General features: G+C 66.9%; 48 protein-coding genes and 1 pseudogene (1 of these 49 cut by a window edge). 35 read left to right on the top strand and 14 right to left on the bottom strand.

What is annotated here, in order from left to right; translation table 11 throughout:
• Positions 1-380: 380 nt before the first annotated feature.
• The 3 genes from ACMGRF_RS08575 to msuE are packed head-to-tail and all read right to left on the bottom strand — an operon-like array spanning position 381 to position 3,082.
• Entirely contained in the window at positions 381-1,415 is a 1,035-nt protein-coding gene (locus tag ACMGRF_RS08575; protein ID WP_049441223.1) for a methionine synthase, read from the bottom strand.
• A gap of 39 nt (positions 1,416-1,454) precedes the next feature.
• A complete protein-coding gene (locus ACMGRF_RS08570; RefSeq protein WP_049441226.1) occupies positions 1,455-2,432 on the bottom strand; it encodes a DUF1852 domain-containing protein in 978 nt (325 codons plus the stop codon).
• 56 nt (positions 2,433-2,488) lie between these two features.
• On the bottom strand, positions 2,489-3,082 hold the full coding sequence (gene msuE / locus ACMGRF_RS08565; RefSeq protein ID WP_049441230.1) for an FMN reductase: 594 nt from the start codon (positions 3,080-3,082) through the stop codon (positions 2,489-2,491).
• 75 nt (positions 3,083-3,157) lie between these two features.
• Between msuE and ACMGRF_RS08560 the strand changes: the two genes are divergently transcribed.
• The 5 genes and pseudogenes from ACMGRF_RS08560 to ACMGRF_RS08540 form a co-directional block, all read left to right on the top strand.
• Complete coding sequence (locus tag ACMGRF_RS08560) at positions 3,158-4,072, top strand: LysR family transcriptional regulator (RefSeq protein WP_049410747.1); 915 nt, start codon at positions 3,158-3,160, stop codon at positions 4,070-4,072.
• Positions 4,072-4,956, top strand: a complete 885-nt coding sequence (locus tag ACMGRF_RS08555; protein ID WP_099487171.1) for a methylenetetrahydrofolate reductase — start codon at positions 4,072-4,074, stop codon at positions 4,954-4,956. The genes ACMGRF_RS08560 and ACMGRF_RS08555 overlap by 1 nt, the downstream gene beginning before the upstream one ends.
• Positions 4,957-5,044: 88 nt before the next feature.
• Complete coding sequence (locus ACMGRF_RS08550; protein WP_414485830.1) at positions 5,045-5,572, top strand: DUF6622 family protein; 528 nt, start codon at positions 5,045-5,047, stop codon at positions 5,570-5,572.
• Between the two features lie 166 nt (positions 5,573-5,738).
• Positions 5,739-6,209, top strand: coding sequence for a hypothetical protein (locus tag ACMGRF_RS08545; protein ID WP_049441236.1), 471 nt, complete (start codon positions 5,739-5,741; stop codon positions 6,207-6,209).
• 44 nt (positions 6,210-6,253) lie between these two features.
• A pseudogene (locus ACMGRF_RS08540) lies at positions 6,254-6,511 on the top strand (hypothetical protein); the annotation flags it as partial.
• A gap of 81 nt (positions 6,512-6,592) precedes the next feature.
• Here ACMGRF_RS08540 and ACMGRF_RS08535 read toward each other — a convergent pair.
• Positions 6,593-7,495 carry a LysR family transcriptional regulator gene (locus ACMGRF_RS08535; RefSeq protein WP_049410734.1) on the bottom strand — a complete coding sequence of 301 codons (903 nt, stop codon included), beginning with the start codon at positions 7,493-7,495 and terminating at the stop codon, positions 6,593-6,595.
• Positions 7,496-7,604: 109 nt separating this feature from the next.
• On the opposite strand from ACMGRF_RS08535, the gene ACMGRF_RS08530 reads away from it, so the two are divergent.
• From ACMGRF_RS08530 to ACMGRF_RS08510, 5 genes are all read left to right on the top strand, one after another.
• The gene (locus tag ACMGRF_RS08530; protein WP_049410731.1) at positions 7,605-8,726 is read left to right on the top strand and encodes a 4-oxalomesaconate tautomerase; all 1,122 of its coding nucleotides are present in this window, start codon (positions 7,605-7,607) and stop codon (positions 8,724-8,726) included.
• A 75-nt stretch (positions 8,727-8,801) separates the two neighbouring features.
• Positions 8,802-9,860, top strand: a complete 1,059-nt coding sequence (locus tag ACMGRF_RS08525) for an ABC transporter substrate-binding protein (protein WP_049410922.1) — start codon at positions 8,802-8,804, stop codon at positions 9,858-9,860.
• Between the two features lie 13 nt (positions 9,861-9,873).
• Positions 9,874-10,707, top strand: a complete 834-nt coding sequence (locus ACMGRF_RS08520) for an ABC transporter ATP-binding protein (RefSeq protein ID WP_014647218.1) — start codon at positions 9,874-9,876, stop codon at positions 10,705-10,707.
• Positions 10,691-11,467: an ABC transporter permease gene (locus ACMGRF_RS08515; protein ID WP_005409726.1), complete on the top strand. Its 777-nt coding sequence runs from the start codon at positions 10,691-10,693 to the stop codon at positions 11,465-11,467. The genes ACMGRF_RS08520 and ACMGRF_RS08515 overlap by 17 nt, the downstream gene beginning before the upstream one ends.
• 134 nt (positions 11,468-11,601) lie before the next feature.
• Positions 11,602-13,035 carry a porin gene (locus ACMGRF_RS08510; RefSeq protein ID WP_414485829.1) on the top strand — a complete coding sequence of 478 codons (1,434 nt, stop codon included), beginning with the start codon at positions 11,602-11,604 and terminating at the stop codon, positions 13,033-13,035.
• Between the two features lie 24 nt (positions 13,036-13,059).
• On the opposite strand, the gene ACMGRF_RS08505 is transcribed toward ACMGRF_RS08510, so the two are convergent.
• Positions 13,060-14,307 carry an arsenic transporter gene (locus ACMGRF_RS08505; protein ID WP_099495898.1) on the bottom strand — a complete coding sequence of 416 codons (1,248 nt, stop codon included), beginning with the start codon at positions 14,305-14,307 and terminating at the stop codon, positions 13,060-13,062.
• Positions 14,308-14,589: 282 nt separating this feature from the next.
• Between ACMGRF_RS08505 and ACMGRF_RS08500 the strand changes: the two genes are divergently transcribed.
• Positions 14,590-15,771 (top strand): serine hydrolase domain-containing protein, encoded by a 1,182-nt coding sequence (locus tag ACMGRF_RS08500; protein WP_414485828.1) that lies wholly within the window; start codon positions 14,590-14,592, stop codon positions 15,769-15,771.
• A 106-nt stretch (positions 15,772-15,877) separates the two neighbouring features.
• Complete coding sequence (locus ACMGRF_RS08495) at positions 15,878-16,090, top strand: hypothetical protein (RefSeq protein ID WP_100478162.1); 213 nt, start codon at positions 15,878-15,880, stop codon at positions 16,088-16,090.
• 96 nt (positions 16,091-16,186) lie between these two features.
• On the opposite strand, the gene ACMGRF_RS08490 is transcribed toward ACMGRF_RS08495, so the two are convergent.
• Entirely contained in the window at positions 16,187-16,747 is a 561-nt protein-coding gene (locus ACMGRF_RS08490; protein WP_049411164.1) for a fasciclin domain-containing protein, read from the bottom strand.
• 422 nt (positions 16,748-17,169) lie between these two features.
• On the opposite strand from ACMGRF_RS08490, the gene ACMGRF_RS08485 reads away from it, so the two are divergent.
• The 8 genes from ACMGRF_RS08485 (at position 17,170) to ACMGRF_RS08450 (ending at position 30,808) form a co-directional block, all read left to right on the top strand.
• Positions 17,170-20,298, top strand: a complete 3,129-nt coding sequence (locus ACMGRF_RS08485) for a TonB-dependent receptor (protein WP_414485827.1) — start codon at positions 17,170-17,172, stop codon at positions 20,296-20,298.
• Between the two features lie 130 nt (positions 20,299-20,428).
• Positions 20,429-21,187, top strand: coding sequence for a SapC family protein (locus ACMGRF_RS08480; RefSeq protein ID WP_414485826.1), 759 nt, complete (start codon positions 20,429-20,431; stop codon positions 21,185-21,187).
• Between the two features lie 3 nt (positions 21,188-21,190).
• Positions 21,191-22,213, top strand: a complete 1,023-nt coding sequence (locus ACMGRF_RS08475) for a cupin-like domain-containing protein (protein WP_099495894.1) — start codon at positions 21,191-21,193, stop codon at positions 22,211-22,213.
• Positions 22,214-22,227: 14 nt separating this feature from the next.
• Positions 22,228-23,757 (top strand): tryptophan halogenase family protein, encoded by a 1,530-nt coding sequence (locus tag ACMGRF_RS08470; RefSeq protein ID WP_180879196.1) that lies wholly within the window; start codon positions 22,228-22,230, stop codon positions 23,755-23,757.
• 165 nt (positions 23,758-23,922) lie between these two features.
• Positions 23,923-25,416, top strand: a complete 1,494-nt coding sequence (gene xylB, locus ACMGRF_RS08465; protein WP_414485825.1) for a xylulokinase — start codon at positions 23,923-23,925, stop codon at positions 25,414-25,416.
• Between the two features lie 43 nt (positions 25,417-25,459).
• Positions 25,460-26,794: a xylose isomerase gene (gene xylA, locus ACMGRF_RS08460; protein WP_099495891.1), complete on the top strand. Its 1,335-nt coding sequence runs from the start codon at positions 25,460-25,462 to the stop codon at positions 26,792-26,794.
• Between the two features lie 49 nt (positions 26,795-26,843).
• Positions 26,844-28,253, top strand: coding sequence for a sugar porter family MFS transporter (locus ACMGRF_RS08455; RefSeq protein ID WP_414485824.1), 1,410 nt, complete (start codon positions 26,844-26,846; stop codon positions 28,251-28,253).
• On the top strand, positions 28,250-30,808 hold the full coding sequence (locus ACMGRF_RS08450) for a glycoside hydrolase family 3 protein (protein ID WP_152904856.1): 2,559 nt from the start codon (positions 28,250-28,252) through the stop codon (positions 30,806-30,808). Before ACMGRF_RS08455 ends, ACMGRF_RS08450 begins: the two co-directional genes overlap by 4 nt.
• An 8-nt stretch (positions 30,809-30,816) precedes the next feature.
• Here the strand turns inward: ACMGRF_RS08450 and ACMGRF_RS08445 are convergent, their stop codons facing one another.
• Positions 30,817-31,875: a LacI family DNA-binding transcriptional regulator gene (locus ACMGRF_RS08445; RefSeq protein ID WP_049411181.1), complete on the bottom strand. Its 1,059-nt coding sequence runs from the start codon at positions 31,873-31,875 to the stop codon at positions 30,817-30,819.
• A gap of 92 nt (positions 31,876-31,967) precedes the next feature.
• On the opposite strand from ACMGRF_RS08445, the gene ACMGRF_RS08440 reads away from it, so the two are divergent.
• From ACMGRF_RS08440 to ACMGRF_RS08410, 7 genes are read left to right on the top strand one after another with little or no spacing between them, the layout of a single operon-like run.
• Positions 31,968-34,142 (top strand): alpha-glucuronidase family glycosyl hydrolase, encoded by a 2,175-nt coding sequence (locus tag ACMGRF_RS08440; RefSeq protein ID WP_239666585.1) that lies wholly within the window; start codon positions 31,968-31,970, stop codon positions 34,140-34,142.
• 32 nt (positions 34,143-34,174) lie between these two features.
• Positions 34,175-36,127, top strand: coding sequence for a sialate O-acetylesterase (locus ACMGRF_RS08435; RefSeq protein ID WP_414485917.1), 1,953 nt, complete (start codon positions 34,175-34,177; stop codon positions 36,125-36,127).
• 53 nt (positions 36,128-36,180) lie between these two features.
• Positions 36,181-37,875: a glycoside hydrolase family 43 protein gene (locus ACMGRF_RS08430; RefSeq protein WP_180879192.1), complete on the top strand. Its 1,695-nt coding sequence runs from the start codon at positions 36,181-36,183 to the stop codon at positions 37,873-37,875.
• A complete protein-coding gene (locus ACMGRF_RS08425) occupies positions 37,872-40,565 on the top strand; it encodes a glycoside hydrolase family 3 protein (RefSeq protein ID WP_258014896.1) in 2,694 nt (897 codons plus the stop codon). Before ACMGRF_RS08430 ends, ACMGRF_RS08425 begins: the two co-directional genes overlap by 4 nt.
• 59 nt (positions 40,566-40,624) lie before the next feature.
• Entirely contained in the window at positions 40,625-42,109 is a 1,485-nt protein-coding gene (locus tag ACMGRF_RS08420; RefSeq protein WP_414485823.1) for an MFS transporter, read from the top strand.
• Positions 42,110-42,125: 16 nt separating this feature from the next.
• A complete protein-coding gene (locus ACMGRF_RS08415) occupies positions 42,126-43,163 on the top strand; it encodes a glycoside hydrolase family 43 protein (RefSeq protein WP_049411193.1) in 1,038 nt (345 codons plus the stop codon).
• Positions 43,153-43,998: an aldose epimerase gene (locus tag ACMGRF_RS08410; RefSeq protein ID WP_100478150.1), complete on the top strand. Its 846-nt coding sequence runs from the start codon at positions 43,153-43,155 to the stop codon at positions 43,996-43,998. The genes ACMGRF_RS08415 and ACMGRF_RS08410 overlap by 11 nt, the downstream gene beginning before the upstream one ends.
• 127 nt (positions 43,999-44,125) lie before the next feature.
• Here ACMGRF_RS08410 and ACMGRF_RS08405 read toward each other — a convergent pair whose 3' ends face one another.
• The 4 genes from ACMGRF_RS08405 to ptsP all read right to left on the bottom strand — a co-directional run bounded on the left by ACMGRF_RS08405 (position 44,126) and on the right by ptsP (position 50,653).
• Positions 44,126-45,379 (bottom strand): carbohydrate porin, encoded by a 1,254-nt coding sequence (locus tag ACMGRF_RS08405; RefSeq protein WP_262258042.1) that lies wholly within the window; start codon positions 45,377-45,379, stop codon positions 44,126-44,128.
• A gap of 15 nt (positions 45,380-45,394) precedes the next feature.
• Positions 45,395-47,101, bottom strand: a complete 1,707-nt coding sequence (locus tag ACMGRF_RS08400; RefSeq protein WP_414485822.1) for a PTS fructose transporter subunit IIC — start codon at positions 47,099-47,101, stop codon at positions 45,395-45,397.
• Positions 47,102-47,189: 88 nt separating this feature from the next.
• Positions 47,190-48,146 (bottom strand): 1-phosphofructokinase family hexose kinase, encoded by a 957-nt coding sequence (locus ACMGRF_RS08395; RefSeq protein WP_134709767.1) that lies wholly within the window; start codon positions 48,144-48,146, stop codon positions 47,190-47,192.
• Positions 48,143-50,653 (bottom strand): phosphoenolpyruvate--protein phosphotransferase, encoded by a 2,511-nt coding sequence (gene ptsP / locus ACMGRF_RS08390; protein WP_414485821.1) that lies wholly within the window; start codon positions 50,651-50,653, stop codon positions 48,143-48,145. The genes ACMGRF_RS08395 and ptsP overlap by 4 nt, the downstream gene beginning before the upstream one ends.
• Before the next feature lie 157 nt (positions 50,654-50,810).
• Between ptsP and ACMGRF_RS08385 the strand changes: the two genes are divergently transcribed.
• The 4 genes from ACMGRF_RS08385 (at position 50,811) to ACMGRF_RS08370 (ending at position 53,407) form a co-directional block, all read left to right on the top strand.
• Positions 50,811-51,794, top strand: coding sequence for a LacI family DNA-binding transcriptional regulator (locus tag ACMGRF_RS08385; RefSeq protein ID WP_134709888.1), 984 nt, complete (start codon positions 50,811-50,813; stop codon positions 51,792-51,794).
• A 126-nt stretch (positions 51,795-51,920) separates the two neighbouring features.
• Positions 51,921-52,541 carry a hypothetical protein gene (locus ACMGRF_RS08380; protein ID WP_241896203.1) on the top strand — a complete coding sequence of 207 codons (621 nt, stop codon included), beginning with the start codon at positions 51,921-51,923 and terminating at the stop codon, positions 52,539-52,541.
• Positions 52,542-52,586: 45 nt separating this feature from the next.
• A complete protein-coding gene (locus ACMGRF_RS08375) occupies positions 52,587-53,033 on the top strand; it encodes a Rap1a/Tai family immunity protein (protein WP_414485820.1) in 447 nt (148 codons plus the stop codon).
• Between the two features lie 140 nt (positions 53,034-53,173).
• On the top strand, positions 53,174-53,407 hold the full coding sequence (locus ACMGRF_RS08370) for a hypothetical protein (RefSeq protein ID WP_080354781.1): 234 nt from the start codon (positions 53,174-53,176) through the stop codon (positions 53,405-53,407).
• 24 nt (positions 53,408-53,431) lie between these two features.
• Here the strand turns inward: ACMGRF_RS08370 and ACMGRF_RS08365 are convergent, their stop codons facing one another.
• The 3 genes from ACMGRF_RS08365 to ACMGRF_RS08355 all read right to left on the bottom strand — a co-directional run bounded on the left by ACMGRF_RS08365 (position 53,432) and on the right by ACMGRF_RS08355 (position 54,913).
• Positions 53,432-53,983 carry a cysteine hydrolase family protein gene (locus tag ACMGRF_RS08365; protein ID WP_049441000.1) on the bottom strand — a complete coding sequence of 184 codons (552 nt, stop codon included), beginning with the start codon at positions 53,981-53,983 and terminating at the stop codon, positions 53,432-53,434.
• Positions 53,984-53,986: 3 nt separating this feature from the next.
• The gene (locus ACMGRF_RS08360) at positions 53,987-54,625 is read right to left on the bottom strand and encodes a DUF6766 family protein (protein ID WP_414485819.1); all 639 of its coding nucleotides are present in this window, start codon (positions 54,623-54,625) and stop codon (positions 53,987-53,989) included.
• A 99-nt stretch (positions 54,626-54,724) separates the two neighbouring features.
• Positions 54,725-54,913, bottom strand: a complete 189-nt coding sequence (locus ACMGRF_RS08355) for a hypothetical protein (RefSeq protein ID WP_099542683.1) — start codon at positions 54,911-54,913, stop codon at positions 54,725-54,727.
• A gap of 148 nt (positions 54,914-55,061) precedes the next feature.
• On the opposite strand from ACMGRF_RS08355, the gene ACMGRF_RS08350 reads away from it, so the two are divergent.
• The 4 genes from ACMGRF_RS08350 to ACMGRF_RS08335 form a co-directional block, all read left to right on the top strand.
• Positions 55,062-56,225, top strand: a complete 1,164-nt coding sequence (locus tag ACMGRF_RS08350) for a zinc-dependent alcohol dehydrogenase (RefSeq protein ID WP_414485818.1) — start codon at positions 55,062-55,064, stop codon at positions 56,223-56,225.
• Positions 56,226-56,235: 10 nt separating this feature from the next.
• Positions 56,236-56,733 carry a hypothetical protein gene (locus tag ACMGRF_RS08345; RefSeq protein WP_049441006.1) on the top strand — a complete coding sequence of 166 codons (498 nt, stop codon included), beginning with the start codon at positions 56,236-56,238 and terminating at the stop codon, positions 56,731-56,733.
• A gap of 276 nt (positions 56,734-57,009) precedes the next feature.
• Positions 57,010-57,438: a BLUF domain-containing protein gene (locus ACMGRF_RS08340; RefSeq protein WP_111190974.1), complete on the top strand. Its 429-nt coding sequence runs from the start codon at positions 57,010-57,012 to the stop codon at positions 57,436-57,438.
• 189 nt (positions 57,439-57,627) lie between these two features.
• On the top strand, positions 57,628-57,671 hold the start of the coding sequence (locus ACMGRF_RS08335) for a BLUF domain-containing protein (protein WP_414485916.1). Its footprint extends 304 nt past the window's final position; only the first 44 of its 348 coding nucleotides appear in the window; it begins with the start codon at positions 57,628-57,630; its stop codon lies off the right edge, out of view.

Raw genomic sequence — 57,671 nt, 5'->3', positions numbered from 1 at the left:
CCTGGACGCGCGCAGGATGTCCCAGAGCAAGGTCGTGTCCGCCGCCAGCGTACGTCAGGCAAAGCGATACGCCGAACGCTGGTGCGCGGCACGGCTCTGCCCGCAGTTGCCCCTGCGCGATGCGGTGGCGCGGCTGGTGGACGCTGCGCACGACGCGGGCGCCGTGCCCCGGCGGGCAATGACGCGGGAGCAGCGGCAGCAGGCCCGGCGCCTGGCTGAGGCCGGATCGGGGGAAATGGGGAGGATCAAGGAAGCGCTGGCGCTGCGGCCACGTGCGATGACGGCCCGGCCCGAGGTGCAGGGGCGAGGTGGAACCTGGTCTGTGCCCGGCCAGATTCCATCCTCGCTGCGCCGGAATGGCGGCACTTCCCCGGTTGGGGCTACGCCGAAAGCTCTTCGCGCACGATCCTGGCCCCCGCGCTGAGCGCGCGCAGCTTGCCCCTGGCCACGTCGCGCGCCAGCGGCGCCATGCCGCAGTTGGTGCTCGGGTAGAGCTTGTCGGCGTCCACGAACTGCAGCGCCCTGCGCAGGGTGTTGGCCACATCCTCCGCCGTTTCCACCGTATTGGAGGCCACGTCGATGGCACCGACCATCACCTTCTTGCCGCGCACCAGCTCGATCAGGTCGATCGGCACGTGCGAGTTGTGGCATTCCAGCGAGATGATGTCGAGGTTGGAGGCCTGCAGTTTCGGGAACGACTCCTCGTACTGGCGCCATTCCGACCCCAGGGTCTGCTTCCAGTCGGTGTTGGCCTTGATGCCGTAGCCGTAGCAGATGTGTACCGCCGTCTCGCACTTCAGCCCTTCGATCGCGCGCTCCAGGGCGGCCACGCCCCAGTCGTTCACTTCGTCGAAGAACACATTGAAGGCCGGCTCATCGAACTGGATGATGTCAACGCCGGCGGCCTCCAGCTCCTTCGCTTCCTCGTTGAGGATCTTCGCGAACTCCCAGGCCAGCTTTTCGCGGCTCCTGTAGTGCGCGTCGTACAGCGTGTCGATCATCGTCATCGGGCCGGGCAGCGCCCACTTGATCGGCTGCGTGGTCTGGCGGCGCAGGAACTTCGCATCCTCGACGAATACCGGCCTGGGGCGGCTCACGGCGCCAACCACGGTCGGCACGCTGGCATCGTAGCGGTTGCGGATGCGCACGGTTTCGCGCTTCTCGAAGTCGACGCCGCTGAGATGCTCGATGAAGGTGGTGACGAAGTGCTGGCGGGTCTGCTCGCCGTCACTGACGATATCGATGCCGGCATGCTGCTGTTCCTGCAGCGACAGGCGCAGCGCATCCTGCTTGCCTTCAACCAGGGCTTCGTCCCGCAGCTTCCACGGTGACCAGAGCTTCTCCGGCTCGGCCAGCCAGGAAGGCTTGGGCAGGCTGCCTGCGGTGGAGGTGGGGAGCAGCGTCTTCGTCGGCATTGTGTCGTGTGTCCTGGGGGAGAATGGAAAGTCGATGGATCAGCGGGCGGCCCACTGCTCAAGCACGGCGCGGTATGGCTTGATGAAGTGCTCTTCGGTGAACCGGCCCTGCTTGACGGCCAACTGGCTGCGCTCTTCGCGGTCGTAGACGATGCGGGTGGAGGAGTAATCCTGGTGCTTCAGGCTGGGCTGGTAGACCTTGCCGGCCACGGAATTGGCGTTGTAGATCTCCGGGCGGTAAATCTTCTGGAAGGCCTCCATCGTGCTGATGGTGCCGATCAGCTCCAGGTTCGAGTAATCGCCCAGCAGGTCGCCCTGGAAGTAGAACGCCAGCGGTGCGACGCTGCCCGGCGGCATGAAATAGCGCACCCGCAGGCCCATCTTGTCGAAGTACTGGTCGGTGGGGGAGCGCTCACCCTGGCGGTACTCCACGCCCAGGATCGGGTGATGGTTCTCGGTGCGGTGGTAGGTCCTGCTGCTGGACACACTGATGCAGATGACCGGACCCTTGCTGAAGTTGGCGCGGTAGGCGTCCGACTCCAGGAAGTGCTTGAACAGCTTGCCGTGCAGGTCGCCAAAGCCCTCCGGAATGCCGAAGGTGTCCTTGCCTTCGTTGCTGGCCGGAAGCACGACGCTGAAGTCGTAGTCGCGCACATAGGACGAGAAGTTGTTGCCGACGATGCCTTCGGTGCGCGCGCCGGTGTGCGTGTCGACGATGGTCGGGCGCAGCACTTCTATCAAGGGAAAGGGGGCGCTGCCCGCGTTGCCATCGATGTGCATCTCCACCGAGATGATGTCCAGCTCGACCGCGTAGCGATCGGCGCTTGGGTTGTCCCAATGCGCCAGATCATTGAAGCGGTTGTTGATCATGCGAATGGTGTTGCGCAGGTTTTCCTGCCGGCACGCGCCGCGCGCCAGGTTGGCGAAGTTGGTAGTGATGCGCGTGCCTTCGGCCGGCTGGTAATCCTCGTTGAAGGGGATGCGCGTGATGCTGAAGGTGAAGGCGTCGTTCGTCATGGGCGGCGTTCCGTTTGCAGGGTGACATCCAGATGCAGGTCGGCGGCATCTGGCATTCAAAGGGCCTCGATGGCCTCGGCGGCGGCGAGTGGCGCGCCGCGATGGGACAGCGCAAGCAGCGGCATGGCGCGCTGCACCGCCAGTCGTGCGCGCTGGATCAGCGCTTCGTTGTGCACGTGCCCCTCGGCGAAATCGCGGTCGGTGGCATACACGCCCAGGGGCAGGGTGCGGGCCTGGAAGAAGCTGAACAGTGGCCGCAGCTGGTGATCGATCACCAGCGCATGGCGTTCGCTGCCGCCGGTGGCGGCCAGCAGGATGGGGGTGTCGACCAGCGCGTCCTGGTGGATGAAGTCGAAGAAATGCTTGAACAGCCCGGTGTACGAGCCGCGATAGACCGGCGTGCTCACCACGAGGACATCGGCCTGCTCGACGGCCACCAGCTGGCGCTCGACAGCCTCGGGGAGCTGCGAGCGCCAAAGCGCACCGGCCAGTTGCGGCGCCAGTTCGCCGAGTTCGATCAGCTGCTGTTCGCTGCGCATGTTCTCGCCGATCAGGCCCAGCAGGTGCTCGGCGAGGGTGGCGGCCCGGGAGGGGCGCTGCAAGCCGCCGGAAACGGCGACGATACGGAGAGGACGGTGGGATGGAGGCATGACCCGATCCTAGTCATGCCTTTCCATGACGTAAAATGGTATTACTTCACCTATCCATGAGTGAGATTCATCTTAATGTTGGAGCGGATCCACCTCAGCATCGTGCAGCAGGTCGAGCAGCAGGGCTCGCTCACCGCAGCCGCCGGCGTGCTCAACCTGACCCAGTCGGCGCTCAGCCACAGCATGAAGAAGCTCGAGCAGCAGCTGGGTACCGAGGTCTGGTTGCGCGAAGGCCGCAGCCTGCGGTTGACCCAGGCCGGGCAGTACCTGCTGGCGGTCGCCAACCGGGTGCTGCCGCAGCTGGACCTGGCCGAGGAGCGCCTGCGCCAGTTCGCCCAGGGCGAGCGTGGCGCGCTGCGCATCGGCATGGAATGCCACCCCTGCTACCAGTGGCTGTTGAAGATCGTCTCGCCGTACCTGGCCGCGTGGCCGGATGTGGATGTGGACGTCAAGCAGAAGTTCCAGTTCGGCGGCATCGGCGCCTTGTTCGGCTACGAGATCGACCTGCTGGTCACGCCCGATCCACTGCTGAAGCCGGGCCTGAAGTTCATCCCCGTGTTCGACTACGAGCAGGTGCTGGTGGTGGCCCGCAGCCACGCCCTGGCCAAGGTGGACCACGTAAAGCCACGCCAGCTCAGCCAGGAAGTGCTGATCAGCTACCCGGTGCCGTTCGAACGCCTGGACATCTACAACCAGTTCCTGCTGCCGGCCGGCATCACGCCGCGGCGCCACAAGGCCATCGAAACCACCGACATCATGATGCAGATGGTGGCCAGCGGCCGCGGCGTGGCTGCCATGCCGCGCTGGCTGGTGGAAGAGTACGCGGCGCGCATGGACGTGGTGCCCGTACGCCTGGGCGCCAAGGGCATCCCCAAGCAGATCTATCTTGGCGCGCGCGAGGCCGATACCGGCATCGACTACCTGCAGGCCTTCATCGAACTGGCCCGCAACAGCTCGCCGCTTGCCGGCAATGTGGGCGGAGCACGTTGATGCCGGCAGGCCTTTCACTGCGGGCGGACCCCTTCATCAGCGCCTTTTCACTGGAAGTCAGTGCGAAGGCCATGCCCGCGCTGCGCGCCGAGGCGGATCGGATCCCGCGCGGTACCGTCATCTCCATTCCGTACCTGGCCAGCGAGGATGACGACGCCCGCCTGACCGCCGCGCGCACGGTGCGTGCGCTCGGATTGGAGCCGATGCCGCATCTCTCTGCGCGGCGCGTCGGGTCACGCGCAGCACTTGAACGTTTCCTGGAGCGTGCCGCCGGCGAAGCCGGGGTCGAGCGTTGCCTGCTGATCGCAGGCGACCTGGCCACGCCCGCCGGACCGTTTGCCGACAGTGCTTCGATCATCCAGACCGGTCTTCTGGAGCAATACGGCATCAAGGTCGTGGGTATCGGCGGCCACCCGGAAGGGCATCCGGCAATGAGCAGTGACGAACGCTGGCAGGTGCTTGAGCGTAAATGCCAGGGCATCGAAGCGCGCGGCATGGCCCCCTTGATCGTCACCCAGTTCGCCTTCGATGCCGATGCCGTGCTGGCCTGGCTGGATGCACTGCGCGCGCGTGGCATCAGCGTCCCGGTGCTGGTCGGCGTGCCGGGCCCGGCCAGCATCTCTCGCCTGCTGCGCTACGCCGCGATGTGCGGCGTGGGCGCCAGTGCATCGATGTTGGCCAGGTATGGCATCTCGATTGGCCGGCTGCTGGGGACGGCGGGGCCGGAGGTGTTCGTTGATCGCCTGGTGAAGGGGCTGACCAGCGCCCATGGCCCGGTCAGCCCGCATTTCTACCCGTTCGGCGGTGTTGCACCATCGCTGGACTGGATGGCGCAGTACCGGCAGCGCATTTCCAGTGCCCGCAGCGTAATCCCCGAAGGCTGACAGCTGTCACTGGCTGCAACCGGGGCGGAAGCGAATAGTGAGCACCAAGGCGGGCGCACCTCGCCGCCACTCACCAAAGGGTTCGCTCATGAACATGCTCCAGCACCTCGCCTCGCAGACGCCGATCTGGGTCTGGCTGCTACTGGCCTTCCTGGTCACCCGTGGCATCGCCGCCATGAAGCCGGCCGAGACTTCGCTGCAGAAGCTGGCGATCGTGCCCGGCCTGTTTGCCGTCTGGGGTGCGTGGTCGATCAGCCATCGCTTCGGCGCGTCGCTGAGCGTCTGGAGCGAATGGCTGGCCGGCATCGCCACGGGCGCGACGCTTGCCTGGCTGCTGTTGAATCGCTTGAAGCTGACGCTGGACCGCAGCACCGGCAAGCTCTGGCGCAGTGCGGACTTCAGCCTGCTGCCGCTGCTGTTGGCCACCTTCCTGGTGAAGTACGGCTTCGAAGTTGCATTTGCAGTGTCGCCGTCGTTGGCCGCCCATGCCGGTTTCAGTGCCGCCTACCTGCTGCTGACAGGCGGGTTCACTGGCATCTTCGTCGGCAAGTACGCCCGCTACCTGGCCTCGCTGCGGGTGGATGCGGCGGGCAAGGGACTGGAAACCGCAGGTTGATTGACCTGGTAGTGCCGGCCGCTGGCCGGCTTCCCAAGGCAGGGTTGTGCGGAGCTGGCGCAGACGTCACGATGAACCATGCGGTGGGCGGATTGTACTTCGCAGCTTGGCACGTCAGCGTAGTGGGTACCGCCAAGGTTCAGACAGGTCAAATGAAGGCTCCAGAATGAAGATTCTGATCTCTTCCCTCATGTTCCTGGGCTTGGTGGTTGCGGCAGGAATCGTTTGGATAACGTATCCAACCTCTCTCGAATCTGAGCTCAGAACCTTCCGCTCACTTCCACCAGAAACATTCAAGATGCTTCGCGACGATGCGATCGCCTTCGCTCGGGCGAACGCATCGAAAGGCATTACCATCGAAGCAGGCCCCCCACAATCGAGCGTGTTCGAACTGCGGTGCAGACAGGTTCCATTACTCCTGGTAGAGAACGGGCATGACCTGCTCACCCTCGACATCTTCGGGTACGCAGACCGACGTGCGCCAGGCATTGCCAAGCTTCAAGATCAGATGACATCGAGACTGATCCCGGAGGGTCAGCCCGGCAAGCCCGGCCCGAGTTCTGGAGAGCCCTCGGGACTGGAGGCGCTCATCATGAAGCATAGAGACGGCATCGATGTCGCGCAGCAGTGCCATTGAATCCAGGGGCGATTGAAGTGCGCCAAACGCATTGGTCTCCTGACTTCGAATCCGTCGCACCTCATGCACGCCGCCTGATTGACCAGGTGGGCGTGGCCGACGTCGATGCCACCGGTGGGCCGCCACCGGCGGTGGCTCTGCAGCAACAGCGCGGTGCCAGCAATGCGCGATCATCGGTGGGTAGCGTGAACACGCTGTCCAGTCTGGTGCGCATGATGTACTCGCGGGCAGGCGCTTACCCGGCCAACCCGCGCATGCTGTATGCCGAGGACTTTTCGCCCAATACGCGGCGGGGGGCGTGCGTGCTGCGCAAAATCGAGGCGAGCCTTTTGTGCGGATCCAGACCATGACATGTCGGTCAGACGTCCAGCGCCTTGGACGTTTTAGACGTTCCCGCGCCACTGGCTCATCAGCATCTGAAGAAACCGCTCGGCGGTGGGCGAGAGCAGGGCGCCCCGCCGGCGGACGATGCCGATCGTGCGCGACACTACCGGGTTGCCGATCGCACGTGTCACCAGGGTGGGGTGATCCCCGTCCGGCGTGGCCATCTTCGGTAGCACCGACACGCCGATGCCGGCCTCGACCATGCCCAATGAGGTCGACAGGTGCGTCACTTCGTAGTGCCAGCTCAGCTTGAGGTTCTCGCGCGCCAACGCGCCGTCCAGCAGCGTGCGGTTGCCGCTGGTGCGATGCACGGTGATCAGCTGGTGCTCGGCCAGATCAGCCCATTCCACCTTGCGCTTGCGGGCCAGCGGATGATCGCGTCGGCAGGCGAGGACGAAGGGGTCCTCGGCCAGTACGTCGAAGTCGAGATTCGGATCGTTGGCGCCCATGAAGTTGATCCCGAACTCGACTTCGCCACGTTCCACTGCCTGCAGACCCTCCGTGGCCGGGATATCCAGGATGCGGAAGCGCACGTTCGGGTGCGCTTCGTGGAAACGCGCCATCACGCTGGGCAGGAAGTAGAACGCCGCCGTCGGCAGGCACGCGATGGTCACGGTGGCGCCGCGGGTGTCCTCCCGGCCGCGCAGTGAGAACAGCGAGCCATCGAATTCCTCCAGCATGCGGCGTACCAGCGGCAGCAGGTTCTCGCCGACTGCGGTGGTACTGACGCTGCGCGTGGTGCGCTCCAGCAGTGGCGAACCCACGGCCTGCTCCAGTTTCTGGATGCGGCGGCTGAGTGCCGGCTGCGATACGTGCAGGATTTCCGCGGCGCGATGGAAGCTGCGTGTCTCCGATACCAGCAGGAACGCGCGTAGATCCAGGATTTCGCAATTGATGCTCATTGGGTATCAATCATCCAAAAATCAGCAATTCACAGATCAATTAGGGTCATGCCAGTATCGAATCACAGAGGGGTCATTCATCCCCTATATGCATCAATCTAGCACACGTATGTCCAACGATCTGCTCAGCATTCCCTGCGTGCTCATGCGCGGCGGCACCTCCAAGGGCCCGTTCTTCCTGGCCAGCGACCTGCCGGCGGACACCGCCGAACGGGATCGCCTGCTGCTGGAAGTGATGGGCTCGGGCCATCCGTTGCAGATCGATGGCATCGGCGGTGGCAATGCGCTGACCAGCAAGGTGGCGATCATCGACCGCTCGAGCCGGGCGGACGCCGACGTGGACTACCTGTTCGCCCAGGTCCGGGTGGAGCAGCAGGTGGTGGATACCTCGCCCAACTGCGGCAACATGCTGGCGGCCGTGGGCCCGTATGCCATCGAGCGTGGGCTGGTACAGGCGCAGGATCCGCAGACCGAGGTGCGCATCCACAACGTCAACACCGGCAAGCTGATCATCGCGACGGTGGAAACGCCGGGCGGCAATGTGGCCTACCGCGGTGATACGCGCATTGCCGGCGCGCCGGGCTCAGCCGCGCCGGTCAGGCTCTCCTTCCTTGATGCGGCAGGCGCCCGCACCGGCAAGCTGCTGCCCAGCGGGCATGCGCAGGAAACCATCAATGGCGTGCCGGCCAGCCTGGTGGACTGCGCCATGCCGATGATGCTGGTGCGTGCCGAAGACCTGGGCGTGCGCGGTGATGCCTCGCCCGCCGAACTGAACGCGGACGCGGCGTTCATGCGCCGGCTGGAAGCGCTGCGCATCGAGGCGGGCGCCCGCATGGGCATCGCCGACGCCGGCAACAAGGTCATTCCCAAGCCGGTGCTGCTGTCGGCGCCGCAACAGGGCGGCGATCTGCAGGTGCGCTATTTCATGCCGCACCAATGCCACACCGCACTGGCCATTACCGGTGCGGTCGGCCTGGCCACCGCCGCCGTCACGCCGGGCACGCTGGCCCACACTTTGGTCGGATGCCGGTCCGTTCCCGGCAGCATTACCCTCGAACATCCGAGTGGGGCCCTGGAGGTGGGCCTCAGTCGCAGCTCGGGCGATTCGCCGGTGATTGCCAGCGTGGTCCGCACCGCACGCCGCTTGTTCGAGGGGCGCGTGTACGCGACTTCGCCCGCGCCCGCCACGGCCACTGCCACCCAAGCCCGCCAATGGACGTCAGCGGCATGATCTGAACCCGGACGGGCCTGCGTAGGCGCGCATGCCCTCCATTACAACGTAGATGCTTCACTCCTGGGAGGGATGATGTACAAGCAGTTCTTCTTGGCCGCGCTGTGCGCGGCCGGTCTGGCCGCGGCCGGATGCAGCAACAGCGGGCGCACCGAAGGCGCATCCGCCGGCGGTGGCGACAATGCCCCGGTACGCATCAGCGTCGGCTCCTACAACCTCAACAACCTGCCGTTCTTCATCGCCGACGCCAAGGGGTACTTCAAGGACGTCGGCCTGCAGGTGAAGACCGAGAACTTCGCCCAGGGCGGCTCCAAGGTGCTGCAGGCGCTGGTGGCCAATTCCACCGACGTGGCCGTCGGCTTCTACGACCACACCATCCAGATGCAGGCCAAGGGCAAGGACGTGGTGGCCTTCGTACTGCTCTCGCGCAACTCCGGCCTGGTGATGGCCGGCCGCGAGGATGCCACCTTCGATCCGGCGCGCCCGGAGACCATCAAGGGCCAGAAGGTCGGGATCACCGCGCCGGGCTCCTCGTCCGACTTCTTCGTCCGTCACTTCCTCGCCCAGCACGATATTCCGGCCGACAGCATCTCGTTGATCGGCGTCGGCTCGGGCGCCGCAGCGGTGGCCGCGCTGGAGCAGGGCAAGATCGACCTGCTGGTCAACTATGATCCTGCCGCCACCCTGATCACCGAGCGCAAGGTCGGCAGGATCATCCTCGACGCGCGCAGCGACGACGGCGCCCGCCAGGTCTATGGCGGCCTGTACCCGACCTCGGTGATGTACGCCAACCAGAGCTTCCTTGACAAGCGACCCGAAGCGGCCGAGAAGATCGCCCGCGCCGAGCAGATGGCCTTGAAGTTCATCGCCGACAACAGTGCTGAAGACATCGTGGCGGCGCTGCCGGACAGCTACGTGTCTGGCGACCGCGCCACCTATGCACGCGCAGTGGAGAACGCCCGCGCGATCTTCACCCGGGATGGTCACTTCACGCCTGCCGATCTGGAAACACCGCTGAAGGTGCTGCGTGAGTTCAACACGGATGTCGCCAAGGCCGATATCGATCTGTCCCGGACCTATACCAATGCCTTCGTCGAGCGTGCCAACGCTGCGGCGCCGGCTGCCCAACCGTAAGCGGAGGTAAACCATGGCCCTCAATGCCACCGTGCGCCAGTTCAATGGCGCACCGCAGCTGGAGCCTGCACAGACCATGGTCGCCATCAACAAGGTGACCATGTCCTTCGGCGAATTCACCGCCGTACGCGATGTCGACATCCAGGTGGGTGACGGCGAGTTCCTTGCCATCGTCGGACCCACCGGCTGCGGCAAGAGCACCATCCTCAATTCCGTGGCGGGCCTGCTGAAGCCGTCGTCGGGCCAGGTCAGCATCGACGGCCGCGCCGTCAGCGGCGTGCAGGAGTCGGTCGGCTACCTGTTCCAGCAGGACGCGCTGCTGCCGTGGAAGACCGCGTACCAGAATGTTGAACTCGGCCTGCGCTTCCGCGGTGTGCCCGAGGCCGAACGCAAGGCCAAGGCCAACGCGTGGCTGGCCAAGGTCGGTCTGGCCGGCTTCGAGCATCGCTACCCGCACCAGCTGTCCGGTGGCCAGCGCAAGCGCGTGCAGATGGCCCAGGCATTGATCGTCGAGCCGAAGGTGATCCTGATGGATGAGCCGTTCTCGGCGCTGGACATCCATACCCGCCACCTGATGCAGAACGAGCTGCTGCGGTTGTGGCAGGAAGACCGGCGCTCGGTGATCCTGATCACCCACGATCTGGAAGAAGCGATCGCCCTGGGCGACCGCGTGGTGGTGCTGTCCTCCGGCCCGGCCAGCCGCGTGGTGCGCAGCTTCGACGTGGATCTGGAACGGCCGAGGAACGTGGCCGAGATCAAGCTGGATGACCGTTTCACCGACCTGTACCGCGACATCTGGGCCTGCCTGCGCGGCGAAGTGGAGAAGAGCTATGCACGCCAAGACTGACAAGTTCATCCAACTGGCCCTGGTCGTGGCCGTGTTCGGCGGCTGGGAAGGCGGTATCGCGCTGGGCGTGATCGATCCGTTCTTCTTTCCCTCGCCAACGGCGATCGTGCAGCAGGCCTGGACCTGGCTGTCCGATACGTCGTTCTACCAGCACGTCTACATCACGCTGACCGAAACCGCGCTGGGCTACATCATCGGCACCGGCCTGGGTGTGGCCGGCGGCGTCTGGCTCGGCCTGAGCCGCCGCTCGGCACGCATCCTCGATCCCTTCATCAAGGGCTTCAACGCGATCCCGCGCGTGGTGCTGGCGCCGATTTTCGTGTTGTGGCTGGGGCTGGGCCTGTGGTCGAAGGTGGCGCTGGCGGTCACCCTGGTGTTCTTCACCACGTTCTTCAATGCCATGCAGGGCGTACGCGAGGTGAATCCGGTGGTGCTGGCCAATGCCCGCATCCTGGGCGCAAGCCGCAGTGACCTGCTGCGCCATGTCTACTTCCCGGCAGCGGCGAGCTGGATCCTGTCTTCGCTGCGTACTTCGGTCGGCTTTGCCGTGGTCGGTGCGATCATCGGCGAATACCTCGGCGCCTCGGCGGGCCTGGGCTACCTGATCGCGCAGGCAGAAGGCAACTTCAACGCTGTGGGTGTGTTCGCCGGCATCATCATCCTGGCCGCCTTCGTGCTGGTCATCGACGCGCTGCTGGACGTGGTCGAGAACAAGCTGATCACCTGGCGTCCCAACGCCCAGGCCCAGGCCACCAGCTGACCGGGCCGGGCTGAGCCCGCCTGCCGCGCCGCCGGGCCGATCCGGCGGCGCGCGCTTCCTCCCCCGATCTTCCCCCGCACCACCGCAACAGGCCAGCGCCGGGCCAGGGGGCCGGCTGGCCGGAGAGAGAGTCCATGAACCATTCCACCGTGCTGCCACCGGCAGCGCTGTCGGTCGCGCTCGGCCTGCTGTTGGCCAGTGGCCATGCTGGCGCCCAGGCTGTTTCGTCCCCTCCCGCACCACTGAGCCAGGCCGAACTCTCACGCCTGGTGCAGGAGCAGGCGCTGCAGATCCAGCAGTTGGAGGCGCGCCTGCGTGCCGTGGAGGGCGGGCACAGCACCGCCGGTGCGGCGGCCGCAACGCAGCCCCCCGCGCTGGACACCCGCGTCGCCGCACTGGAATCCAGCCAGGCCAAGGCGCCCAAGGTCACCTGGTCCAAGGGCGCACCGGAGTTCAGCAGTGCCGACGGCGCCGTGGCGTTCCGTCCGCGCGGACGTCTGTTCGTCGACGCATCCAGCACCGATGGATCCTCAGTGAGTGACCGCAACATCTCCGGTACCGAGATCCGCTCGGTGCGGCTGGGCGCCGAAGGCCGCTACGGCATCCTCGGCTGGGCAGTGGAAGGTGACTTCGCGGACAACGCGGTGGCGTGGAAGTCGGTCTACGCCACCGTGGACCACCGCCTGTTCGGGCTGCCGGCCGACCTGACCGTGGGCAACCGCCTCAACGACCGGGGTATCGACGGCTCCAGCAGCACTTCCAACACGCCTTTCCAGGACCGAAACGTGGTCGGCACGCTGATGCTGCCGCAGCGCGGCCTGTTCGGTGTCGGCCTGACCGAGCGCGTGTACGGCAAGGACTGGCATGCCAGCCTGTCGGTGGCCGGCAACGATCTCAACAACGCCGGCACCGACAACGACAGCCAGACCTGGGCCACGCGCGTGCACTGGAACCCGGTGGCCAACGACGCGGTCACGGTGCACCTGGGGGGCTGGGCCTTCCACGAGGAGATCGCCGCAGGCGCCAGCGGCGTCGTCCGCAGTTCGGCCATCGCCGGGCACTTCAATGACCTGGTAAAGATCGCGCCGGGCACACTGCCGGGCGCCGAGCGCAGCACGGCCTATGGCGCGGAGCTGGCAGGCATCTTCGGGCCGGCCTGGGCGACCGGCGAATGGGGTACGCGCAACCTGCGCGGGGCCGACGCCGGCGGGCGCTACGATCTGGACCACGAGGCCTGGGCGATTTCGGCTGGCTGGTTCCTGGCCGGTGCAAGGCCGGCCTATTCGGGCAAGGCCGGCACCTGGGGCCGGGTCAAGGTGGCCGATCCTGTCACCCGCGGCGGCGCCGGGGCATGGGAACTGAAAGGGCGCTACGAGGACGTGGACTATGCCGAGCTGCCCAGTGGCGGTACCGGCCACGCGTGGACGCTGGGTGCGAACTGGTATCTCAACGACTTCAGCCGCGTGATGTTCGAGGCGATCCGTTGGCAGACCCGCAACCGCAGCGGCACCGGCCAGGGCAGGGATGAAGGCACCACCTTCAACACCCGCCTGCAGGTGGCCTTCTAGCAGCGCATGCCGCTCGCGCGCCGATCAGAGCAGCAGCAGTGCTCCGATCAACGCCGGCGGCATCACCAGCGCGCCGACACGCAGGAAGTCGAGCGCGCTGACATGCTCGCCCTCGCGGCGCAGCGCTACCAGCCACAGCATCGTGGCCAGCGAACCGGTGACCGACAGGTTGGGCCCCAGATCCACGCCGACCAGCAATGCGGCACGGGTCTGCGCCGGCAGGTCGGCCATCTGCCCCAGCGAACCGGCGGCCAGGCCGACCGGCAGATTGTTGGCCACATTGCTCAGCAGCGCAGCCGCGCCACCGGCCAGCCAGCTGGCCTGGCGGGGAGATGCCTGCGCCACGGCCTGCAGCGCGCTGGCCGCGGTCTGGATGACACCGGTCTGCGCCACCGCTTCCACCAGCACGAACAGTCCCGCCACCAGCGGCAGCACACCCCAGGACACGTGGCGCAGCAGTGGCAGCGGGCTGCGCCGCTGGCGGATCGCCACCACCGCCACACTCAGCGTGCCCGCGCAGAACGTGGTCAGGCCCAATGGCCCGTTCAAGGCGGACGTGACCAGCAATACGGTGCCGGTGAACAGCACGCCCAGTGCGCTCAGTCGGCCGCCGTCGGTCAACGGGCGATGCGCCGGCGCGGCCACCAGCGGCTGGGCGATCTCGCGCCGGTGCACCCAGCGCAGGACCAGATAGGTGGCGCCGATCGCCGCCGCCGACGGCAGCGCGAACTGCGCCAGCCACTGCAGCAGCGGCGGCATGTGCTGGCCGTACACCACCAGGTTGGCCGGATTGGAAATGGGCAGCACGAAGCTGGCCGCATTGGCGATGAAGGCACAGACGAACAGGTAGGGCAGGGGATTGGCGCGCGCCGCCTTGCAGGCGGCGTAGACCGCCGGCGTCAGTACTACGGCCGTTGCATCGTTGGACAGGAACACCGTCACCAGCGTGCCGACCAGGAACACCAGGTCGAACAGGCGTCGCCCCGATCCGCCCGCATGCCGCACCGCGTACAACGCCAGCCAATCGAACAGGCCTTCGCGCCGCGCCAGTTCGGCCAGCACCATCATGCCGACCAGGAACAGGTAGACGTCGCGGCCTTCGGCCACTGCGCCCCATGCGGTATGCAGCGACACCGCGCCCAGCAACGGCAACAGGGCGGCAGCGCCCAACGCCCACACATATTCGGGGATGCGCAAAGGACGGAACAGCAGGCCGATGGTGGCAACGGCGACCGCTGCCCAGATCACGAGGGGGGCTTGGGGGGCGAGCATGGAGTGGGGCTTCAGCGGCACCTGCAGCGACCCCGGCGCAGGAGGGCCTGGCGCGCGCGATCAGCGGATGGGCGGCCGCTGCAATCATCGCAGGTTCCGGGTCGCCGCATCATACCGTGCGGCGCGGCATGGCGACCGCGTTGCAGGTGGGCCGGGGGCGGCGCCCAGCCCACGTTCAGCACTCAAGCGCGCCATGACTTCAGGCACTGCAGTGTGACTACACATGTAGTCACACTGCACGCACACTCATTGGACGAGATTGCGATGCCAAGATCCTGCTGGTTGTCCTGCGCCCTGGCCCTGGTGTTCGGCACCGCCGGGCCCAGCCAAGCGGCGACGCGCGCCGAAGCCCTCGCCGCGATCGAGCGCAACGCGCGCGCCGCGCATTCCGATGCGGTCCTGGTGATGCACGACCGGGAGACGCTGCTTGAGCTGAAGCCCGCCGTCGGGCAGGAATCCGTTCACCTGATGTCGGCCACCAAGTCGGTCGTCGCGCTGGCCATTGCATTGCTGCTGGACGAAGGAAAGCTGGCTTCGATCGATACGCCGGTCAGCCGGATCTATCCCGAATGGAAGCAGGGCAGGAAGAGCGCCATTACCGTGCGCATGCTGCTGGACCATACCTCGGGCCTGCAGAACGTGGCGAACGCGGGCGAAGAGCTGGAAGGGGCCCCGGACCTGATCAAGCTGGCACTGGCTGCCGAGCTGAGCGATGAGCCGGGTAACGTGTTCTCCTACAACAACAAGGCTACCAACCTGCTGCCCGGCATTGTCGAGCGCCTGGCAGGCGAGCCTGTGGATGCGTACCTGGACGCGCGGCTGTTCAAGCCACTGGGCATCGCCCACTACACCTGGATGAAGGATGAAGCAGGCACTCCGCTGGGCATGGCCGGGCTGTCCCTGCGCGCGACCGATCTTGCCGCCATCGGGCAACTGTTGCTGGACGGTGGCGTGGCGCCGGATGGCAAACGTCTCCTGAGTGAGCAGTCGGTCGCGTTGATGACGACCGAAAGCGCCCGTGCGCCAGAGGTTGGGCTGCTGTGGTGGCGGATACCGGCCTGGGAACGGTACCAGCTCAAGCCCCGGCTACGGGATCTGCTGGTGGAAAGGGGCGTGGACGACGACGTACAGCGCGCACTGCAGGCCAGCGCAGGGCGTGCATTCGAGAGCCGCAGCGCACTGGTCGCCTTCCTCGCCAATCAGCTGGGCGCGGATTGGTCCCAGCGCTACGCCAGCCAGATCTCCGCGCGCGGCCTGAAGCTCGCCGATCTCTACGACATCACACGGGGACCGGTCGTCGGCTTTGCCGCCAACGGCTACCTGGGCCAATACCTGATGATCGTCCCGGAACAGCGGGTGGTCGCCGTGCGTCTGGTCCACCGGCGCGACACCCACAGCGCTCCACAGGACGACTATCCCTCCTTCTTCGCCGATGTCCTGCAGTTGGCGCGGACACTGCCATAGGCCCTGTTGTCATCATGTCCACGCGCTCTGAACATCCTCCTGGAGCGTTCTTCACTGTCGTGGCGCCTAAAGTGGGATGACATCTTGGCCGCACACTTACTGAAGCATGTTTGATTATCAGGACTGGACCTTCCACGCCAATGGCCGAACGGTAGTGGCGCGGGTAGCGCTGGACGGCGACGGTGGCGGCACCATCAACCGCTACCAGCTGGTGCCCGGGCCGGCGCAGTCGGGGCTGTGCATCAAGGTTGCCTCCCAGGACGAGGCTGCGCAGAAACTGGAGGCCGAAGTGACCAAGCTGCTGGGACCGGTGTGGTAGCCACTACGCCATGCCGGCCGCGCATCCGCATGTTGACGGCGGCATGACCGGCCCGGGCAACGGGCATCGCGCCGGATGCCCGTTGCATGAGGCCGCCTACTTGGGCATCAGCACGGTGTCGACCACGTGGATGACGCCGTTGGACTGGCTGACATCTGCAACGCTGATACCTGCCTTTCCACCCTTTGCGTCGATGACCCAGAGCTTGCCATCGCGAAGCGCCACGGTAAGAGGCTCACCCTGCACGGTCTTCAGGGTGGCCTTGCCGCTGTGCTTGCGGGCATCGGCCAGAAGCTGGGCGGAACTGTAGTTGCCCGGGACGACGTGGTAGGTCAGGATCCGGGTCAGCTGCGCCTTGTTCTCAGGCTTCACCAGTGTATCGACAGTGCCTGCAGGCAGCTTTTCGAAGGCCGCATTGGTGGGCGCGAAAACAGTAAAGGGCCCGGCGCCGTTGAGGGTGTCGACCAGGCCGGCGGCTTTGACCGCTGCGACCAGAGTGGTGTGGTCCTTGGAATTGACTGCGTTCTCGACGATGGTCCTGGTGGGATACATTTCTGCCCCGCCCACGATGACGGTGTTGGCGGCGAGGACAGTGGGCACGGACGAAACGAGTACGGCGAAGCCGACTGCGGCGGCGATGCGCTGAAGAGCGTTCACGGTGCGTTCCTTTCTGGATGACCCGCAAGCGCGGGCATCTTTCCTACGGCGGGCGAGCGTGACCGGATGCAGCAATGGCCGAGTCAGCAGCTGTTTCGCGCGCTGCCGATTTTGCTGCGCTGCATGGTGACAACGGCGAACCTCGGTGATTACTCTCCGCTGCAACGCGATGGTAGCGCTACCAGTTGGACGGGGATCCAAGGTCCAGGGGCTGCCTTCTTTGCCGCGTGTTTGTCCTGGCAGGCTTGAAAAGCAAGTGTAAGTCGCGGCGTGCCCGAGCACCCGTGCTGTTCGGTTTGGAATGCGGGCCACGCCCGTGCGTGCCCCTGGGAGGGGGCGGTACATCCATTCGATCGTATGTCAGAGGGGACTTTCATGAGCACTTGCAGTTTCCGCGGCACCCTGGCCCCGAGGGCCGGTTCATGAGCCGCGCGTTGGCGAAGTTCCGGTCCCGGGCCATGTTCACCTTCGTCGGTGGTGCCCTGGTCATCAATCCCGCCTTTGCGCAGGACGCCGCACCGGCGACCGGGCAGCAGCCGCAGAGCCAGTCGCAACCCACCCAGCTTGATGCAGTGCAGGTCACGGGCATACGCAACAGCCTGAGCCAGGCCATGGACATCAAGCGCGACTCGGCGGGCGTGGTCGACGCGATCAGTGCCGAGGACATCGGCAAGTTCCCCGATACCAATCTTGCCGAGTCGTTGCAGCGCATCACCGGCATTTCCATCGAGCGCCGTGACGGCGAGGGTGCGCAGGTGACCGCGCGTGGCTTCGGCCCCCAGTTCAACATGGTCACGCTCAACGGTCGGCAGATGCCGGGCGCCGACGCGTTCGGTGCCTCTGGACAGGTCGCCATCGGCGGTGTCGACGGCGGCACCCGCGCCTTCAATTTCGCGCAGCTGGCCGCCGAGGCCATCAATGGTATCGAGGTCTACAAGACCAGCCAGGCACAGGTGCCCAGCGGCGGGATCGGCGCGACGATCAACATCCTGACCTCGCGTCCGCTCGATCACGCCGGCATCGTGGCCAACGCCGGCGCGAAGCTGGTGTCCGACCAGAGCCAGCCGTTCGACAATGACCTGACCCCGGAGCTGTCAGGCATCTTCAGTTACAGCAATCCGGAGAAGACCTTCGGCGTCAGCCTCAGTGCGAGCCAGCAGAAGCGCAAGGGTGGCTCGGTGCAGGCCACGGAGAACTACTGGAACGTGCAGCCGTGGACAGGGTCGATGCCGGGCAATCCGACCGTGGTCAATGCCCCGGCCGTCGGCCAGCTTTACGCGCGGCCCAACGACCTGCGCTACGCGTTCTCCGAATTCGAGCGCGAGCGCGTCAACGGCCAGGCCGTGCTGCAGTTCGCACCGACGGACAGCCTGACCCTGACCGTGGATTACACCTACTCGACCAATGAGATCACCGAGAATCGCGGCGAGCAGGGCATGTGGTTGCAGAACAGCAACTACACCAACGTCGAGTTCGACACCAGTGGCGCCGTCGCGACGCCGGTATACATCCGTGAAATCGCCGGCACCAAGGATTTCGGCCTGGAACAGCAGCGCAGCATGCAGGAATACAAGCTGGGTTCGCTGGGCTTCAATGCCGTCTGGAATGTCAGCGACCGCTTCAAGCTCAGCTTCGATGCGCACAACTCGAAGAACGAGAGCCGCCCGAACGACCCGCTCACCGGCGGTGGTTCGATCTTCATGAGCATCGCCGGCACCAACAACTGTACCCGTGGCCCGCATTGTGGCGGCTCCTGGGTGCAGGAGCTGAACTTCAACAATGGCCTGCCGGTCGGCACCCAGGTCTGGTATCCCAGCACGGCCGATGCGATCGCCGGGACCAATGGCGTGGTCAACCCGGGCTTCCAGGAGGGCGAGGTCGGCACGCAGGTGCTGCGCGTCAACGCGCAGACCCAGATCAGCGAGATCAAGCAGGCGCGCGTCGATGGCGAATGGAACTTCGACCACGGCCGCTTCCAGTTCGGCGTGGACACCAACAAGTCCACCACCCACCGCATCCAGGCCGCCGAGGCCTACTCGACCCTGGGCGACTGGGGCGTGGCCAACGTGGACCGGGATACCGCCGCAGGCCTGATGGACCTGCTGCAGCCGGTCAGCATCGTCGGCCTGTTCGACGACTACAGCGCCAACAGCTGGCCGGCCTGGCGCGGCAATGCCGGGCAGCTCGCGCAATGGGCATCGGGTGAGTACGGCGTCGGCCTGGGTGTGAACCCGCAACGCGCGGCCGACAACTTCGTGGAAGAGAAGACCAAGTCGGCGTACTTCCAGGTGGAGCTGGACGGGGAGCTGGGCGGCATGCGCACCAACACCCGCCTGGGGGTGCGCTATGAGACCACCGATGTGGTGTCGACCTCGGTCATTGCCGTGCCCGAATCGATCGAGTGGCAGGCCAACAATGATTTCCGCATCGTGCTGTCCGATGAGCAGCAGCCCTTCACGGAGAAGGCGCGGTACAGCTACATCCTGCCCAACCTTGATTTCAGCATCGATCTCACCGAGGAGCTGAAGGGCCGCGTTTCGTTCGGCAAGAGCATCGCCCGCGCGCCGTACGGCAATCTCTATGCAGGACCCGGGGCCCAGCAGCCGTTCGGCTCGGTGCTGATCGATCCCTCGTCGCGCGCCAGCGGCAACTCGCAGAACCCGAGCCTGAAGCCGCTGGAATCGGACAACCTCGACCTGGGGCTGGAGTGGTACTTCGCCGACGCCAGCTATGTGTCATTGACCTACTGGAACAAGTCGGTCAGCAACTTCATCGGCAATACCGTCGTCCAGGAAAGCCTGTACGGCCTCACCGACCCGACCTCCGGGCCGGATGCGCGGGCGGCGTTGGACTTCCTGACCAGCGGCGCCTGCGTCGCCCAGGTCGGGCCGGCCAATGCCGCTGCCTGCTCGGCCAACGACACCTCGCTGTTCACCGCACTGGCGTTGCTGCGCAACAATCCCGCCGGGCTGGGCGCCTACAACGGCACCGATGCGCAGGTGCTGGCCACCGAAGCGGCCTACGATCTGTATGGGCAGCCCAACGACCCGTTGTACCAGTTCAACGTCAATCGCCCGATCAACCAGAACAAATCCAAGCTGCATGGCTGGGAGCTGGGCGGCCAGTACTTCTTCGGTGACACCGGCTTCGGCGTGCTGGCCAACTACACCGTGGTCAAAGGCGATGTCGGCTACAACAATGGCGGCGATCCGGGCGTCGACCAGTTCTCGCTCACCGGCCTGAGCGACACTGCCAACGCTATGCTGATGTACGAGAAGTACGGGTGGTCGGTGCGCCTGGCATGGAACTGGCGCGACCAGTACCTGATCCTGGCCAACCAGGGCTCCAGCCGCAATCCGTACTATGTGGAGCCGTACGAGCAGTGGGATCTCAGCGTCAACTACGCGCTGGATGACCACTGGTCCTTCAGCCTGGAGGCGATCAACCTGACCGGCGAGGATGTGCGGTGGCGCTCGCGCACCTCGCAGATGATCGTCAAGCTCGCAGACCAGAGCCCGCGCTACATGCTGGGCGTACGCTACAAGTTCTGAGCCTGGTTGCCGATGCGTCCGGCACGGCACCGCTGCCCGCCAGCGGTGCCGCGCCGGGACGGTGTCGCCGCACCTGTCGCGCCTGCGCTACTCTGCCGGCCAGCCACCCCGCACTGGACTGGATACCCTGATGGCCCGCTATGAAATGCTCAACAACATCGCGCATCGGGACCTGAAGGTCGCCACCGGATTCGGGCCGCAGTTCGGCGATGCGGTGGGCATGGTGCCGGCCTATCCCAGCGAGTTCGCCGAACTGCAGCGTGAGTATCCGATCTTCCTGCGCAGGGAAACCGGGACGGGAGCGTGGCAGTCCGTGGCCCTGCTGGGTTTCGAACAACACGAGAACCTGTTCCTGTTGGACGGGCGCTGGAATGCCTCCTACCTGCCTGGCGCGGCCGCCAAAGGGCCGTTCCTGATCGGCTTCCAGGAGCACTACGTGGACGGCCTGCTCACCCAGGACGCGGTGATGCACGTCGACCTGGACCATCCGCGTGTCACCTCCGGCGGCGGGGAGCCGGTGTTCCTGCCGCAGGGTGGAAACACGCCTTACCTGGACCACATCGCAGGGGTACTGCGCGGCATCCACGAGGGCAGCGCGTACGCGGTCGCAATGTTCGCGATGCTCGACGACAGCGGCCTGATCCAGCCGGTCACGCTCGACGTGCAGGTCGCGCCGCATCACCGGGTGAGTGTGAGCGGACTGCATGGCATCGACCGGGAGCGCCTGGCGACGCTGGACAGCGCACGCCTGGCTGAACTGAACCGCGCCGGCTACCTGGAAGGCGCGTACCTGATGCTTGCGTCGTTGCACAACATGCGCCGCCTGATTGCCGAGAAGCAGCGCCGCCTTCGCGTGCAGGACGGCACCGCGCAGGCGGTCAGGAACTGACCGGTGCACGCTCGCCTGCCGATGCGGATCCTGGAAGGCATCGATCCTGCCGCCTTGCCATTGGCTGACCTGGTGGAGGCCGGTGAGCCGGTTGTACTGCGCGGCATCGCCAGCGGTTGGCCGCTGGTCCAGGCCGGACTGGGCGGGGTGCAGGACGCAATGGCGTACCTGTGCAGCGTCGATGCGGGTGCGCCCATCCAGTACTCGTTCGGCGGCCCCGAGATCGGGGGGCGCCCGTTCTACAGCGCGGACTTCACCCGGTTGAATTTCGAAGTGCGGCGCGGCGTGCTGGCCCAGGTGCTGGAAGAGATCGCCATGACGCTGCATGTACCGCAACCGCCAACTTACTACGTGGCCTCGCTGCCGATCGCGCGGGCACTGCTGCCGGCATTCGCGCAGGCCAACGACGCCGGTCTGGCGAAGCAGGGCATCGACGCCACCGCCAGCATCTGGATCGGCAACCGGGTGACGGCCTCGTGCCATTTCGACACACCCGACAATCTCGCCTGCTGCGCGGTGGGGCGGCGTGAGTTCACCCTGTTCCCGCCCGCCCAGATCGACAACCTCTATCCGGGCCCGCTCGATCCCACGCCGGGCGGACAGGTGGTCAGCGTGGTGGACTTCGAGCGCCCCGACTTCGATCGGCATCCACGTTTCCGCGAGGCGCTGGCGCATGCACGCAGCGCGGTACTTGGACCCGGCGATGCGATCTTCATTCCCAGCATGTGGTGGCACCATGTACGCAGCCTGGAGCCGTTCAACGTGCTGGTGAACTACTGGTGGCGAAACTCGCCGGCATGGCTGGGATCCGCGCTGGCGGCGCTGCACCACGCGATGTGGGCCGTGCGTGACCTGCCGGCGCGCGAAAAGCAGGCCTGGGAAGGACTCTTCCGCTACTACGCATTCGGCCCTGGCGAGCGCGCGGGGCAGCACCTGCCTGACCCCGCGCGCGGGGACCTGGCACCGTTCGACGAGCAGCGCGCCCGCCGCATGCGCGCGATGCTGCTGGGCAGGCTCAACCGTTGAGAGAGGGCACCGCGTTGGATACCCAGAGCGCGCCTGCAGGGCGCATCCGCAAGGTGGTCATTGCCGGTGGCGGTACAGCGGGATGGCTGGCCGGCTGCGCGCTGGCGCACCAGTTCCGTGACCAGCTGCAGATCACGCTGGTCGAGTCCGAGCAGATCGGCACGGTCGGCGTCGGTGAGTCCACCGTGCCGCCGATCCGCACCTTCCATCGCTTCCTGCAGATCGATGAGCAGGAGTTCCTGCGCGCGGTGGCCGGCACCTTCAAGCTGTCGATCTCGTTCGAGAACTGGCGCCTGCCGGGCGATCGCTTCTTCCATCCGTTCGGCACCATCGGCCATGGCACCTGGGCGGCCCCCTTCCATCACTTCTGGCTGGACAGCCTGCGCCGCGGCATGCCCTCCGACCTGGGCGACTTCTGCCTGGAGAGCATCGCCTCGCGTGGCGACCGCTTCTCGCTGCACACCCAGCCGCAAGCCAGCTATGCGTATCACTTCGATGCCGGGCTGTATGCGCGGTTCCTGCGCCGCAGGGCCGAGGCCCACGGCCTGCGGCGGATCGAAGGCCGGATCGCCCAGGTCAGGCAGCACGCGCACGACGGCTCGGTGCAGGCGCTGGTGCTGGACGACGGCCAGGTGATCGAGGGCGATCTGTTCATCGACTGCACCGGCTTCCGCGGCCTGCTGATCGAGCAGGCGCTGGGCACCGGCTACGAGGACTGGCACGAATGGCTGCCGTGCGACCGTGCCGTGGCGGTGCAGACCGAGGCGGTGGCACCGCCGGTGCCCTATACCCGGGCGATCGCCCACGAGGCGGGGTGGCGCTGGCACATCGCGCTGCAGCACCGTGTCGGCTGCGGGCTGGTGTATGACAGCCGCCATCTGTCCGATGACGAGGCCGCCGCGAAACTGCTGCGCGATGCCGGGGCTCCACCCCTGCGCGATCCATGGAAGGTGCCGTTCCGCAGTGGACGCCGGCTGAAGGCGTGGAACAGGAACGTGGTGTCGCTCGGGCTGGCCAGCGGTTTCATCGAACCGCTGGAGTCGACCAGCATCCATCTGACGATCAGCGCAGTGGTGCGCCTGATCCAGTTGTTCCCGTTCGACGGCATCAGTGCGTCGCTGGTGCAGCTGTACAACGATGTCAGCCGGCAGGAAATGGAGCACGTGCGCGACTTCATCATCCTGCACTACCACGCCACGCAGCGCAGCGAACCGATGTGGAAGGCCTGTCGCGAGATGCGCGTGCCGGAATCGCTGCAGCAGCGGCTGCAGGCGTGGCGCGAGCGTGCACATGCGTGGCAGGACCCCGGCGAGCTGTTCCGTGTCGAATCCTGGACCACCGTGCTGCTCGGGCAGGGCATCGCGCCCGGTCCTGCCCACCCGCTGGCGCGGGCCGTGAGTGATGTCGATCTGCGTACCTTGTTGAAGGGCATCCAAGGGCCTGTGCAGCAGGCCGCCGCGCAGATGCCGGCGCAGGCGGAGTTCATCGCGCAGTACTGCAGGTCCGGCGTGGACGTATGGCGTTCGACGACGGCGAGCACGTAGCAGGGTTTTGCGTTGCAGCACGCTTTTTCCGCTGCAGCTGGTTACAGTGCGGCAACACCGCGGGCGATGACGCGCGCGGTGGCAACGAGGGGGCCGGACACCACGCCCCCTTTTTGAGTCCACGGAATGTTAGCGCTACCTTTTTGTTGATCGGAGGCGGTTTCGATGGGTCTGGTTGCAGGGATCGATGCAGGGACGCAGAGCCTGAAGGTGCTGGTCTATGACCCGCGGAAGCAGGCGGTGGTGGCCTCGGCCAGCGCGCCGCTCGCGCTGGACAGCGGTGCCGATGGCAGCCGTGAACAGACGCCGGCCGACTGGGTGTCGGCCCTGCGCGACTGCTTTGCCCGGATCGATCCCTCGCTGCGCGCACGCATCGTCGCGCTGGCGGTATCGGGGCAGCAGCATGGGTTCGTGCCGGTCGATGATGCTGGCGAGGTACTGGCGCCGGCCAAGCTGTGGTGCGACACCAGCACCTCGGCCGAATGCAACCAGATCATGGACGCCGTGGGTGGGTTCCAACGGACCATCGCGCTGGCGGGCAACCCGATCCTGGCCGGCTACACGGCCTCCAAGCTGCCCTGGACCCGGACCCACCGTGCCGACGCCTATGCGCGCCTGGCGACCATCCTGCTGCCACACGACTACCTGAATTTCGTGTTGACCGGGCAGCGGTTCTGCGAGCTTGGCGATGCGTCCGGCACCGGCTGGCTGGACGTGCGCACACGCACATGGTCGCAGGAACTGCTGCGCGCAACCGATCCTGATCGTGATCTTGCTGCCTGCCTGCCGCCGATCGCTGCGCCCGATGCCCTGTTCGATATCGCGCCGAAGGCAGCCGCCGAGTTCGGGCTGCCGGCGGCCGTGAAGATTGCCGTGGGTGGCGGCGACAACATGATGGCGGCAATCGGCACCGGCTGCGTCACGGAAGGGCGGCTGGCGATGAGCCTGGGAACCTCCGGAACGCTGTTTGCCTATTCCGGCTCGCCAGTGATCGATCCGGACGGCGCGTGGGCGGCGTTCTGCTCGTCCACGGGGGGCTGGCTGCCGCTGATCTGCACCATGAACTGCACCGTGGCCACCGAACGCGTGGCCACCGCCTTCGGTTTCAGCAGCCGCGACGGTGACGCGCATCTTCGCGCAACGCCGCCGGGGGCAGGGGGCCTGGTGATGCTGCCGTTCCTCAATGGCGAACGTACCCCTGACCTGCCGCTGGGCAAGGGCGTGCTGGCTGGCCTGGACATTGCCAATTTCACCCCGGCGCATGTGTACCGCGCCGCCATGGAGGGCGCGACCTACAGCCTGAAGTACGGCTACGACGCCTTCGTCCGCGCGGGCATGCAGTTCGATCGCATCGTGCTCACCGGCGGTGGCAGCAACAGCGCTGCCTGGCGTCAGCTGTTGGCTGATGTGTTCGGCCTGCCGGTGGACGTCCCGGTGCAGGCCGAAGGTGCGGCGTTTGGTGCGGCACTGCAGGCGCTGTGGGCGCTCGCCCGGGCGCAGGGAGACGCCACCTCGATCAGCGACATCACCGCGCGCCACGTCACCGTCGATCCCGCGCTGTCCGCACGGCCGGATCCGGCCCGCAGCGATGCCTATGCACGGGCCTACGCACGCTTCCTCAGTCATCTCGATGCCATCACGCCGCTTCAGCGCGGCTGATGACTCCTCCACGACACCCCGTACCACGACAGGAGCACGCACCATGAGCACGCAGCCCTTCATCGGCGCCAAGGAATACTTCCCCGGCGTCGGCCGCATTCCGTTCGAGGGCAAGGGCTCGGACAATCCGCTTGCCTTCAAGGTCTACGATGCCAACCGGGTCATCGGTGGCAAGACCATGCAGGAGCATCTGCGCTTCGCCGTGTGCTACTGGCACACCTTCTGCAATGCCGGGCACGATCCGTTCGGCCCGGGCACCCGCCAGTTCCCGTGGGAGGCCGCCTCGCCACTGGCCACGGCCGAAGCAAAGGTGGACGCGGCGTTCGAGTTCTTCACCAAGCTGGGCGTGCCGTACTGGTGCTTCCACGATATCGACCTGGCGCCGGATGCCGACGACATCGGCCAGTACCAGAAGAACCTCTCGCATATGGTGGGCCTGGCCAAGGCGCGCCAGGAGGCCACCGGCGTCAAGCTGCTGTGGGGCACGGCCAACCTGTTCTCGCACCCGCGCTACATGAACGGCGCATCGACCAATCCCGACTTCGCGGTGGTCGCGCGTGCAGCCGTGCAGGTCAAGGCCGCCCTCGAGGCCACGGTCGAACTCGGTGGCGAGCACTACGTGTTCTGGGGCGGGCGCGAAGGCTATGCGTCGCTGGCCAATACCCAGATGAAGCGGGAGATCGAGCATTTCGCGCGCTTCCTGACCATGGCACGCGACTATGGCCGCAGCATCGGGCTGAAGGGCAACTTCCTGATCGAGCCCAAGCCGATGGAGCCGATGAAGCACCAGTACGACTTCGACAGTGCCACGGTGGTGGGCTTCCTGAAGGAACACGGGCTGGACAAGGACTTCAAGCTCAACATCGAGGCCAACCACGCCACGCTGTCCGGCCATACCTTCGAGCACGACCTGCAGGTCGCGTCCGATCATGGCCTGCTCGGTAGCATCGATGCCAACCGCGGCAACGCGCAGAACGGCTGGGACACCGACCAGTTCCCCAGCGATCTGTACGACACCGTGGGCGCAATGCTGGTCGTGCTGCGCCAGGGCGGGCTGGAGGGCGGGTTGAACTTTGATGCGAAGGTGCGCCGTGAGTCGACCGACCTGGAGGATCTGTTCATTGCCCATATCGGCGGCATGGATGCGTTCGCACGCGGGCTGGAGGTTGCCCATGCACTGCTGACCGAGTCGCCGTGGGAGCAATGGCGTGCGCAACGCTACGCAAGCTTCGATTCCGGCGCCGGACAGGATTTCGAGCGCGGCACGCTCAGCCTGCCGGACCTGGCGGGCCTGGCCGCCCGCCTCGGCGAACCGCGCCAAGCCAGCGGCAAGCAGGAGCGTTACGAAAACCTGCTCAACCAGTACCTGCTGCGCTGAGCGCAGCAGGCAGGCCAACGGCGGCAACGGTGCACTCAAGGGGAAGGGGATGAACCAGGCAGCAGGCAGCGGCGAGAACACCCGGCTGATCGTACTGATCAGCGTGGTAGCGACGATTGGCGGTTTTCTGTTCGGCTTCGACAGCGGCGTGATCAATGGCACCCAGGACGGCCTGCACCAGGCGTTCCGGTCCGGCGAATGGATGCAGGGGTTCGAGATCGCGTCGATGCTGCTGGGCTGTGCGGTGGGCGCGTTCAGTGCCGGCCGCCTGGCCGACCGCCTCGGCCGCCGCAACGTGCTGATCCTGTCGGCGGTGATGTTCCTGCTGTCGGCACTCGGTGCGGGGGCGGCGGTCTCGTCGGGCTGGTTCATTGCGGCGCGGGTGGTGGGCGGATTCGCGGTCGGCGCGGCGAGCGTGATCTCGCCGGCCTACATCGCCGAGGTCGCTCCGGCCCGCTATCGCGGCCGCCTGGCCACGGTGCAGCAGATCGCCATCATCACCGGGCTCACCGCTGCCTTCCTGTCCAACTACCTGCTGGCGGCCGCAGCGGGGGCGTCGACCGAGCCGCTGTGGGCCGGGCAGGCCGCCTGGCGCTGGATGTTCTGGATGCAGGCCGCGCCATCGCTGCTGTTCCTGCTGCTGTTGCTGACCATTCCGGAGAGCCCGCGCTACCTGGTGGTGAAACGGCGCAAGGACGACGCCCTGCAGGTGCTGACCCGGCTGCTGGGCAGCGACAAGGCCAGGGCCACGCTCGAGGAGATCGATGCCTCGCTGTCCAACGACCACCATCGCCCGCGCCTGTCCGACCTGAGGAGCAGGGGGACCGGGCGGATCCGCCCGATTGTCTGGGTCGGCGTCGGGCTGGCCTGCTTCCAGCAGCTGGTCGGCATCAACGTGGTGTTCTATTACGGCGCCGTGTTGTGGCAGGCGGTCGGCTTTTCCGAAAACGACGCGCTGCTGATCAACGTGCTGTCCGGCGCGCTGAGCATCGGTGCCTGCGTGGTCACCGTGCTGCTGATTGACCGGATCGGCCGCAAACCCCTGCTGTGGTTCGGCTCGGCCGGGATGTCGCTGTCGCTTGCACTGGTGGTGGTGGCCTTTGCCAGTGGTTCGCTGGCCGACGGACATCTGCAGCTGCCCGGCCGCATGGGCACGCTGGCGCTGGTGGCGGCCAACGCCTACGTCGTGTTCTTCAATCTGTCCTGGGGGCCGGTGATGTGGGTGATGCTGGGCGAGATGTTCCCGAACCAGATCCGCGGTTCGGCATTGGCGGTCGCTGGCGCAGCGCAATGGACCTCCAACTTCGTGGTCACGGTAACGTTCCCGATGCTGCTGGCCGCGGCAGGGCTGGCGGCCACCTACGGCATCTACCTGGTTGCTGCCGTGATCTCGGTGATCTTCGTCGTCCGGCATGTGCACGAGACCAAGGGCAAGGAACTGGAGCAGATGGAAGGATGAGCGCCATGACATCGCAGACCTTCGTAAACCGCAGCGGCGCGCTGGTCGCCGCACTGATGCTGGGATTGCTTGGCTGCCGCGGCCAGGACCGGGCTGCCGCCGCCGCAACCACCGACAAGGATCCCTGGCCGGAGGTCACCTGGCCGCTGGCTGCGGATCCGGCACTGGAGAAGCGCATCACCGACCTGATGGCGGGCATGACGGTGGAAGAGAAGGTCGGCCAGCTGGTGCAGGGCGACATCGCCAGCGTCACCCCCGATGATGTGCGCCGCTACCGGCTCGGCTCGATCCTGGCCGGAGGCAACTCCGATCCCGGCGGCCGCTATGACGCCTCGCCGGCCGAATGGCTGGCGCTGGCCGACGCCTTCTACGACGCCTCCATGGACACCTCGAAAGGCGGCAAGGCCATTCCGCTGCTGTTCGGCATCGATGCCGTGCACGGGCAGAGCAACATCATAGGCGCCACGTTGTTCCCGCACAATATCGGGCTGGGCGCCACGCGCAATCCGGAGCTGCTGCGGCAGATCGGTGGCATCACCGCGCTGGAGACCCGCGTTACCGGCATGGAATGGACGTTCGCGCCGACCGTTGCCGTACCCCAGGATGATCGCTGGGGACGCACCTACGAAGGCTACTCCGAATCGCCGGACGTGGTGGCCAGCTATGCCGCCGCCATGGTGGAGGGGTTGCAGGGCAGGGTGGGAACACCCGAGTTCCTCGATGGCCGCCATGTGATCGCCTCGGTGAAGCACTTCCTGGGCGATGGGGGCACCACCGACGGCAAGGACCAGGGTGACACCCGCATCAGCGAGTCAGACCTGGTGCGCATCCACGCCGCCGGATATCCGCCGGCAATCGCCGCCGGCGCGCAGACCGCGATGGCGTCGTTCAACAGCGTCAATGGCGAGAAGATGCATGGACACCGGCATTACCTCACCGATGTGCTCAAGGGCCGCATGAACTTCGGTGGCTTCGTGGTAGGTGACTGGAATGGTCATGGACAGGTCAAGGGCTGCACCACCACAGATTGCCCGGCCACCATCATCGCGGGCCTGGACATGGCGATGGCCTCGGACAGCTGGAAGGGTTTCTACGAGACGACGCTGGCTGCGGTGAAGGATGGGCGGATCACGCCGCAACGCCTGGACGATGCGGTGCGCCGGATCCTGCGGGTCAAGTTCCGCCTTGGGCTGTTCGAGGCCGGCAGGCCATCCACGCGGGCCGTCGGCGGGCAGTTCGCACTGATCGGCGCGCCGGCGCATCGCGCGGTCGCCCGGCAGGCCGTGCGCGAATCGCTGGTCCTGCTGAAGAACCAGAACGGCCTCCTGCCGCTGTCGCCGAAGCAGCGGATCCTCGTGGCCGGCGACGGAGCCGACGATGTCGGCAAGCAGGCCGGCGGCTGGACGCTCAACTGGCAGGGCACCGGCACCACCCGCAAGGACTTCCCCAATGCGGACACGATCTACGAGGGCATCGCGCGCCAGGCCAGGGCGGCCGGTGGTGAAGCCGTGCTTGCCGTCGACGGTCGCTATGCAGTGAAGCCCGACGTGGCGGTGGTGGTGTTTGGCGAGGACCCCTATGCCGAGTTCCAGGGAGACCGGCCGACGCTGGCCTACAAGCCCGGCAACGAAACGGACCTGGCGCTGCTCAAGCGGCTCAAGGCCGAAGGCATACCGGTCGTTGCGGTTTTCCTGAGCGGACGGCCGCTCTGGGTGAACCGGGAAATCAATGCCGCCGATGCTTTCGTGGCTGCATGGCTGCCGGGCTCGGAAGGCGCCGGCATTGCCGATGTACTGCTGCGCGGAAGCGATGGCCGCGTGCAGCACGATTTCAAGGGCAAGCTCAGTTTCAGCTGGCCGCGCACCGCCACCCAGTACGCCAACAACGTCGGCCAGAAGGACTACGATCCGTTGTTTGCGTTCGGCTTCGGCCTGACCTACGCCGACAACGGCGACCTGGCCGCGCTGCCGGAGGCATCGGGCGTGACCGGCAACGAGGGCGCGACGGGCGTGTTCTTTGCGCGCGGTGATGCAGGCCCCGGCATGGCGCTGCGCCTTGAGCAGGCCGCAGGCCAGGGCCTGACCGTGACCCGCGTGCCGGACGCATTGCCCGGTGACCGGCTGAAGATCACCGGCGTGGATCATCTGGCGCAGGAGGATGGGCGACGCCTGGCCTGGTCGGGCAATGGCGAAGCCGCCGCGGCACTGCAGTCGCACACGGCGCTGGACCTGCGGCGTGAATCGAACGGCGACCTGATGCTGCTGACCACGCTGCGGGTGGACGCAGCCCCGAAGGGCGAGGCGTGGCTGTCGGTCGGTTGCGGCGTGGGCTGCTCGGCGCGCATCGCCATCGGGCCGGCGCTGGCGGCGCTACCACAGGGCCAGTGGAAGCGTGTCGGCGTGCCGCTGAAGTGCCTGGCCAAGGCGGGTGCAACGCTGGACGCGATCGACCGACCGTGGTCGGTGGTGACGGCCGACGCGATGACGATCTCCGTGTCACGCGTCGCCCTGGGTGCGCTGAACGAAGCCGAGGTCACCCTCGGATGCGGAGCATGAGGCCTGCGCTACCGCCCCCGGGGCGGCGCGGCGACCGAACCGCGTGCGATCAGCCGATGCGGCATCACATGATCGCGCAGCACCGTTGCGTCCCCCGCCGGACGGCGGATGGTGCGCAGCAGGATGTCGACGGCCGCGTTGGCCATCGAGGCGATGGGCTGGTGGATCGTGGTCAGTTCCGGCCACACGGTGGTGGCGGCCGAGGTGTCATCGAAACCCACCACCGACAGGTCGCGTGGCACTTCCAGCCCGCGCCGATGCGCGACGGAGATGGCCGCGGCGCCCATGTCGTCGTTGCTGGCGAAAATCGCGGTCGGTGGGCGGCGTTGGGACAACAGCTTTTCGGCGGCAGCCAGGCCGGACCGGTAGGTGTAGTCACCGTGTTGGACCAGGCCAGGCTCCACCGCAAGCCCGGCCTCGCGCAGGGCGGTGACGAAGCCGTCGTAACGGAGCGCACTTGCGCTCAGGTCATCGCGCCCACGGATGAAACCGATGCGGGTGTGTCCCTGCCGGAGCAGGTGATCGGTCATTTCCCTGCCCGCACTGAAATCGTCGATGCGGACGCAGGACAGGGCCTCGCTCAGGCGACCCGATGCGATGGCCACCACTGGAATGCCAGCCTTGACCAGTTCGCTTACGGCGGCCTGCGATTCGCAAAGGGGCGGCGGCAGGATCACCCCGTCGACGCGTCCGGCGAGCGCGCGCGCCGCCCTGCGTTCGGAGTCGGCATCCAGGTTGTCCCAGTAGTCGATGACCAGCTGGATGGCGGAACTGGAGGCGACGCGCAGCAGGCCCACCAGCAGTTCGCGCAGATAGGCGCCGCTGGGGTTGGTGTAGATCAGCGCAATGCGCGTGTGCTGTGCGGCGGCCAGCGAACTGGCAGCAAGATTGGGCGTATAGCCCAGCTCACGCACGGCGCGCAGCACGCGCTCGCGGGTGACGTCGCGCACCTTGCCCTGGTTGATCACCCGCGACACGGTCATCGGCGAAACGCCGGCAAGGGCCGCAACCTCGTCGATCGTCACGCCTGCGGTTCTGCGGCGAACCGACTTCTTCGGCTTGTCCAATGCACGATCCCTTTGTTCTTGGTGGCGCTGCCGCGCGGGTGCGAAGGACGATGATGCGCTGCCCCGGGCCCGGACGTAGTCTACAAAGGCGCATGTTAACGCCGTTGTTGCGTGCTGTCGGCACGCGCCTGTGCGCCGTGCTCGCACTGCTGGCCTGTGCTGGCGGTGCACGGGCGGAGGATGGCTACAGGCTGTGGATGCGCTACCAGCCGGTTGCCACAACGGTCGCTGCCGACTACCGGCGGCAGCTGGCCGAAGTGGTGGCCCCGGATGGCACGCCGATGCAGCGCGCCACCCGCGACGAGCTTGCGCGCAGCCTTCCTGGATTGCTGGGAACGGCCCCGCCAATGCGAACGGCAATCAGTACTGACCATGCCCTGGTGCTGGGTACGCCGCAGTCTTCGGCGCTGGTCGCCGCGTTCGGCAACGAGGTTGCCACGCTGGGCGACGAGGGCTTCCTGATCCGGCAGGTCCGGACCGAGGGGCGCGATGTGCTGCTGGTGGCGGCACGCCGGGATGTCGGCGTGCTGTATGGCACGTTCCACCTGCTGCGCCTGTTGCAGCGTGGCATGCCGCTGCGGGGGCTGGACGTGCGGGAGTCGCCGCGGGTCGCACTGCGTGTGCTCGACCATTGGGACAACCTGGACCGCTACGTCGAGCGTGGCTATGCGGGCAGCTCGCTGTGGGACTGGCAGACGTTGCCGCAATGGCGTGACCCGCGCTACACCGACTACGCCCGTGCCAACGCTTCGCTCGGCATCAACGGCACCGTCCTCAACAACGTCAACGCCAGTGCGCTGAGCCTGTCGCCGGCCTATCTGGCCAAAGCCGCCGCGCTGGCCGACCTGTTCCGCCCCTATGGCATCCGGGTCTACCTGAGCGCACGCTTCAGTGCGCCCATCGAGCTCGGCGGCCTGGCGACGGCTGACCCGTTGGATCCCGGCGTGCGGCGCTGGTGGCGCGACAAGGTCGATGAGATCCATGCGCGCATTCCGGATTTCGGCGGCTTCCTGGTCAAGGCGAACTCGGAGGGGCAACCCGGCCCGCAGGATTACGGTCGTTCCCATGCCGACGGCGCCAACCTGCTGGCCGACGCGCTGGCACCCTACAACGGCGTGGTGATGTGGCGGGCCTTCGTGTATTCGCACGAGGTTCCCGAAGATCGCGCCAAGCAGGCGTACAGCGAGTTTGTCCGGCTGGACGGTGCCTTCCGCCCCAACGTGATCGTGCAGGTGAAGAACGGCCCCATCGACTTCCAGCCGCGCGAGCCGTTCCATCCGCTGTTCGGCGCGATGCCACGCACGCCGCTGATGATGGAACTGCAGATCACCAAGGAATACCTGGGTTTTGCGACGCACCTGGTCTACCTGGGAACGCTCTACGAGGAAGTGCTGCAGGCCGACACCCATGCCCGCGGCGAGGGCTCCACGGTGGCCCGCGTGATCGATGGCTCGCTGGAGGGCCACGCACTGACCGGTATTGCCGGCGTCGCCAACATCGGCGTGGACCGCACCTGGAGTGGCTCGCACTTCGACCAGGCCAACTGGTACGCCTTCGGCCGGCTGGCCTGGAACCCGCAGCAATCCGCGCGCGCGATTGCCGAAGACTGGGCAGCGTTGACGTTCTCGCCCGACCCGCAGGTGACCGGCCCGATCGTGCGGATGATGATGGACTCGCGCGAGGCGGCAGTGGATTACATGACGCCGCTGGGCCTGCACCACCTGATGGCACGCGGCCATCACTACGGCCCCGGCCCCTGGGTGGACGGAGGCCCACGTGCGGACTGGACGTCGGTGTACTACCACCGCGCAGACAGCCAGGGCATCGGTTTTGATCGCAGCGCCAGCGGAAGCAACGCAGTGGGCCAGTACGCCCCGCAGGTCGCCGAGATCTACGGCGATTCCGCACGCGTGCCCGAGTCGCTGCTGCTGTGGTTCCATCATGTGCCGTGGGACCGCCGCATGCGCTCGGGCAGGACGCTCTGGGATGAGCTGGTCGGGCGCTATTCGCGCGGTGTGCGCCAGGTGCGGTCGATGCAGGACACCTGGGCAGCCCTGCGCGACCGGATCGATCCGCAGCGGCATCGGCACGTTGCTGCGTTCCTGCAGATCCAGCACGACGAAGCGCAATGGTGGCGTGACGCCAGCGTGGCGTACTTCCAGTCACTCAGCGGACGGCCGCTGCCCGCCGGCGAACGGCCACCGCCGCAGCCATTGTCGTACTACCAGGCGTTGCAGTTTCCGTTCGCACCGGGGGATGGGCGATGAGCAGGTTCGGAGCGGTCGGGTATGCGCTGTTGATGATGGTTGCGGCAGTGGTGGCGATGCCGGCCGCGGCGCGGGAAACGACGGGGCTGCTGCATCCGCTGTTCAGGGATCACGCCGTCCTGCAGCGTGACCGGCCCATTGCGGTCTGGGGGCACGCAGGCCCTGGGCAGCCGGTTTCCGTGACGTTTGCCGGGCAGGCGGTAAGCACCCGGGCGGACGCCGCAGGCGGCTGGCAGGCGACGCTGTCCCCGATGGCCGCGGGCGGTCCGCATACGCTGGAGGTAATTGCCGGGACACGTCGGGAGAGGGTGCGCGACGTGCTGGTCGGCGACGTGTGGCTGTGCTCGGGACAGTCGAACATGGAACTGCCGGTGTGGCGCTCGCTCAACGCAGCCAGCGAGATTGCCGCAGCCACGATGCCACGGATCCGGCTGTTCACCGTGCCGCAGCACGCCGCCGCGCAGGCACAGGAGAGCTTCAACGACAGCACTGCCTGGACATCGGCAACGCCTGATGCGGTGCGCGATTTCTCCGCCACCTGCTTCTACTTCGCGCGCGAACTGCAGCGCACGGTCGACGTGCCGATGGGGCTGATCGAGGCGGCGTGGGGTGGCTCGCGGATCGAGGCCTGGACCAGCGTTGGTGCACTGCGCGGGCAGGGCGGCCTGGATGAGGCCCTCGATATCCTCGCGCGGTCTGCGCGTGATCCGCTGGAGGCACGCGCAGCCTGGGGCCGCTACTGGCAGCACTGGTGGGCCACACGCGAGGGCACGCTGCCCGGCGACGCCCCATGGCGCGCGGATGCCGATGACCGAGGATGGTCGCGCGCACCGGCCACACTGGGCGCATGGGAGCGTTGGAACGAGCCCGCGCTTGCCGACTACAACGGCATGGTCTGGTATCGCACGCAGGTGGTGCTGAGCGCTGAACAGGCTGCACGCGGCGCGACCCTGGAGCTGGCATCGGCCGACGAGGTGGACGTGACCTGGGTGAACGGGGTCGCGGTCGGCAGCCAGTACGGCGCCGGCAAGAGGCGCTACCCGTTGCCACGTGGCCTGCTGAAGGCAGGATCCAACGTCATTGCGGTCAACGTGCTGGACACCTACGGCGAAGGCGGCCTGGCCGGCCCCGCCACGGCATACGGCCTGCAGTTCGACGACGGTGAGCGGGTGGCACTGCAGCGTCCGTGGAAGTACCGGGTGGCGCCGGGCCAGCAGGCGCCGCCATTTGCCCCTTGGCAGGCCGCCACCGGGCTGTCGACGCTGTACAACGGAATGATCGCGCCGCTCGGGGGCGTCGGGCTGCGCGGCATGCTCTGGTATCAAGGGGAATCGAACACCGGCGAGGGCGCGACGTATGCGCTGCGCCTGCGTGCGCTGCGCGACGACTGGCGGCGGCAGTTCGGCGCACGCCTGCCCCTGTTGCTGGTGCAGCTGGCCGGTTATGGCCAGCCACCGGTTGCGCCGGCCGACAGCGGCTGGGCACAGGTGCGCGAGGCGCAGCGGCGGGTCGCAGCCGAAGATGCGCAGAGCGGGCTCGCCATCGCCATCGACATCGGCGATGCCTACGACATCCATCCACCGAACAAGCAGGAGCTCGGGCGCCGCCTCGCGCGCGTGGCCCGCCACGTCGTGTACGGCGAGCAGGACGTGGCCCCTTCAGGTCCTCGAGCGGTCACCGCGGTGCGGACGCCCGCGGGCGTGGCCATTGCGTTCGAGGACGTCGACGGCACACTCACCGCTACCGGCGCAGTGGGTCCGATCGGCTTTGAATTCTGCGGGTCGGAGCGCGATACCCGCCACTGCGACTACGGCGACGCCGAACTGGATGGGCGCCGGATCCTGCTGCGCGGCCCGCGCTCGACGCACGCAACGCACGTCCGCTACTGCTGGGCCGATGGCCCGGTGTGCACGCTGCGCGATCGCAGCGGGGCACCGGCCGGCCCGTTCGAACTTCCCATTGCCGAAGCCGAGGCCCGACGATGATGACGCTGTCCACGAAGTCCCCTCTGGCCCGCGACAGGGCCGGCCTGAGGTCGATGGCGCGCCGCCTGCTGGGGGCGTTGTTCCTGCTGTCGGCCGCTGCCACCCGGGCCAGCGCGCCGCCGGACGCTCCGCCGGTGTACTTCGACTGGTTCGAGTACCGCGGCGATGACCAGGCGTTTGAAGTGCCGCTGCCGGCCGGCCATTACCGCAATCCCGTCCTGGCCGGCTTCCATGCCGATCCCAGCATCGTGCGCGCGAACGGCCGGTTCTATCTGGTCAATTCCAGCTTCACCTACTTCCCGGGCATTCCGGTGTTTGAAAGTGCCGACCTGGTGCACTGGAAGCAGATCGGCAATGTGATTGACCGCCCCACGCAGCTGGATTTCGACGGGCTGAGCGTCTCGCGCGGCATCTTCGCGCCCACCATCGAATACCATGACGGCACCTTCTACGTCGTCACCACCGCCACCGACAGCGGTGGCAACTTCATCGCCACCGCGCGCGACCCGGCCGGGCCGTGGTCCGATCCGCACTGGCTGCCCGGCATCGATGGCATCGATCCATCACTGTTTTTTGACGACGACGGCAAGGTGTACCTGATCAACAACGACGCACCGCCCGGTCCGCCGCGCTACGACGGGCACCGCGCCATCTGGATGCAGCAGATCGACCTGGCGGCATTCAAGCCGGTCGGGCCCCGCCGGGTGCTGGTTGATGGAGGCGTGGAGCCGGCGAAGAATCCGATCTGGATCGAGGGACCGCACATCTACAAGCGGGAGGGCTGGTATTACCTGTCCGACGCTGAAGGAGGTACCGGGCCGCAGCACTCGCAGGTGGTGCTGCGCAGCCGCGCGGTGTGGGGGCCCTACGTTCCCTATGCGGGCAATCCGATCCTGACCCAGCGCGAACTGCCGGACGACCGTCCGCTTCCGATCACCAATGCCGGCCACGCCGACCTGGTCGAAGGCCCGGACGGCTCGTGGTGGGCGGTATTCCTGGCCAGCCGCAACTATCAGAAGCGCCACTACAACACCGGGCGCGAGACCTACCTGTTGCCGGTGCGCTGGCAGGATGGCTGGCCGCAGATCCTGCCGACCGACCAGGCCATTCCCTACGTGGCCAAGGCGCCGTCATGGATGCAGGGCGAGGCATCGCAGGCCCCGTCGACCGGTAATTTCGTAGCGCGCGACAATTTTGATGGCCCGACGCTCGATCGCCAGTGGCTGCGCGTGCGCGTGCCCAGGCATGCCTGGGCAGACCTGCACAAGCGCCCCGGCATGCTGGCCGTGCACCCGCTTGCCGAGAATCTGGACACGTTGCGCAATCCGGCATTTCTCGGCCGGCGCCAGCAGCATCTGCGCTTCGAGGCGAGCACCGCGATGACCCCGCCCGCCCCCGGTGTCGCCGCCGGTCTGGCGGCGTTCCAGAGCGAGGCGTACTGGTACTTCCTCGGCGTTCGTGACCTTGGCGGGGGGCGCCTCTCGCTCTTCCTCGAAGCGCGTGACGGTGGTGGCAGTACGCGGACGCTGGCCAGCCATGCCGTGCCGACGTCTGCAGCAGTGCGCCTGAAGATTGCCGGCAACGAGGGCGACTACGCGTTCTCGTTCGACACCGGCGACGGGCGGGGCTGGCAACTGCTCGCGGGCGACGTGGACGGCACCGTTCTGAGTACGGACCGGGCAGGCGGCTTCGTGGGCGCACTGCTGGGTCCCTTCGCGCGCGACGAGCGCACCGGGAGAAGCAAATGAGACTGTCGATTTCATCCAGTGCCCGCCGCCGTACGTGGTGTGGCCGGGCCATCCTGTTCGTCCTGACCTGCGTGGCGGCCGCCGCATCCGCGGCCGCGCCACGGCCCTGGCTGGATCTCTCGGCAAGCTTCGAGCAACGGGCCGCCGCACTCGTCGCGCAGATGACCCTGGAAGAAAAGGCCGCGCAGATGCAGAATGCCGCGCCGGCAATCGAACGGCTGGGTGTGCCCGCCTACGACTGGTGGAATGAGGGGTTGCATGGCGTCGCACGGGCAGGGCAGGCCACGGTGTTTCCGCAGGCAATCGGCCTGGCCGCCACCTTCGATGTTCCGTTGATGGGGCAGGTGGCCACGACCATCAGCGACGAGGCCCGCGCGAAGCACCACCAGTTCCTCCGCGAAGGCGCGCATGGCCGTTACCAGGGCCTGACCTTCTGGTCGCCGAACGTCAACATCTTCCGCGACCCGCGCTGGGGCCGCGGGCAGGAAACCTACGGCGAGGATCCCTACCTCACCGCCCGCATGGGCGTTGCCTTCGTGCGCGGCCTGCAGGGCGACGACCCCGTCTACCGGAAGCTGGACGCCACCGCCAAGCATCTGGCCGTGCACAGCGGACCGGAGGCCGATCGCCATCACTTCGATGCACGGCCCAGCCGGCGCGACCTGTATGACACCTACCTGCCGGCGTTCGAGGCGCTGGTGAAGGAGGGCGAAGTGGATGCGGTCATGGGCGCCTACAACCGCGTGTACGGCGAGTCCGCCAGCGCCAGCCGTTTCCTGCTGCGCGATGTGCTGCGACGCGACTGGGGCTTCAAGGGCTACGTGGTCTCGGACTGCTGGGCCATCGTCGATATCTGGAAGCACCACCATATCGTCGCCACGCGCGAAGCCGCCGCGGCGCTGGCGGTCAGGAACGGCACCGAGCTGGAATGCGGCCAGGAGTACGCCACGCTGCCCGAGGCCGTGCGTCAGGGCCTGATCAGCGAAGCGGAGATCGATGATGCGGTGACCCGCCTGTTTACCGCACGGATGCGCCTGGGCATGTTCGATCCGCCGGAGCGGGTGCGCTGGGCGCGCATTCCGGCCTCGGTGAACCAGGCCCCGGCCCATGATGCGCTGGCCCTCAAGGCCGCGCAGGCGTCGCTGGTGCTGCTGAAGAACGACGGCATCCTGCCGCTGTCGCGCGACACCAAGCGCATTGCCGTGGTCGGACCTACCGCCGACGACACCATGGCTCTGCTCGGCAACTACTTCGGCACACCGGCGGCGCCGGTCACCATCCTGCAGGGCATACGCGAGGCGGCCAAGGGCGTTGAAGTGCGTTATGCCCGCGGCGTGGACCTGGTGGAAGGGCGCGACGATCCCGGTGCCACGCCGCTGGTCGAGCCGACCTTCCTGCGGCCCTCGGCGGACTCGCCCGAGCGTGGCCTGCGTGGCGAGTACTTCCGCACGCCCGACCTGTCCGGTGCGCCGGCCCTGGTGCGCACCGACGCGCAGATCGGCTTCCGCTGGGACCGCGGCTCGCCGACCGACAACCTGCTGGCACGCGGCGAAGCAGCACCGGGGCAGGGGATTCCCAACGACCGCTTCAGCATCCGCTGGAGCGGCCAACTGCTGCCCCCCGTGTCCGGTCGCTACCGGCTGGAGGTGGCCGGCGATGATGGCTACCGCCTGTACCTGGACGGCAAGCGTGTGATCGATCACTGGGTGAACACAGATCGCCTGCATGCCGAGGGTGTCGAACTCGACCTGCAGGCGGGGCGTGCCTATGACCTGAAGCTGGAGTACTACGACGACCAGCGCGATGCCGGCGTGCGCCTGGGCTGGCGCATGCCCGGCGCCAAGGCGCCGTTCGATGAAGCGCTCGATGCCGCACGCGAGGCCGACGTGGTGGTGTTCGTCGGTGGCCTTACCGGTGATGTCGAAGGCGAGGAGATGACGGTCAACTATCCGGGCTTTGCCGGTGGCGACCGCACCGACCTGCGGTTGCCCGCGCCGCAGCGCACCCTGCTGGAGGCCCTGCACGCTACCGGCAAGCCGGTGGTGATGGTACTCACCGGCGGCTCGGCCATCGCCGTGGACTGGGCGCAGGCGCATCTGCCGGCGATCCTGATGAGCTGGTATCCCGGGCAGCGCGGCGGTACCGCCGTCGGCCAGGCGCTGTTCGGCGACGTCAATCCCGCCGGCCGTTTGCCGGTCACCTTCTACAAGGCCGGCGAAGCGATGCCGGCATTCGACGACTACGCCATGGAGGGCCGTACCTACCGCTACTTCCGTGGCACGCCGCTGTACCCGTTTGGTCACGGGCTGTCGTACACGCGTTTCGATTATGGAACGCTCCGCCTCGATGCGGACACCATCGGCACCGATGGCCGCGTGGCCGCGTCGGTGGACGTGACCAACGCGGGCACGCGCAGCGGTGACGAAGTGGTGCAGCTGTACGTGCGGCGCGAACACGCCGGCAGCGGCGATGCCGTGCAGGAACTGCGGGGCTTCCAGCGGGTCCAGCTGGCCCCGGGCGAACGCCGCACGGTGACGTTCACCCTGGAGGCGGCGCAGGCCCTGCGCCACTATGACGAAGCGCGTGCGGTGTACGCGGTGCAGCCCGGTGCCTACGAGGTCAGGGTGGGGGCGTCCAGTGCCGATACACGTGCGCGGAGCAGGTTCACCGTAGTGCCCGCGCATGACTGATCGCCCCGGGCGACATCGATTCCCCTTCGACCAGATTCCTTTTCCAGGACGTCCGCTGCATGGCAAGCACTGAACACGCGCTATCGGTACGCGAGAAGCTCGGCTACAGCCTGGGCGATCTCGCTGCCAACCTGATCTTCCAGACCCTGATCACCTACCTGGCATTCTTCTACACCGACGTCTACCGCCTGCCAGCTGCGACCGCGGCCACGATCATCTTTGTGGTCGGCCTGCTGGGTGCGTTCGTGTTCACGCCGCTGATCGGCATCGCGGCTGACCGGACGTCCACCCGCTGGGGCCGCTTCCGCCCGTGGATCCTGTGGACGGCCATTCCCTTTGGCGTACTGTCGCTGCTGGCGTTCAGCACCCCGGACCTGGGCGAGCGCGGAAAGGTGATCTATGCACTGGGCACCTACGCCCTGCTGGTCTGCGTTTACGCCGCGAACAACCTGCCGTACTCGGCGCTGAGCGGCGTGCTGACCGGCAGCATGGCCCAGCGCAACAGCCTTTCGGCCTACCGCTTCGTGGCCGTGATGATCGCGCAGTTCATCATCCAGGTGCTGCTGATGCCGCTGGTGCTGATCCTGGGCGACGGCGACCGGGTGCGCGGCTTCGAACGGGTCATGACCGCCTTCGCACTGATCGGAACGGTGTTCTTCCTGATCACCTTCGCCACCACCCGCGAACGCATCGTGCCGACGCGCGAGCAGACCGGCGGCATAGTGCAGGACCTGTCGGACCTGCTGCACAACCGCCCGTGGCAGGTGATGCTGGCGCTGACCGTGCTGGTGTTCATCAACCTGGCCTTGAAAGGCGGCACCTACATCTATTACTTCCAGTACTACATGAGCGAAGCGGCGCTGGCCGGCTTCCTGGAAAACTCTGGCTTCAACGGCCTGATCCGTGCATTGAATGGCGCCCTCGCCAGCGCCGGTTTCGCGGCGTTCACCTGGCCGAAGGATGCGGCCACCTCGGCGTTCAGCCTGTTCAACGCGTGCGGCATCCTCTGCATGATCCTGGGTATTGGCGCATCACGGCGGCTGGCGGACCGCTTCGGCAAGCGCGACGTCTTCGGTGGCGCCCTGTTTGTCTCGACCCTGTTCCTGCTGGCCTTCTACCTGTTCCCTCCCACGGCGGTGGCGGTGGCGTTCGCAGCGTTCATGCTGCATGGCTTCTGCTATGGCATCACCATCCCGTTGCTGTGGGCGATGATTGCCGACGTCGCGGACTACTCGGAGTGGAAGAACCATCGAAGGGCAACGGCGATCATCTTCTCGGCGATGCTGTGCGGGCTGAAGATCGGCCTCAGTGTCGGCGGCGCGCTGGTCGCCGCGATCCTTGCCCACTACGGCTACCAGGCAGGCCTGGTGCAGCAGCCTGAGGCCGTGGTGCAGGGCATCCGCCTGACCGTAAGCGTCTATTGCTCCCTTCCCTTCCTGCTCGCCGTCGCGCTGCTGTTCTTCTACCGGATCGACAAGCGCACGGAAACACGCATCGAACAGGATCTCCTCCTGCGTCGCCGTTCCGCCGACGCCTCCGCGTAACTCCAAGACGACAACCATGATCGACCTCTCTGCCGGTGAAGACGGCCAGGCCAGCGAAGCCCGCCTTGCGCAGCTCACCGCGCACGCCATTTCGCAACCGCTGGTGACCCACATCTACACGGCCGACCCTTCGGCGCACGTATTCGAGGGTCGCCTGTACATCTATCCGTCGCACGACATCGACGGCGGCCAGCCATTCGACGATGAAGGCGGCCACTTCGGCATGCAGGATTACCACGTGCTGAGGATGGATACGCCCGACGGCACCGCCGTCGATTGCGGCATGGCGTTGCACGTGCGCGACGTGCCCTGGGCGCGGAAACAGATGTGGGCCCCCGATGCCGCCTGCCGTGATGGCCGCTACTACCTCTACTTCCCGGCCAAGGATGCCGGGGGCCGGTTCCGCATCGGCGTGGCGATCGGTGCGCGACCGGAGGGCCCGTTCGTGCCCCAGCCGGAGCCGATCAAGGGCGCGTACTCGATCGACCCGGCCGTGTTCGAAGACGACGATGGCAGCCACTACCTGTACTTCGGCGGCATCTGGGGCGGGCAGCTGCAGAAGTATCGTGACAACCAGTACGACGTGGCACACGAGGAACCCGAGGGCAGCGCACCGGCCCTGGGCCCGCGCGTGGGCCGCCTGGATGCCGGCATGACCGAGCTGGCCGAGCCCACCCGCGAAGTGCAGATCCTGGATGAGCATGGCCAGCCGCTGCGTGCCGACGACCATGCGCGCCGCTTCTTCGAAGGTCCGTGGCTGCACAGGTACCAGGGTCGCTACTACCTGTCGTACTCCACTGGCAACACCCACCAGCTGTGCTACGCCATCGGCGACAGCCCGTATGGACCGTTCACCTATGCCGGCGTGATCCTCACCCCCGTGGTCGGTTGGACCACCCACCACTCCATCTGCCAGTTCGACGGACAGTGGTACCTGTTCTATCACGATGCACTGATGTCCGGCGGCATCACCCACCTGCGCTCGGCCAAGTGCACGCCGCTGCACATGGAGCCGGACGGAAGCATCCGCACGATCAATCCCTATGGGGCCTGAGCGCATGCTGCCGATGGATGATGCGCTGGCCCCGCTGCCGGCCGGTGAGCTGCACTGGCTCAGATGCGGCGAACTGGAGGTTGCGCTCGCCGCAGGGGCGGGCGGGCGCGTGGCGCACCTGCGTTACCGGGGCGTGGATTGGCTGGTGGATGCGCAGCAGGCGGGCACGGCGGCGATCGCGTGGGGCTGCTACCCGATGGTGCCGTGGGCCGGGCGTATCCGCCAGGGACAGTTCTGCTTCGACGGCGCGCCGCATGCGCTGCCGCTCAATTTCGGCGGGCATGCCATCCATGGCGTGGGCTTCACGCGGCCCTGGCAGGTCGAGCGCATGGAGACAGCCACGGCCACGCTGTCGCTGGCGCTGCCACGCGACAGGTACTGGCCCTTCGGTGGCGTCGCCCTCCAGGAAGTGAGCCTGCACCCTCACAGCCTGCAGCTGCGCCTCTCGGTCCAGGCGGGCGGGCAGGCGATGCCGGCGGTGCTGGGCTGGCACCCCTGGTTCCGGAAGCCGGAACGACTGCTGTTCAGTCCTCGCTCGATGTATCCGCGGGACAGGGAAGGCATTGCCACGCTGCCCTGTGTATCTCCTGCCCACGGCCCATGGGACGACTGCTTCATCGCCGAAAGTGACATCACCCTGGTACGCGAAGGCCAGCGCCTGCGGCTGAGGTCGGACCACGACCACTGGGTGGTCTACGACGCTGCGCCGCACGCCACCTGTGTCGAGCCGCAGAGCGGCCCGCCGGACGGCTTCACGCTGGCACCGCATCGGCTGGAGCCGGGGCAGCGGCTGGCGTTGACGTTCGAACTGGCGTGGGCAGCGAACAGTCCTTGAAGCCCGCCGGGGGCATGCACCGGAGGGCGACGCCGCAGCGGGCCGGCACTCCGCGATGATCTGCGGGCGGAGGGAGTGCGCGTCGGTGCGTCACGCTGGCGGCGCTTCGCTGCCACTGACCATTCCCTTACAGGCTCCAGTCAATCCGCATGCCCGCGATCAGCGCATTCGGCAGGTCCCGCTGGCGTGCGGGCTCATTGAACTGGTCGGGATGCACGATGTAATGCAGGTTCGGCGCGACCCGAAGCTGCGGGGTGACCTGGATGCCATAGCTCAGCTCCATCATCACCTGGCTTCCGTGCGGGGTGCCGCTGCCACCCGCTGCGGCACGGGCAAGGCGCAGGTTTTCCAGTGCGATGCTGCTGTACTTCTGCTGGGTCACGACGAAGGCGATGCTGTCCTGCGGCCGGCTGGCGAACGTGCCTTTCTGCACAAGCCCGGCCTGCAGGAAGTGATCCTCGATCAACTGCCCGGAGGTACCCTTGAGCGCGGCGCCGAAAAGGGTCAGGCCACGACCCTTGCCATCGCCGGTAAGCTGCTGTTCGAAGCGGGCGAACGCACCGGAACGACCGTGGCGTGTCGCGTACTCCTGGCCACTGAGCAGCGCGGGAATGCCGTTGGCATCGCGCAGCGGGTCGCGATAGGTCGAGTTGTCCTGCCAGCCACCGAGTTCGTAGCGGGCTTTCAGTCGTGCCGAAGCAGGGCTGCGCCAGCCGATCGTGTAGGGCACGATCCAGCCGGTGGCCTGGTTCGTATTCCACTTCAGGCCATGCTGGCCATCCTCGGCCTGGCTGGGATCGACCTGGTAGGCGCCGACGCGGACATAGACATCGGGCGTCACCCAGGCCGTGGCATCGGCCATCCAGCTCGACACCGGCCACCAGGTGAAACTGCTGGTGCGGAACACGTAGGTCGGGTTGCCACAGGCCGAGTTGCCCTGGAAGTACTGGCACAGCTCCGAACCGAGGTGGTGGATGTTGGCGACGCTGCGCCCTGCCTCCAGCACCAATCGGTCGTTGAAAAGCTTCTGTTCGAGGGTCAGGTTGGCCAGGCGGGTCCCCTGGCCGCCGTAGATTTCCTGCACCGAAGTGCTGTTGCCGGTGCTGCTGTTGGCGAGGTTGGTGCCGTGGCGATTGATGCCATAGGCCTTGATCGTTGCCCCCCGCCAGCCGAACGCAGCGTCGAGGTCAACATCGGCGCCGAACATCAGCTGGCCGGCGTAGCCGGTGCCGCTGCGCTTGCCACCGTCGAGCGTGGCGGCCGCCTCGCCGGTGTAGGAGAGCCTGGGAATGAGGGTGTCGCTGGCGCCGGCGGCTGCGGCCAGTGACGGCAGGGCCAGCAGGATCGCTACCGGCACCAGGCGACAGGAAGAGCAGGACATTGGCTGGGGTTCCATTTACAGGGTGGGGGCCGTGACCGGCTTCTTGAGGATGCGCAGAGCAACTGCGGTGACCGCCACGCCCGCCAACAGCGCCAGCAGGTAGATGCCAAGGTGGGTGACCGCATTCGGGATCGGCAGCACGAACACGCCGCCGTGCGGCACCTTCAGTTCGACGCCTGCGGCCATCGAGATCGCACCGGCCACGGCAGAACCAAGGATCAGCGCCGGAATGGTGCGCAATGGATCGCGCGCCGCGTAGGGGATCGCGCCCTCGGTCACGAAACTCAGGCCGAGCACGCCAGCGGCACCGGCCGTGCCGCGCTCCTCGGCGGTGAAGCGGTTGCTGAACAGCCACGTTGCCAGCGCAATACCCAGTGGCGGCGTCATGCCGCCGATCATGGTCGCCGCCATCGGCGTGTACACCTGGCTGGAGATCAACGCGGTGGAGAAGGCGTAGGACGCCTTGTTGACCGGTCCACCCATGTCAACGGCCATCATGCCGCCCAGCAGCAGGCCAAGCAGGATCGCGCTGCTGCCCTGCATGCCGCGCAGCCAGTCGGTCAGCCAGGCCAGCAGTCCGGCCACCGGCGTACCGATTACATACATCATCAACAGGCCGACCAGCAGCGTGCCCAGCACCGGCAGGATCAGCACCGGCTTGAGGCCTTCCAGGCTGCGCGGCAGGCGCAGCGCACGGTTGATCCAATGCACGCCATAGCCGGCGATGAAGCCCGCGAGGATGCCGCCGATGAAACCTGCGTCCATGTTGACCGCAACCAGCCCGCCGATCATGCCGGGCGCGATGCCGGGGCGGTCGGCGATGGAGTAGGCGATGTAGCCGGCCAGCGCCGGCACCATCAGCATGAAACCAGACTTGGCGCCGATCTGGAACAGCGACCAGGCCAGCGTTCCCTTGTGTGCGTCGTCGAAGGCATAGATGCCGCCGAGCGCGAACGCCAGTGCGATCAACAGGCCGCCGGCTGTCACGAACGGCAGCATGAACGACACGCCGGTCATCAGGTGCTTGTAAGGGCCGGTGCTCTTGTTCTTTTCTGCGGTACGGCCCGAAGCCGCTGTCCCCGCGTGCACGCCGGCCTCGGCCAGCGCCTTGCGGATCAGGTTCTGGCCATCGTTGATCGCCGGTTTGGTACCACTCTTGAACAGGCGCTTGCCGGCGAAGCGTGACAGATCGACTTCGCGGTCGGCGGCGATCAGCACCAGGTCGGCGGCGGCGATTTCTTCATCGCTCAACGCGTCCTGCGCGCCGACCGAGCCCTGGGTTTCCACCCGGATCGCATGGCCCAGCACCTTGGCAGCCTGTTGCAGGCCTTCCGCCGCCATGAAGGTGTGGGCGATGCCGGTGGGGCAGGAGGTGACGGCGACGATGCGCTTGCCCGCATCAGTGGCGTGGTCACTGGCCGGCGCGACAGCCAGCGGTGCGAGCGCGGCCGCCGGATCGTCCAGCACCTCGCCCAGGCTGGCATGCACGATGCGGGCATTGCCGAAGCGTGCGATGTCTGCCTCGCCATCGCCCACCAGCAGCAGGTGGGCGATCGCGGCGGCGTTGGCGGCGGGCAGTGCGCCGGTAACGCCCTGGTCGCTGCGGATTTCAATCATCAGCTCGAGCCCGCGCTGGCGGGCCGCGCGACGCAGGGCCTCGGCGGCAAGTACCGCCTCGATGCTGCGTTCGCCAGCGGCGATGACTACGGTGGAAGCGTGCATGGGAACTCCTGGAATGCTTCGGGTTCGTCCTTGCCAGAGAGGCATCGCCGGTGGCCCGAAGCCAGCCGCCGCTCCTCCGGCAGGTGTTTCAATCCAACCGCTCGATCAGTACATCGCTGGTCCCGGTGCGCACCTGCGCCGGATCGAGCCGCCGCGCGTCTCCGCTGTCCAGCCGGCTCATCGAGAACGCCGTGGCCAGTCGTGCACAACCGGCGAGGTCGAGGGAGGGCTCCAGCAAGGCGGCGGCGATGCCGGCGACCATGGCATCGCCTGCGCCGACCGTGCTGCCCAAGGCCAGACGCGGCGGTCGCGCGACCAGGGCGCCGGCGTGATCAATGAACAGCGCGCCGTCGGTCCCCATGGAGATGGCGACGAGTGCGATGCCGCGTTCGACCAGGGCCTGGCCTGCGGCGCGCAGCGCGCTGCGATCCGGCAGCGACGTGCCGGTCCAGGCCTCCAGTTCGTGGCGGTTGGGCTTGATCGCGTAGGGCGGCGCGTCCTTCGCACCGTCCAGCGCAGCTGCAAGCGCATCGCCGCTGGTATCCAGCAGCACGCGCGCACCGGCCGTTCCGGCCTGCGCCTGCAACCGCGCCCACGCATCGGCCGGTAGTCCGTACGGCAGGCTGCCGGACAGCACGACCGGCAGGCCGGGCGAGAGCAGGGCGCCGAGCTGGCGCGACACCGCGTCCAGATCGGCAGCATCCACGGCAAGGCCGGGCAGGTTGATGTCGGTCGTCTCGCCGTTGGCCTCTTCGACCAGCTTGATGTTGGTGCGGGTACGGCCCGGAACGCGCAGGCAGCCGTCAATGATGCCCCGCTCACGGAACAGCGTGCGGAACACGCCGTCGTTGCCGTCGCCCAGCACGCCCAGCGCGATGGTCGGCACGCCCCAGTCGGCCAGGCAGGCTGCCACGTTGATGCCCTTGCCGCCTGCGTCGTCGCGGGAGCTGCCGGCGCGATGCACGCGGCCGGGCTGCAGGTGGGCCAGGCGCACGGTCTGGTCGATCGCCGGGTTCAGGGTCACGGTGACGGCGCGGGCAGTCATGCGCGCGCTCCATCGAGGGCGCGCACCTGCTCGGCGGTTTCGCACCCCAGTGCGGTCCTGGCCAGCGCCTGCAGTCCGGTCATCGCGTTGCCACGCAGGCGCGCCTTCACCGCCGGGATGTCGTTCGGGGTCATCGACAGTTCGTCCACGCCCAGGCCAGCCAGCAGCATGGCGCCGAAGGGATCGCCGGCCAGGCCGCCACAGACGCCGACCCAGCGCCCATGCAGCCGTGCGCCTTCGACCGTGGCGCGGACCGCGCGCAGCACCGCCGGATGCAGGCTGTCGGCCTCGGCGGCGAGCTCCGGGTTCTGGCGGTCGATCGCCAGCACGTACTGGGTCAGATCGTTGGTTCCGATCGAGAAGAAGTCGGCGTGGCGCGCCAGCACATCGCTCTGCGCGGCCGCAGCAGGCACCTCGATCATGATGCCGATCGGCACCTCCGGCGCCTCCAGCTCGGCGCGCAAGCGCTCGCAGAGGGTGCGCAGCGCGACCAGCTCGGAAACCGAGGTGATCATCGGGAACATGATGGACAGCCGTGCACCGTCCTTCGCCGCGCGATACAGCGCACGCAATTGCGGGTCCAGCAGGTCAGGGCGGCGCAGCAGCAGGCGCGCGCCGCGCACGCCGAGGAATGGATTCTCCTCGCGTGGCAGCTCCAGGTGCGCCACCTGCTTGTCGCCGCCGATGTCGAGCGCGCGCACGATCAGCGGGCGGCCGTCGAGTGCCTTGGCCATGGCCAGATAGGTGGTGTACTGCTCATCCTCGCTGGGCGTACTGCCACGTTCGAGGAACAGGAACTCGGTGCGCATCAGGCCGACGCCTTCGGCCCCCTGTTCCAGTGCCAGCGGTACCTGGTCGGGAAGGTTGACGTTGGCGCCGATGTCGATGCGGTGGCCATCGGGGGTCTGGGCCGGTTGCGCGCGCTGCGCGGCTTCGCGCTCGCGGATCTGCTGCTGTTCGGCCATCCATGCGCGCGCCGAGGCGAGAGCGGCATCGGAGGGAGACAGGTAGAGCCGTCCGCTGCTGCCGTCCATGATCGCTTCGCGGCCTGGCTGGATCGCCAACAGCTCGGCGCCGCCGGCCACCAGCGCCGGCAGGCCCAGCGTGCGCGAGAGGATGGCGGTGTGCGAGGTCGGCCCGCCCTGCGCGGTCGCCACGCCGAGCACGCGACCGGTGTCGAGATTGGCGGTATCCGAAGGTGACAGATCGGCGGCGATCAGGATGCACGGCTGCGCCGGCAGATCCGCCAGGCCACCGCCCGCGGCAGAAGGGTCAAGCTGCGCCAGCACGCGCCGGCCGACATCACGCAGGTCGGCCGCGCGCCCGGCCAGCACCGGATTGCCCAGCGCAGCCAGGCCGGAGGCGATCTGCTCGATGGCCTGGTGCCATGACCACGCCACACCATGGCCCTCGACCATCAGCTGGCAGGTGCGGGTAATCAGATCGGTGTCGTCGAGCAGCGCGGCCTGCGCCTTGAAGATCGCCGCATCCGAAGCGCCCAGGCGGCGCTGGGTGTCGTCCTGCAGCGCAGCCAACTGCTGGCGGGTACGGCCGAGTGCATCCTGCAGGCGTGCGCCGCCTTCGCCGAGCGGGGTGGGGTGATCGGCGACCTCGGCCTGCGTGCTGGCCAGCACATGCACCGGGCCGATCGCCAATCCTGGGCTCGCGCCGATGCCGACGACGGCAGCCTGGGCTTCGGGCGGATTCCAGCCCGCGACAGGGGCTGCTTTTCGCTGTGCCGCGCGTTCCGCATCGGCCTGCTCCTGCGCCACCAGGCCCTCGATGACCCTGCGCAGCGCGGCCAGCAGGGCCGAGGCGTCGGCGCCCTCGGCAGACACGCTCACCACATCGCCGTGGCGCAGCCCCAGCTGCAACAGTGCAACCAGGCTCTTGGCATCGGCCGCATGATCGCCTGCTCGGACCTGCGCACGGGCCGCGAAGCCGCGCGCCGTCTCTGCCCAACGCGTGGCAGGACGTGCGTGCAGTCCGTTGGGGTACGCGACGGTCCATTCGAAGCGCTCGGCCAGATCCGTCGCCGGCACGGCGGTGGCCGTGATCGCAACGTCGCCGGCCAGCGCGTTGACGATCTCGCTCGCATCGGTGGTCGCAAACAGGCGCTGCAGCGTGGCGTCATCCTGGATCAGCCGGGTCAAGCGGCGCAGCAGGGTGATGTGGGTATCCGACTGGGCAGCGATGCCGACCACCAGCCGGGTGACCTGCCCCGGATTCCATTCCACGCCTTCCGGCAACTGCAGCACGGCAATGCCATCGCGGCGCACCAGATGGCGGTCCTCGCCAAGGCCGTGCGGGATCGCCACGCCATGGCCGAGGAAGGTATTGGCCAGCGCTTCGCGCCGTCCCATGCTGGCCTCGTACCCCGGCGCCACGCAGCCGGCCGCGGCCAGCATCTGCGCGACCTGGGCGATGGCATCGGTCTTGTCCTGCGCCCGCGCGTCCAGGCGGATCAGTTCCCGGCTGACGGGGGAGGGGGAGGTCTGGGGCGACAAAGGGGGGCTCCGGCAAAGGGGGGCTGGGGCGTATTGGGAACGTTCCCACTCGTCATTTCAATGTGCACTGCACAAAATGCCAATAGTCCTTTGGCGTTAACATGGGCCTGAACGGCCATCCGGCCCTGAACAGCGCTCAATTGCGGGAACGTTACCAGTGAGCATCAGCATCAACGACGTCGCACGCGTGGCGGGGGTATCCAAGTCCACGGTGTCGCGCGTGCTCGGCGGAGGCCCGGTCAGCGAGGCCGTGCGCGGCCGGGTGGAGGCGGCGATCCGCCAGACCGGGTACCACCCCAACCTGCAGGCCAGACGCCTGCGCGCCCGGCACACCGGCATCATCGGCCTGATCGTGGCGGATATCCGCAACCCGTTCTTCACCGCGCTGATCCGCGCCGTGGAGGAAGTCGCGTACCGGGAAGGCCTTCGCGTCACCCTCTGCAACACCGATGAGGACCCCGAGCGCGAAGCACTGTACCTGCAGTTGATGCATGAGGAGCGCATCAGTGGGTTGATCTTTGCGCCCACCCGGACCACGGTGGGGCGGTTGAACCGGTTGAGGCTGGATTATCCGACGGTGCTGGTCGACCGTGCCGCACCGGGTGGCACGATCGACAGCGTGGTCCTCGACAACGCAGCGGCGATGTCAGGCCTGGTCGAGCACCTGGCCGAGCGCGGCTATCGCCGCATCGGTGGCCTGTTCGGCAGCACCAGTACCACGGCGTCCGAGCGCCGCGATGGCTATCGCGCTGCGATGCGCAGGCACGGCTGGGAGCCCGACTTCCGCGAGGTCGAGCCCACCGCCGAGGCCGCCATCGCAACGGTCGAGCAGTGGTTGACCAGCCCTTCGCGTCCCGAAGCGCTGGTCACCAGCAACAGCCTGCTGCTCATGGGCGCATTGAAAGCGGCCCGCAGCGCTGGGCTTGCGATTCCAGGAGAGCTGGCGCTGGCAGGGTTCGACAATGAGCGATGGACCGAACTGGTCGAACCCGGGATTACCGTGGTCGAGCAGCCGGTTGAAGATATGGGGCGAGCTGCGATGTCGCTGTTGCTGGAGCGCCTGCGCATGCCGGAGCTGCCGGTACGCAGACTGGTGATGACGGGAAGGTGCGTGGTCAGAGGGTCAACGGCTGCGCGATAGTCTGGCGCCGCGCCTGCGGCAGTAGCAGTCGCAGTCGCAGTCCATGAGGCTGGCACTGGGGTGTTGGCGGGTCGCGCGTTGTCTGCTAAAAGCCATCTGGACACGCAGACCCGATGGATCATCGCCTTGTCAGAGCCTTATTCAGCGCTGTTGCGCCTGCAGTTGCGCCACGAAGATCTCTCCAGATGGCTGGCGGCGCCCCTGCCTTCGCCATCCCGATGGTCCGACTGGCGATGCATCGCCGGGCCGTGGCGCTTGGGCAACGGTGAATGCCTGGCGTCTTCAAACGACGAAGCGTTGGATGAGCTGCTCGTAGACTGCCAGGCCCTGCTGGCCCGCTACCCCGACAATCGCGCCGCATTGAAGGCCTTCCTTGCATCCGCGCAGGCCGAGAATATCCAGGTTGCCGCCTATGACCGCACTGGTACGCACTTTGTTGCGGGATCGCTGACGTATTCGGAAAGCCTCTACGATCTCATCGCGTTTCTGACTGTGGCACGGGGCGCGGCCGATTTCCTGAAGGCGGGCGACCACGGGGTGGCACTGGTCCACGACTATCTCTGGGCAGAGGAAGGTGAGCGCGAGACCGTTGCCGCGATTGCCCTGGCCGGCCAGGGGCAATCCGGATTCCTTTCTTCCACGGACCTGGATACCGCTGCCGCGCCCTTCGACACCTTGGTGGATGCCATGCTGGACGCTGAGGACGACCCGGCGTTCCAACCACGCAACCAGCTTGATCAACTCTGACCGGCGCCGCGTGGAATCCGGAAAAACGACAGCCAGGACCCCGATATGAAAGGACATCACGCCCGCCGCGCGCACCGCCGCATGCCCTGGCTCCTGACACTGGGCCTCGGCGCCCCGGTGGGACCCGCCGTGGCAGGCACAACGCAACCGGAACGCACCTGGCTTGTCAGTGGGGCGGAGCTCATCACGCTGCTGCAGGGCAAAGGCGCTGACGGGTTCTGCGATGGCGAACACTGCCGGGGGCTGTCCAGCGCCCGGGCCAGCAGCTACATACTGGGCGTTGCCGATGCCAGCCGCGGGCAGTGGTGTGGGCAGGGCCGGATCCTTCCGCATGAACTGGTCGATCAGGTGTCTTCCCATCTCCGGCAGCTGCCCCGCGGGCGACTGCAGCAGGATGCGTCTGCCCTGGTTGTCGAAGCGCTGCGTACGTCGTTCCCCTGTAATCGCGCCGCCTCGCCTGGTGGCCGTGCCGAGCCCGGCAAAGCAGGATGAAACACCAGTCCAGCCCGGCATTCCGCACCACGCAGCCCACCCCGCGCGGGCGTTCTGCACGCCTGCGACACGGTGCATTCACGGCTGCCGACATCCGCGCACGCCACACTGCGCGTTCCTTACACGGCACGGGGTGCAGCATGGCCACCTGTGATGTCTGCGGCAACGATTATGACAAGAGCTTCACCCTCCAGCAGGGCGGACGCAGCGGTACGTTCGATTCGTTTGAGTGCGCTATCCACGCATTCGCACCGCGTTGCGCGCACTGCGACTGCGCCATCATCGGACACGGTGTCGAGGGAAACGGCCGGATCTTCTGCTGCGCACATTGCGCCGGTCATGCCGGTGTAAAGGGTATCGCAGACCGGGCCTGAACCGGATGCAACGCCATCCGGCGGTCATGCCGGCACAAGAGAGGCAAGCCGTGCGACGCGGGCGGCGCCGGAATCGGCGAGCAGCGCCATTGCGCGCTGTTTCTGCGCCGGCATCCCCGCCACGGCCTCCCGTGCCAACACTACGTCGAATTCCCTGGCGTTGGCATCCAACGCGGTTGCCAGAACACAGGAATCGGCCGTCATCCCGGTGAGCCAAAGACGCCGCACGCCCAGCTTGGCCAGCAGAACCGGCAGCGGGGTGGCGAGGAACGCCGAGTGCTTGGGCTTGAGCACGAAGTAGTGATCGGGCAAGGGGGAGAGCAGCTCGGCTATCCGCCCGGCTGGCCCCCCGTCCCGGCGGCACTGTTCGACCTGTTGGCGGAAGTCACGCTTCCAGTCCGAGAAATTGTCATTGGCATAGATGACCGGCCATCCGTGGTCATCGAAGTGGTCTCTCAAGCGCCGGATCTGTCTGGCCGCCCGCTCCGCGGCCGGTACCAGCGCCTGCGCCCCCGGGAAGTCGAAGCGACTGAACATGTCGATGATCAGCAAGGCCGGTGATGGGTCATCCGCCATCGTTCAATCTCCTGTCTGCGCGTGCGGGGCCTCGACCGGCTTGGATTGCGGTGAGTCCTTCTGCCGCAGGAAGATCGTAAGCACGACCAGCGACAGCACGGCAAGGAATTCGCTCTGCCAGTTCTGCATCGATTCGAACCAGAACGTGCTGCTGCCCAGATGCTCCAGGAAACCCGGCGCCGGCAGCCCCTGCAACTGCTGCTCGGCCTGCTCGGCGCGCCAGCTGCCCATTGCATGCAGCGTAAAGCTGAGCAGGAACAACAGGCCGAAGGCGATCGCAAGCGAGTGGCTGTATACCGCCTTCCATGCGCCACCGCGGCGAACCGGCCACGGCGCAGGTCCCGGCTCGACGCGATTCTGTTCCTGTGCGGGATCCAAGGGCCGGGATTCGGCCGAGCCGCGTTGACGCAGGCTCACCGTCAGGAGGACGTACATCCCCATCTGCAGGAATTCGCTTTCCCAGTTCTCGAACGTTGCACTGACAAAGTGGCCGGTCGCCAGGTAGTGCCAAAGGTCGATCGGGGCGCGCCCGTGCTGCATCAACTCCTGATTGTGCACGTGATGTCCCGCGACCGCCTGCCCGACAATGAACACGACAGTGAGTGCAAGCAGTACCAGCGAGAGACCGTTGCGTCTCCACATGCAACACCTCGTTCAGGCTGACCAGGAACCATGCGCGCAGCTTGCGCCGGCAGCGGCCCATGGCTTGTGAATCCGGCGCATCCAGAATGTGAGGCGGACTCAACGCTTGCCCGTGGGATCGGGATCAGGTCGTTCGTAGTCCTCGGGGACGGCCTTGGGGCCATCGCCGTCGTCAGGCATGTCGTGCTCCTTCCACTTCGCTCCATCATTGCGCCGCTTGTCCGGCGTGTGCGCCTTCGACTGATCATCCACGTCTGTTGTTGGATTGAAAGGCAGCTTGTCGTTCATGGTGGGCTCCTGTGGCGGGTATTCGCAGCGTGGCCCGGGCCGGGTTAACGCAATGGCGCCGCGGAATGAACGCTGCGCACACCCGGATGTCACCGAAGCAGGAGGGAGGCCCTGCGATGCTGGCGTTCCGATCTTCTGGAGAAGCACGATGCAGGCATTGACCTATCACGGCCGCAAGGATGTGCGCGTCGAGACCGTGCCGGACCCGGTGCTGGCAGCTGAGGACGACCTGATCCTGAGGGTGACCGCCACCGCCATCTGTGGGTCGGACCTGCACCTGTACAGGGGCAAGATTCCCGATCTGCACGACGGCGATGTGCTGGGCCACGAATTCATGGGCGTGGTGGAAGAGGTCGGCAGCGGCGTAACCCAGGTGAGGCCGGGCGATCGCGTGGTGATTCCTTTCGTGATCGCTTGTGGCGAGTGCTTCCACTGCCGGCTGGCCGAGTATGCCGCCTGCGAGACCACCAACCCGGGCAAGGGCGCTGCGCTGAACCAGAAGGGCCTTCTGCCTCCGGCGGCGTTGTTCGGATACAGCCATCTGTATGGCGGCGTGGCAGGCGGACAGGCCGAATTCGTGCGCGTGCCCAAGGCGAATGTGGGGCCGCTGCGCATTCCGGAAGGCGTGGCTGACGAACAGGTTCTGTTCCTGTCGGACATCCTGCCCACCGGCTATCAGGCCGCGCTGAACGCAGGGGTCAAGCCGGGCTCGACAGTGGCGATCTTCGGTGCCGGCCCGGTTGGGCTGATGAGCGCGGCCTGCTGCCGGCTGCTGGGAGCGGAGACCATCTTCATGGTCGACCATCTTCGCTACCGCCTGGACTACGCGCGTCGTGCCTACGGTGTGACAACGATCGACTTCAAGGAGATCGAAGACCCGGCCGACTACATCCTGACCCAGACCGGTGGGCGCGGCGTGGATGCCTGCATCGAGGCCGTCGGTTTCGAGGCCGAGGGCAGTGCGCTGGAGTCAGCGCTGACCGCCGTTAAACTGGAAGGCAGCAGCGGCGTGGCCATCCGTCAGTGCATCGCAGCGGCCCGCCGCGGCGGCGTGGTCAGCATTCCCGGTGTCTATGCCGGTTTCATCCACGGGTTCCTGCTGGGCGATGCGTTCGACAAGGGCCTGACATTCAAGATGGGGCAGACCCACGTGCAGGGACTGATGCCGGAACTGCTCGACGCGATCATGGAAGGAAAGCTGGATCCTGGGGACATCATCTCGCACCGGATGCGCCTGGCCGACGCAGCGCAAGGTTATGCGATGTTCGATGCCAAGGACGACGACTGCCGCAAGATCGTATTGACGCCCTGAGCAGGCCGTCATGAGCGGGATTGTCATGGCCTGTGTCTACGCAGTCTGGCTGTCCGCCGGTGCGCTGGACTTCCACTTCCACCGGCGTACCGACCTGCCGCACACGTCCGCGATGCGCGAGAGCCTGCTGCATGGGCTGCAGCTGCTGCTCATCGGCAGCGGCGTGCTGGCATGGCTCGTGCTGGAAAGCACCTGGTCGCTCATCACGCTGCTGGCGGTCCTGGTCATCGCCCACGCAATCGCCGGCTACTTCGACACCGTCAGCGCGGACGGGCGGCGACGCATCAGCCCGGCCGAGCAGCACGTGCACAGTGTGCTCGACGCCGCTCCTTGGGTCCTGCTGGGCTGGGTGGCGTGGCAGGCCGAACCTCGATGGGCAGTCAGTGTGGCCCCGGCAGCACCGGCGCTCTGGTGGTTCGTATTGCTGCCGGCGCTTGGCCTGGTGGTGTTGCCATGGCTGTGGGAGCTGCGCCAGTGCGTGCTTGCCAGGGAACATCGCCAGCGGTGACCGCGTGAGGAACACTGCGCCGGGTATTCATGTGGCCGCCACATCGCCAAGACAGTGATGTGACCGCAGGGCGCCTACGTCCATGACCCATCTTCATTGCAGGCCGGGCATTCCGTCGCACCGCAGCAGGCGAGGGGGCGTCAGCACTCCCGGATCCAGCCCGAGCCCATGAAATCAAGGTTCATCGAGCACTGTGTGACCTGTTCACTGTGCGCGTTTACGGCGCGTGAACGCTGCCGACCTTAGATTCATCGGCTGGGAGAGTAGGAGGGGCCGATGCCGAACGTCGCGATTGTCTATGTCAGCCAGGCTGTCCCCGGGTTCACCCCGGAATGCCTGGCTGCGCTTATGGAAGATGCGGCCCGCTTCAACCGATCGGCGGGCGTGACCGGCGTCCTGTTGTTTGACGGACAGCGCTTCCTGCAATACATGGAAGGCCCCGCCGACGGGCTGGATGTTGCCTTCTCCCGCGTGAGCGGCGCCCGCAGCCACACCGAACTGACCGAGCTCGGGCGTGGCCGCGTCGGGCAGCGGCGATTGCCGTTCTGGCCGATGCGCTGCCTGTCGGTCAGCGTGGGCGAGCTGCAGAGGATCGCCCTTGCTGACTGGAGCCGTTTCATCCAGCGGGCGGTAACGAGCCAGAACGAAGCCGAAGCGATGGAGAAGCTGCTCGCAATCGTTGAGCCCTACGCGAACGCCGCTTGAAGTCCGGGACCGGTGTTAGCGCAGTGTGCAGCCGAGGGGACGGGGCGGTGCCTCAGCGCCTGAAGGCCCTCATCCCCGCCTACAACGGGGCAGCGATCATTGCCATGCAGGAAACCTCCTGCGCCAGAAGGAACGAATGTGCCCCTCCGCGCGATCGCCTACGCAAGTGAGGCGATACCGGGGCTTTCCATGGACCATGTGGACGACCTCGCCAGGGCCGCCACCCGCTTCAA

The sequence above is a fragment of the Stenotrophomonas sp. EMP41 genome (assembly GCF_047495535.1).
Taxonomy (GTDB): domain Bacteria; phylum Pseudomonadota; class Gammaproteobacteria; order Xanthomonadales; family Xanthomonadaceae; genus Stenotrophomonas; species Stenotrophomonas sepilia.
The sequence above is the reverse complement of the archived record's forward strand: the minus strand, read 5'-3'. Positions and strand labels throughout refer to the sequence as shown.

What these genes read in the sequence shown, in the direction of transcription:
- ACMGRF_RS08355 (WP_099542683.1), bottom strand. Translation starts at nt 54,913, where the DNA reads ATGAACGACAAGCTGCCTTTCAATCCAACAACAGACGTGGATGATCAG.
- ACMGRF_RS08495 (WP_100478162.1), top strand. Translation starts at nt 15,878, where the DNA reads ATGTTTGATTATCAGGACTGGACCTTCCACGCCAATGGCCGAACGGTA.
- xylB (WP_414485825.1), top strand. Translation starts at nt 23,923, where the DNA reads ATGGGTCTGGTTGCAGGGATCGATGCAGGGACGCAGAGCCTGAAGGTG.
- ACMGRF_RS08535 (WP_049410734.1), bottom strand. Translation starts at nt 7,495, where the DNA reads ATGAGCATCAATTGCGAAATCCTGGATCTACGCGCGTTCCTGCTGGTA.
- ACMGRF_RS08365 (WP_049441000.1), bottom strand. Translation starts at nt 53,983, where the DNA reads ATGGCGGATGACCCATCACCGGCCTTGCTGATCATCGACATGTTCAGT.
- ACMGRF_RS08415 (WP_049411193.1), top strand. Translation starts at nt 42,126, where the DNA reads ATGATCGACCTCTCTGCCGGTGAAGACGGCCAGGCCAGCGAAGCCCGC.
- ACMGRF_RS08420 (WP_414485823.1), top strand. Translation starts at nt 40,625, where the DNA reads ATGGCAAGCACTGAACACGCGCTATCGGTACGCGAGAAGCTCGGCTAC.
- ACMGRF_RS08550 (WP_414485830.1), top strand. Translation starts at nt 5,045, where the DNA reads ATGAACATGCTCCAGCACCTCGCCTCGCAGACGCCGATCTGGGTCTGG.
- ACMGRF_RS08525 (WP_049410922.1), top strand. Translation starts at nt 8,802, where the DNA reads ATGTACAAGCAGTTCTTCTTGGCCGCGCTGTGCGCGGCCGGTCTGGCC.
- ACMGRF_RS08410 (WP_100478150.1), top strand. Translation starts at nt 43,153, where the DNA reads ATGGGGCCTGAGCGCATGCTGCCGATGGATGATGCGCTGGCCCCGCTG.
- ACMGRF_RS08555 (WP_099487171.1), top strand. Translation starts at nt 4,072, where the DNA reads ATGCCGGCAGGCCTTTCACTGCGGGCGGACCCCTTCATCAGCGCCTTT.
- ACMGRF_RS08530 (WP_049410731.1), top strand. Translation starts at nt 7,605, where the DNA reads ATGTCCAACGATCTGCTCAGCATTCCCTGCGTGCTCATGCGCGGCGGC.
- ACMGRF_RS08430 (WP_180879192.1), top strand. Translation starts at nt 36,181, where the DNA reads ATGGCGCGCCGCCTGCTGGGGGCGTTGTTCCTGCTGTCGGCCGCTGCC.
- ACMGRF_RS08480 (WP_414485826.1), top strand. Translation starts at nt 20,429, where the DNA reads ATGGCCCGCTATGAAATGCTCAACAACATCGCGCATCGGGACCTGAAG.
- ACMGRF_RS08360 (WP_414485819.1), bottom strand. Translation starts at nt 54,625, where the DNA reads ATGTGGAGACGCAACGGTCTCTCGCTGGTACTGCTTGCACTCACTGTC.
- ACMGRF_RS08375 (WP_414485820.1), top strand. Translation starts at nt 52,587, where the DNA reads ATGAAAGGACATCACGCCCGCCGCGCGCACCGCCGCATGCCCTGGCTC.
- ACMGRF_RS08370 (WP_080354781.1), top strand. Translation starts at nt 53,174, where the DNA reads ATGGCCACCTGTGATGTCTGCGGCAACGATTATGACAAGAGCTTCACC.
- ACMGRF_RS08455 (WP_414485824.1), top strand. Translation starts at nt 26,844, where the DNA reads ATGAACCAGGCAGCAGGCAGCGGCGAGAACACCCGGCTGATCGTACTG.
- ACMGRF_RS08545 (WP_049441236.1), top strand. Translation starts at nt 5,739, where the DNA reads ATGAAGATTCTGATCTCTTCCCTCATGTTCCTGGGCTTGGTGGTTGCG.
- ACMGRF_RS08435 (WP_414485917.1), top strand. Translation starts at nt 34,175, where the DNA reads ATGATGGTTGCGGCAGTGGTGGCGATGCCGGCCGCGGCGCGGGAAACG.
- ACMGRF_RS08560 (WP_049410747.1), top strand. Translation starts at nt 3,158, where the DNA reads ATGTTGGAGCGGATCCACCTCAGCATCGTGCAGCAGGTCGAGCAGCAG.
- ACMGRF_RS08575 (WP_049441223.1), bottom strand. Translation starts at nt 1,415, where the DNA reads ATGCCGACGAAGACGCTGCTCCCCACCTCCACCGCAGGCAGCCTGCCC.
- xylA (WP_099495891.1), top strand. Translation starts at nt 25,460, where the DNA reads ATGAGCACGCAGCCCTTCATCGGCGCCAAGGAATACTTCCCCGGCGTC.
- ACMGRF_RS08400 (WP_414485822.1), bottom strand. Translation starts at nt 47,101, where the DNA reads ATGCACGCTTCCACCGTAGTCATCGCCGCTGGCGAACGCAGCATCGAG.
- ACMGRF_RS08520 (WP_014647218.1), top strand. Translation starts at nt 9,874, where the DNA reads ATGGCCCTCAATGCCACCGTGCGCCAGTTCAATGGCGCACCGCAGCTG.
- ACMGRF_RS08570 (WP_049441226.1), bottom strand. Translation starts at nt 2,432, where the DNA reads ATGACGAACGACGCCTTCACCTTCAGCATCACGCGCATCCCCTTCAAC.
- ACMGRF_RS08405 (WP_262258042.1), bottom strand. Translation starts at nt 45,379, where the DNA reads ATGTCCTGCTCTTCCTGTCGCCTGGTGCCGGTAGCGATCCTGCTGGCC.
- ACMGRF_RS08515 (WP_005409726.1), top strand. Translation starts at nt 10,691, where the DNA reads ATGCACGCCAAGACTGACAAGTTCATCCAACTGGCCCTGGTCGTGGCC.
- ACMGRF_RS08510 (WP_414485829.1), top strand. Translation starts at nt 11,602, where the DNA reads ATGAACCATTCCACCGTGCTGCCACCGGCAGCGCTGTCGGTCGCGCTC.
- ACMGRF_RS08450 (WP_152904856.1), top strand. Translation starts at nt 28,250, where the DNA reads ATGAGCGCCATGACATCGCAGACCTTCGTAAACCGCAGCGGCGCGCTG.
- ACMGRF_RS08350 (WP_414485818.1), top strand. Translation starts at nt 55,062, where the DNA reads ATGCAGGCATTGACCTATCACGGCCGCAAGGATGTGCGCGTCGAGACC.
- msuE (WP_049441230.1), bottom strand. Translation starts at nt 3,082, where the DNA reads ATGCCTCCATCCCACCGTCCTCTCCGTATCGTCGCCGTTTCCGGCGGC.
- ACMGRF_RS08425 (WP_258014896.1), top strand. Translation starts at nt 37,872, where the DNA reads ATGAGACTGTCGATTTCATCCAGTGCCCGCCGCCGTACGTGGTGTGGC.
- ACMGRF_RS08345 (WP_049441006.1), top strand. Translation starts at nt 56,236, where the DNA reads ATGAGCGGGATTGTCATGGCCTGTGTCTACGCAGTCTGGCTGTCCGCC.
- ACMGRF_RS08440 (WP_239666585.1), top strand. Translation starts at nt 31,968, where the DNA reads ATGTTAACGCCGTTGTTGCGTGCTGTCGGCACGCGCCTGTGCGCCGTG.
- ACMGRF_RS08340 (WP_111190974.1), top strand. Translation starts at nt 57,010, where the DNA reads ATGCCGAACGTCGCGATTGTCTATGTCAGCCAGGCTGTCCCCGGGTTC.
- ACMGRF_RS08485 (WP_414485827.1), top strand. Translation starts at nt 17,170, where the DNA reads ATGAGCCGCGCGTTGGCGAAGTTCCGGTCCCGGGCCATGTTCACCTTC.
- ACMGRF_RS08395 (WP_134709767.1), bottom strand. Translation starts at nt 48,146, where the DNA reads ATGACTGCCCGCGCCGTCACCGTGACCCTGAACCCGGCGATCGACCAG.
- ACMGRF_RS08505 (WP_099495898.1), bottom strand. Translation starts at nt 14,307, where the DNA reads ATGCTCGCCCCCCAAGCCCCCCTCGTGATCTGGGCAGCGGTCGCCGTT.